The sequence below is a fragment of the Cutibacterium equinum genome (assembly GCF_028021195.1).
Classification (GTDB): Bacteria; Actinomycetota; Actinomycetes; order Propionibacteriales; family Propionibacteriaceae; genus Cutibacterium; species Cutibacterium equinum.
Map to the genome: position 1 here is coordinate 57,672 of NZ_CP115668.1, position 57,671 is coordinate 115,342.

Annotated in this window: 44 protein-coding genes, 1 tRNA gene and 1 pseudogene (2 of these 46 cut by a window edge); 15 read left to right on the forward strand and 31 right to left on the reverse strand. The window is 64.8% G+C overall.

Annotated features, from left to right (window positions below; all coding sequences use genetic code 11):
• A protein-coding gene (locus tag O6R08_RS00250) for a glycogen/starch/alpha-glucan phosphorylase (protein ID WP_271418225.1) crosses the window boundary here: on the forward strand, positions 1 to 2,357 show its 3' portion. Its footprint begins 25 nt before the window's first position; the window shows 2,357 of its 2,382 coding nt (coding positions 26-2,382); its start codon lies off the left edge, out of view; the stop codon is at positions 2,355 to 2,357.
• Between the two features lie 99 nt (positions 2,358 to 2,456).
• Here the strand turns inward: O6R08_RS00250 and O6R08_RS00255 are convergent, their stop codons facing one another.
• On the reverse strand, positions 2,457 to 2,849 hold the full coding sequence (locus tag O6R08_RS00255; RefSeq protein ID WP_271418226.1) for a hypothetical protein: 393 nt from the start codon (positions 2,847 to 2,849) through the stop codon (positions 2,457 to 2,459).
• Positions 2,846 to 3,469: a sigma-70 RNA polymerase sigma factor region 4 domain-containing protein gene (locus O6R08_RS00260; RefSeq protein ID WP_271418227.1), complete on the reverse strand. Its 624-nt coding sequence runs from the start codon at positions 3,467 to 3,469 to the stop codon at positions 2,846 to 2,848. The genes O6R08_RS00255 and O6R08_RS00260 overlap by 4 nt, the downstream gene beginning before the upstream one ends.
• 67 nt (positions 3,470 to 3,536) lie before the next feature.
• Here O6R08_RS00260 and O6R08_RS00265 point away from each other — a divergent pair, with 67 nt between their 5' ends.
• Complete coding sequence (locus tag O6R08_RS00265; RefSeq protein ID WP_271418228.1) at positions 3,537 to 4,763, forward strand: 6-phosphofructokinase; 1,227 nt, start codon at positions 3,537 to 3,539, stop codon at positions 4,761 to 4,763.
• Between the two features lie 40 nt (positions 4,764 to 4,803).
• Here the strand turns inward: O6R08_RS00265 and O6R08_RS00270 are convergent, their stop codons facing one another.
• The 4 genes from O6R08_RS00270 to O6R08_RS00285 all read right to left on the reverse strand — a co-directional run bounded on the left by O6R08_RS00270 (position 4,804) and on the right by O6R08_RS00285 (position 9,670).
• A complete protein-coding gene (locus O6R08_RS00270; RefSeq protein WP_271418229.1) occupies positions 4,804 to 5,376 on the reverse strand; it encodes a helix-turn-helix transcriptional regulator in 573 nt (190 codons plus the stop codon).
• On the reverse strand, positions 5,373 to 8,123 hold the full coding sequence (locus tag O6R08_RS00275; RefSeq protein WP_271418230.1) for a multicopper oxidase domain-containing protein: 2,751 nt from the start codon (positions 8,121 to 8,123) through the stop codon (positions 5,373 to 5,375). Before O6R08_RS00275 ends, O6R08_RS00270 begins: the two co-directional genes overlap by 4 nt.
• Positions 8,116 to 9,213, reverse strand: a complete 1,098-nt coding sequence (locus O6R08_RS00280) for a hypothetical protein (protein ID WP_271419403.1) — start codon at positions 9,211 to 9,213, stop codon at positions 8,116 to 8,118. Before O6R08_RS00280 ends, O6R08_RS00275 begins: the two co-directional genes overlap by 8 nt.
• A 175-nt stretch (positions 9,214 to 9,388) precedes the next feature.
• Positions 9,389 to 9,670, reverse strand: a complete 282-nt coding sequence (locus O6R08_RS00285; RefSeq protein ID WP_271418231.1) for a GNAT family N-acetyltransferase — start codon at positions 9,668 to 9,670, stop codon at positions 9,389 to 9,391.
• A gap of 136 nt (positions 9,671 to 9,806) precedes the next feature.
• Here O6R08_RS00285 and O6R08_RS00290 point away from each other — a divergent pair, with 136 nt between their 5' ends.
• Positions 9,807 to 11,258, forward strand: a complete 1,452-nt coding sequence (locus tag O6R08_RS00290; RefSeq protein ID WP_271418232.1) for a catalase — start codon at positions 9,807 to 9,809, stop codon at positions 11,256 to 11,258.
• Positions 11,259 to 11,326: 68 nt separating this feature from the next.
• Here O6R08_RS00290 and O6R08_RS00295 read toward each other — a convergent pair whose 3' ends face one another.
• The 21 genes from O6R08_RS00295 to O6R08_RS00395 form a co-directional block, all read right to left on the reverse strand.
• Entirely contained in the window at positions 11,327 to 13,072 is a 1,746-nt protein-coding gene (locus O6R08_RS00295) for an ABC transporter ATP-binding protein (protein WP_271418233.1), read from the reverse strand.
• Entirely contained in the window at positions 13,069 to 14,703 is a 1,635-nt protein-coding gene (locus O6R08_RS00300) for an ABC transporter transmembrane domain-containing protein (protein WP_271419404.1), read from the reverse strand. Before O6R08_RS00300 ends, O6R08_RS00295 begins: the two co-directional genes overlap by 4 nt.
• A 134-nt stretch (positions 14,704 to 14,837) precedes the next feature.
• Positions 14,838 to 15,830, reverse strand: coding sequence for an ATP-binding protein (locus tag O6R08_RS00305; RefSeq protein WP_271418234.1), 993 nt, complete (start codon positions 15,828 to 15,830; stop codon positions 14,838 to 14,840).
• Between the two features lies 1 nt (position 15,831).
• Complete coding sequence (locus O6R08_RS00310) at positions 15,832 to 17,820, reverse strand: magnesium chelatase subunit D family protein (RefSeq protein ID WP_271418235.1); 1,989 nt, start codon at positions 17,818 to 17,820, stop codon at positions 15,832 to 15,834.
• Complete coding sequence (cobN, locus tag O6R08_RS00315) at positions 17,820 to 21,728, reverse strand: cobaltochelatase subunit CobN (protein ID WP_271418236.1); 3,909 nt, start codon at positions 21,726 to 21,728, stop codon at positions 17,820 to 17,822. Before cobN ends, O6R08_RS00310 begins: the two co-directional genes overlap by 1 nt.
• A complete protein-coding gene (locus tag O6R08_RS00320) occupies positions 21,725 to 22,735 on the reverse strand; it encodes a radical SAM/SPASM domain-containing protein (protein WP_333907927.1) in 1,011 nt (336 codons plus the stop codon). The genes cobN and O6R08_RS00320 overlap by 4 nt, the downstream gene beginning before the upstream one ends.
• 86 nt (positions 22,736 to 22,821) lie before the next feature.
• Positions 22,822 to 23,823 (reverse strand): ABC transporter ATP-binding protein, encoded by a 1,002-nt coding sequence (locus O6R08_RS00325; protein ID WP_271418238.1) that lies wholly within the window; start codon positions 23,821 to 23,823, stop codon positions 22,822 to 22,824.
• Complete coding sequence (locus tag O6R08_RS00330) at positions 23,820 to 24,893, reverse strand: FecCD family ABC transporter permease (protein WP_408640112.1); 1,074 nt, start codon at positions 24,891 to 24,893, stop codon at positions 23,820 to 23,822. The genes O6R08_RS00325 and O6R08_RS00330 overlap by 4 nt, the downstream gene beginning before the upstream one ends.
• Positions 24,890 to 26,149, reverse strand: a complete 1,260-nt coding sequence (locus O6R08_RS00335) for an ABC transporter substrate-binding protein (protein WP_271418239.1) — start codon at positions 26,147 to 26,149, stop codon at positions 24,890 to 24,892. The genes O6R08_RS00330 and O6R08_RS00335 overlap by 4 nt, the downstream gene beginning before the upstream one ends.
• Before the next feature lie 48 nt (positions 26,150 to 26,197).
• Positions 26,198 to 27,307 (reverse strand): ABC transporter substrate-binding protein, encoded by a 1,110-nt coding sequence (locus O6R08_RS00340; RefSeq protein ID WP_271419406.1) that lies wholly within the window; start codon positions 27,305 to 27,307, stop codon positions 26,198 to 26,200.
• A gap of 501 nt (positions 27,308 to 27,808) precedes the next feature.
• Positions 27,809 to 28,585, reverse strand: coding sequence for an AIR synthase related protein (locus O6R08_RS00345; RefSeq protein WP_408640113.1), 777 nt, complete (start codon positions 28,583 to 28,585; stop codon positions 27,809 to 27,811).
• Positions 28,586 to 28,646: 61 nt separating this feature from the next.
• A complete protein-coding gene (locus O6R08_RS00350) occupies positions 28,647 to 30,431 on the reverse strand; it encodes an oleate hydratase (RefSeq protein WP_271418240.1) in 1,785 nt (594 codons plus the stop codon).
• 502 nt (positions 30,432 to 30,933) lie between these two features.
• The gene (locus O6R08_RS00355; RefSeq protein ID WP_271418241.1) at positions 30,934 to 31,371 is read right to left on the reverse strand and encodes a tyrosine-type recombinase/integrase; all 438 of its coding nucleotides are present in this window, start codon (positions 31,369 to 31,371) and stop codon (positions 30,934 to 30,936) included.
• Entirely contained in the window at positions 31,359 to 31,841 is a 483-nt protein-coding gene (locus O6R08_RS00360; protein WP_271418242.1) for a hypothetical protein, read from the reverse strand. The genes O6R08_RS00355 and O6R08_RS00360 overlap by 13 nt, the downstream gene beginning before the upstream one ends.
• 9 nt (positions 31,842 to 31,850) lie before the next feature.
• Entirely contained in the window at positions 31,851 to 32,492 is a 642-nt protein-coding gene (locus O6R08_RS00365) for an Ltp family lipoprotein (protein WP_271418243.1), read from the reverse strand.
• 53 nt (positions 32,493 to 32,545) lie between these two features.
• Positions 32,546 to 33,073, reverse strand: coding sequence for a hypothetical protein (locus O6R08_RS00370; RefSeq protein WP_271418244.1), 528 nt, complete (start codon positions 33,071 to 33,073; stop codon positions 32,546 to 32,548).
• A 13-nt stretch (positions 33,074 to 33,086) separates the two neighbouring features.
• Positions 33,087 to 33,488, reverse strand: a complete 402-nt coding sequence (locus tag O6R08_RS00375; protein WP_271418245.1) for a hypothetical protein — start codon at positions 33,486 to 33,488, stop codon at positions 33,087 to 33,089.
• Positions 33,475 to 33,969 carry a hypothetical protein gene (locus O6R08_RS00380; protein ID WP_271418246.1) on the reverse strand — a complete coding sequence of 165 codons (495 nt, stop codon included), beginning with the start codon at positions 33,967 to 33,969 and terminating at the stop codon, positions 33,475 to 33,477. Before O6R08_RS00380 ends, O6R08_RS00375 begins: the two co-directional genes overlap by 14 nt.
• A 496-nt stretch (positions 33,970 to 34,465) precedes the next feature.
• A tRNA-Ala gene (locus O6R08_RS00385) sits at positions 34,466 to 34,541 on the reverse strand.
• Positions 34,542 to 34,599: 58 nt separating this feature from the next.
• On the reverse strand, positions 34,600 to 35,850 hold the full coding sequence (locus O6R08_RS00390) for a M16 family metallopeptidase (RefSeq protein ID WP_271419130.1): 1,251 nt from the start codon (positions 35,848 to 35,850) through the stop codon (positions 34,600 to 34,602).
• 107 nt (positions 35,851 to 35,957) lie between these two features.
• Positions 35,958 to 37,229 (reverse strand): M16 family metallopeptidase, encoded by a 1,272-nt coding sequence (locus O6R08_RS00395; protein ID WP_271418247.1) that lies wholly within the window; start codon positions 37,227 to 37,229, stop codon positions 35,958 to 35,960.
• A gap of 233 nt (positions 37,230 to 37,462) precedes the next feature.
• Here O6R08_RS00395 and O6R08_RS00400 point away from each other — a divergent pair, with 233 nt between their 5' ends.
• The 5 genes from O6R08_RS00400 to O6R08_RS00420 all read left to right on the forward strand — a co-directional run bounded on the left by O6R08_RS00400 (position 37,463) and on the right by O6R08_RS00420 (position 44,316).
• On the forward strand, positions 37,463 to 37,882 hold the full coding sequence (locus O6R08_RS00400) for a DUF5318 family protein (RefSeq protein WP_271419131.1): 420 nt from the start codon (positions 37,463 to 37,465) through the stop codon (positions 37,880 to 37,882).
• The gene (locus tag O6R08_RS00405; RefSeq protein ID WP_271418248.1) at positions 37,875 to 40,220 is read left to right on the forward strand and encodes a transglycosylase domain-containing protein; all 2,346 of its coding nucleotides are present in this window, start codon (positions 37,875 to 37,877) and stop codon (positions 40,218 to 40,220) included. Before O6R08_RS00400 ends, O6R08_RS00405 begins: the two co-directional genes overlap by 8 nt.
• A gap of 171 nt (positions 40,221 to 40,391) precedes the next feature.
• On the forward strand, positions 40,392 to 41,771 hold the full coding sequence (locus tag O6R08_RS00410) for a hypothetical protein (RefSeq protein WP_271419132.1): 1,380 nt from the start codon (positions 40,392 to 40,394) through the stop codon (positions 41,769 to 41,771).
• A complete protein-coding gene (locus tag O6R08_RS00415; RefSeq protein WP_271418249.1) occupies positions 41,768 to 42,955 on the forward strand; it encodes a glycosyltransferase family protein in 1,188 nt (395 codons plus the stop codon). The genes O6R08_RS00410 and O6R08_RS00415 overlap by 4 nt, the downstream gene beginning before the upstream one ends.
• Before the next feature lie 11 nt (positions 42,956 to 42,966).
• Complete coding sequence (locus tag O6R08_RS00420; protein ID WP_271418250.1) at positions 42,967 to 44,316, forward strand: hypothetical protein; 1,350 nt, start codon at positions 42,967 to 42,969, stop codon at positions 44,314 to 44,316.
• A gap of 155 nt (positions 44,317 to 44,471) precedes the next feature.
• Here O6R08_RS00420 and O6R08_RS00425 read toward each other — a convergent pair whose 3' ends face one another.
• Complete coding sequence (locus O6R08_RS00425) at positions 44,472 to 45,710, reverse strand: tyrosine-protein kinase family protein (protein ID WP_271418251.1); 1,239 nt, start codon at positions 45,708 to 45,710, stop codon at positions 44,472 to 44,474.
• A 231-nt stretch (positions 45,711 to 45,941) separates the two neighbouring features.
• Between O6R08_RS00425 and O6R08_RS00430 the strand changes: the two genes are divergently transcribed.
• The 7 genes and pseudogenes from O6R08_RS00430 to O6R08_RS00460 all read left to right on the forward strand — a co-directional run bounded on the left by O6R08_RS00430 (position 45,942) and on the right by O6R08_RS00460 (position 54,758).
• Positions 45,942 to 47,174: a glycosyltransferase gene (locus O6R08_RS00430; protein WP_271418252.1), complete on the forward strand. Its 1,233-nt coding sequence runs from the start codon at positions 45,942 to 45,944 to the stop codon at positions 47,172 to 47,174.
• Positions 47,171 to 48,511, forward strand: a complete 1,341-nt coding sequence (locus O6R08_RS00435; RefSeq protein WP_271418253.1) for an O-antigen ligase family protein — start codon at positions 47,171 to 47,173, stop codon at positions 48,509 to 48,511. The genes O6R08_RS00430 and O6R08_RS00435 overlap by 4 nt, the downstream gene beginning before the upstream one ends.
• A gap of 125 nt (positions 48,512 to 48,636) precedes the next feature.
• A complete protein-coding gene (locus O6R08_RS00440; RefSeq protein WP_271418254.1) occupies positions 48,637 to 49,254 on the forward strand; it encodes an acyltransferase in 618 nt (205 codons plus the stop codon).
• 85 nt (positions 49,255 to 49,339) lie between these two features.
• The gene (locus O6R08_RS00445; RefSeq protein WP_271418255.1) at positions 49,340 to 50,452 is read left to right on the forward strand and encodes a DegT/DnrJ/EryC1/StrS family aminotransferase; all 1,113 of its coding nucleotides are present in this window, start codon (positions 49,340 to 49,342) and stop codon (positions 50,450 to 50,452) included.
• Entirely contained in the window at positions 50,452 to 51,444 is a 993-nt protein-coding gene (locus tag O6R08_RS00450; protein ID WP_271418256.1) for a Gfo/Idh/MocA family protein, read from the forward strand. Before O6R08_RS00445 ends, O6R08_RS00450 begins: the two co-directional genes overlap by 1 nt.
• Before the next feature lie 107 nt (positions 51,445 to 51,551).
• On the forward strand, positions 51,552 to 52,922 hold the full coding sequence (locus tag O6R08_RS00455; RefSeq protein WP_271418257.1) for an O-antigen ligase family protein: 1,371 nt from the start codon (positions 51,552 to 51,554) through the stop codon (positions 52,920 to 52,922).
• 235 nt (positions 52,923 to 53,157) lie between these two features.
• Positions 53,158 to 54,758: pseudogene (locus O6R08_RS00460) on the forward strand (peptide MFS transporter).
• Positions 54,759 to 54,989: 231 nt separating this feature from the next.
• On the opposite strand, the gene O6R08_RS00465 reads toward O6R08_RS00460, so the two are convergent.
• The 3 genes from O6R08_RS00465 to O6R08_RS00475 all read right to left on the reverse strand — a co-directional run.
• Positions 54,990 to 55,247: an HPr family phosphocarrier protein gene (locus O6R08_RS00465; protein WP_271418258.1), complete on the reverse strand. Its 258-nt coding sequence runs from the start codon at positions 55,245 to 55,247 to the stop codon at positions 54,990 to 54,992.
• A 62-nt stretch (positions 55,248 to 55,309) separates the two neighbouring features.
• Positions 55,310 to 57,304, reverse strand: a complete 1,995-nt coding sequence (locus O6R08_RS00470; protein WP_271418259.1) for a PTS fructose transporter subunit IIABC — start codon at positions 57,302 to 57,304, stop codon at positions 55,310 to 55,312.
• Between the two features lie 13 nt (positions 57,305 to 57,317).
• A protein-coding gene (locus O6R08_RS00475) for a 1-phosphofructokinase family hexose kinase (RefSeq protein WP_271418260.1) crosses the window boundary here: on the reverse strand, positions 57,318 to 57,671 show its 3' portion. The gene runs 597 nt beyond the window's last position; the window shows 354 of its 951 coding nt (coding positions 598-951); the start codon falls outside the window, past its right edge; its stop codon occupies positions 57,318 to 57,320.

The window sequence follows — 57,671 nt, forward strand, 5'->3', positions numbered from 1 at the left end:
TCGCATTCCAAGTGCGATCGACCTCGGGACGTTCCGTCGCCGCCTCGACCCCCATGGAGATTTGGCAGGGGCTGTCGGCCTCCGTCGTGAGTCGCATCGCCGACGACTGGGAAGCTACCGACGCCCTCTACAAGGCCGGACGTCAGGAGCACTACTTCTCCGCCGAGTTCCTCATGGGACGAGCTCTCCTCAACAACCTGTCGAACCTCGGCCTGGTCGACCAGACCCGGGAGGCCCTCGCCGGATTCGGCATTGACTTGTCCCAGGTGCTCGAACAGGAGCCTGACGCTGCCCTCGGCAACGGTGGTCTGGGTCGTCTGGCCGCCTGCTTCCTCGACTCCTGCGCCACCCTGGAACTGCCCGTCACCGGCTACGGCATTCTCTACCGCTACGGCCTGTTCAAGCAGCTTTTCGACAACGGGTTCCAAACCGAGCATCCAGACCCGTGGATGGAGGAGGGCTACCCCTTCGTCATCCGCCGCGAGGAGCAGGAGCGCATCGTCCGCTACGCCGACATGTGGGTGCGTGCCATCCCCCACGACATGCCGATCACCGGGTACGGAACCCGCAACGTCGGAACCCTGCGGCTGTGGAAGGCCGAGCCGATGGAGCAGTTCGACTACCAGGCCTTCAACTCCCAGCGTTTCACTGACGCCATCGTCGAGCGAGAGCGCACCTCCGACATCTCACGTGTGCTGTACCCCAACGACACCACCTTCGAGGGCAAGGTGCTGCGCGTGCGTCAGCAGTACTTCTTCTGCTCGGCCTCCCTGCAGGAGATCGTCGACAACTACGTCAAACACCACGGCGACGACCTCACCGACTTCGCCAAGTACAACTCGATCCAGCTCAACGACACCCACCCGGTGCTGTCCATCCCTGAACTCATGCGCATCCTGCTCGACGAGCACGGCATGGGCTGGGAGGACGCCTGGGAGATCGTCACCCACACCTTCGCCTACACCAACCACACCGTGCTGGCCGAAGCCCTGGAGAAGTGGGAGATGCAGATCTTTGATCGCCTCTTCCCGCGCATTGCCGAGATCGTCCGCGAGATCGACCGCCGCTTCCGTGAAGACATGGGAAGGCGCGGACTCGACGGCCAGACCATCGAGTACATGGCCCCCGTCTCGGGCAACCAGGTGCGCATGGCGTGGATCGCCTGTTACGCCTCCTACTCCATTAACGGCGTCGCCGCCCTGCACACCGAGATCATCAAGCGCGAAACCCTCAAGGAATGGCACGCGATCTGGCCGGAGCGGTTCAACAACAAGACCAACGGCGTCACCCCGCGTCGCTGGCTCAACCAGTGCAATCCGCGCCTGGCCGCCCTGTTGACCGAGGTCACCGGGTCTGACGCCTGGGTCAAGGACCTCTCGGTGCTCGCCAACTACACCGACTCCGTCGACGACTCGGTCTACGACCGCCTCAACGAGATCAAGCACGCCAACAAGGTCGACTTCGCGGCCTGGGTCGCTGAGCGCGAGGGCATCGAGATCGACCCGGACGCCATCTTCGACGTCCAGATCAAGCGTCTGCACGAGTACAAGCGTCAGTTGCTCAATGCCTTCTACGTCCTTGACCTGTACTTCCGCCTCAAGGACGACCCCACTCTCGACGTTCCCAAGCGGGTCTTCGTCTTCGGCGCCAAGGCTGCTCCCGGTTACATCCGTGCCAAGGCGATCATCAAGTTCATCAACGAGGTGGCTCGTCTGGTCAACAATGACGAGGACATCAACGGTCGCATCAAGGTCGTCTTCGTCCACAACTACAACGTCTCCCCGGCTGAACACATCATCCCGGCCGCCGACGTCTCCGAGCAGATCTCGATGGCTGGCAAGGAGGCCTCGGGCACCTCGAACATGAAGTTCATGATGAACGGCGCGCTCACCCTGGGCACCCTGGACGGGGCCAACGTCGAGATCCTCGATGCCGTCGGTGACGAGAACGCCTACATCTTCGGTGCCACCGAGGAGGAGCTGCCCTCCCTCAAACGCGGATATGACCCGCGCCGGTACTACGAGAACGTGCCCGGTCTCAAGCGAGTCATCGACGCGCTGACCGACGGCACCCTCGACGACAACGGTTCTGGCTGGTTCCACGATCTGCGTCAAAGCCTCATGGAGCCCGGTTGGGAGGGCCCCGACGTCTACTACGTGCTGGGTGACTTCGAGTCCTACCGCACCGTCAAGGACGCCATGGCTGCCGATCATGCCGACGCCCGTGGCTGGGCCCGCAAGGCGTGGGTGAACATCACCAAGTCCGGCCGGTTCTCCTCGGACCGCACGATTCGTGACTACGCCGAGCAGGTGTGGAAGCTGGATCCGGCTCCGATCGACTCGGTGAGCGTCGACTGAGCGTCGACCGTGTGACGACTGCGAAAGCCGGGCTACCCGCGGGTGGCCCGGCTTTTGTGTGCCGCAGTGGCTGGGTCGCGACGGTTCGGGGATCGGGCGTCAGCGCCACAGGGCCTTGGCGGCCAGCCCCAGCAACACGGCCCACAAGGCCGACGTCATCGTCCCGATGATGAATTGCTCGATGGCCGCACTGGATTCTTCGTTGGCCTCCCGGGCCCCCGTCCCAGGCGTCGGTTGGGATTTCAGTTCGGCGTAGCGTGCCAGGGTTTTGACGCCGAGGATGACGGCGATGCCGGCTGCATATCCGGTGAGGATGGCGGTGACGAGGCCAAGTCTCTCCAGATAGCCGATCCACAGTCCGCCGCGCAGGCGCCCCTTGTCACCGTCGGTGTGAACCCCGGAAGCATGGAAGACCAGGGAGACGGCGTACTTGCCGGCCCACACTGCGGCAATGACGACGAGGACGGCCGCGATCCTCATGGCGATGGTCATTGCACCTCCTGGGCCAGGTCGACGGCGAGTTGGCGGGTCTGCACCAGGTACTCCCAGCGGGCACGGGTGAGACGCTGGCTGACGGCCGATGTGCTGATGCCCAGGGCCTGTGCGGTGTCCTCGCTGGTCATGGACAGATCGTAGGACGCGACGATGTCACGGGCGGCCGGGCGCAATCCCCGTGCCAGATCGACGACGACGCTGGCCACTTGGGACAACCGCCGCATGGCGTCGGTCCCGTCAGTGGACACCTCGATTGCAGTGCGGCGGCGTCGACACTCCTCAATGGCCTGACGAGCCTTGACATAGGCTGGCCCGCGCGCAGCTCTGGTGGAATCTGGCAGGGGGGTGACCACCTCGTCATGGGCAAGGCCAATGCGCCACGGGCCGCAACCTGCGGTCCACAGCGCATGGATGAGGGTGGCCGGGTCTGTCGTGAGGGCCTGCACCTCGTCGCCAGAGGTGCGTTCTGGCGGGAGGGTCCAGGAAGGGATGCCGACGCGGTGATCACTCGGACTGACGAGCAGTGCGCGCGAGGTGAGAGCGTCCAGGAGGGACGGAACCGCATCGTCATGGCTGCGGCTGTCGAGCTGATCGGCCAGGATGACCCAGGCGAGCATGATCACATCCCCATCAAGAGTTCAGGCTAATGCCTTAATGATATAGGGATTAAGGTAAATGCCTTAGATGGCTGTGGGATCAGGGTGGATCCTGACGCCCTTCATGTCTGGCGAGGACGCCATCCGTGGGAGGATGGAGCGCACCCAAGACACATCAGGAGTCTTCATGTCCAAGAAGAAGAAGGTCGGCATCCTCACGGCTGGTGGTGACTGCCCTGGCCTCAATGCCGCGATCCGTGGATTTGGCAAGGCAGCCATCCGACAGCACGCCATGGAGTTGATCGGTATCCAGGACGGCTTCCTCGGCTTGGCGCAGAATCGGACCATCCCCCTGGACACGAGTGCGCTGTCGGGCATCCTGACAGTCGGTGGGACCATTCTGGGAACCAGCCGTGACAAGGTCAATCGCATGGTCATTGATGGTGAGGAAAAAGATATGGTCCCCACCATCGTCGACAATTACGACAGGCTGGGGCTCGATGCCCTGGTCACCCTGGGTGGCGGCGGCACCGCCAAGAACTCCTACAAACTCGCCAAGGCGGGGCTCAACGTCTTGCACCTGCCCAAGACGATCGACAACGACATCGTCGGGACCGACGACTCGTTCGGATTCTCCACGGCACTCGAGATCGCCACGGACGCCATCGATCGGCTGCACTCCACCGCCCACTCCCACCACCGCATCATCCTGGCCGAGATCATGGGCCATCGTGCCGGCTGGCTCGCTCTGGGATCGGGCATCGCCGGTGGCGCCGACATCATCCTGCTGCCCGAGGTGCCCTACAAGCTTGACTCCATCGTCGAGGCGGTGGAGGGCCGTCGCAAGCGGGGCCTCAACTTCTCCGTCATCGCGGTGGCCGAGGGAGCTCGCGACGAAGTTGACTCCGCTGCGCTGGCTGGGGCCCAGGCCCTCGCTGACACCGCCAAGACCCCGGAGACGAAGGCTGCCGCCAAGAAGGCCAAGGCAGATCTCGAGCACTTAATGCGCGACAACACCCTCAAGTTGGCGACCCAGCTCGAGGAGGCCACCGGGCTGGAGTCGCGAGTGTCGATTCTGGGGTACGTGCAGCGTGGCGGTATCCCCTGCGCCCACGATCGGCTGTTTGCCACTCGCATGGGAACCGTGGGTGCCAAGCTCGTCGACGACGGCGAGTTCGGCGTCATGGTGGCTTCCCAAGGTGGAGAGACGACGACGGTGCCGCTCAAGGATGTCGGCGGCAAGGTGAGGTATGTGCCCTCCGACCATCCGTGGGTGAAGGCTGCTCGCGACGTCGGCACGAGCCTCGGCGATTGAGAGTGTCACCCCTGGCCTGGGCCAGGGGCGTGCGTGTCGCTCAGGCAGCGGTGTGGACGACGCACCGCTGCCCAGGGTTGGCGTCAATGGCTGCCGACTTGCCTGTCACCCCTTCGACAACCCCGCAGTGCAGGGCACAGACCACCTGTGGGTGATCGCGGGCCAGGTCAAGGAAGGGGCAGTGGCGCAGCACGATTCCGTCCTTGTCGGGGGCGGGGGAGAAACCCATGTCCTCCAGGACGGAGATGAGGTCTGTCCTACGGCGACGACCCCAGCGCTGACCAATGCGCGTGGCTGTCGCAGCGGGATCGTCGCTGGCGGCAACCTCCTCGACGAGCATCTGGGCCAGTAGCCGGTAGGCCCGTGGCCCCTCGTTGGTGACGAGGGTGAAGACGGTGTGTGGCCGGCCTCGAGTGGCCCGGTGTCCGCGGGTGGTCTCCACTCGTCCCTGCTCGACGAGACGATCGAGGTGGAAACGTGCCGTCGAGGGGTGAATCCCCATGTCAGCGGCGATCTGCGCGCTGGTGGCAGAGCCGCCGCGTCTCTGCAGGGCGTCGGCGACCTCGTCAATCCTCTTCTCAGACCCCGGGTCGACCAGGCTGGTGCCACTCATGACGTCACCTCGATGATCCCCTTGGCGCCACGCTCCATCTCCACGAAGGAGTGGTTGACGAAGGTGTAGCGGCCCGGCTCCTCGAAGACCATCTCGACGAAACCCCCTTGGGCGCTGGACAGGTCAAGGGCCTGGCAGCCCCCGCCCTCCGGATTGCCACGCTTGAGGGTGTAGGCCCCCTCCTTGAAGACGGTATCGAACTGGGTTCCGACGACGTGGAAGGAACACCCGCGGCTCGGGCCCGCGGCCAGCACCCAGATGCGCACCCGCTCTCCAACCTTGGCCTTGAGCGGCTCGAAGACGTACTGGTTGGCGTGACCGTTGAACATCGTCAGGTCCGGGGTTTCGTTGGCGATCTTGGCCATGTTGACCTCGGCCCCGTTGCGCTCGTCGAGGTAGGTCTCCGACTGCACCAGGTAGTACTCGCGATCGGCGCGCGGCAGGTCGTGCGGGGGCACGATGACGGCGCCGAACATGCCCGCAGCGATGTGGGCTGACATCGGCATGGTGGAGCAGTGGTAGAGCCACATCCCGGCGCGAGGCAGGGTGAAGGTGTAATCCAGTTCCTGGCCCGGGGCGATGGTGCGCATCACCTCGTTGGGGGAGACGGTCCCGGCGTGGAAGTCGAGGGAGTGACCCATCGTCCCCTTGTTGACCAGGTGTACCCGCATCTGGTCGCCAATTCGGGCGTGGATGACCGGGCCCATGTAGCGGCCGTTGTAGGTCATCGCGTCGATCGTGGTGTCCGGGGCGATCTCCTGCACGGATTCCTCGACGGTCAGGGTCATCGCGTGGACGCGCCCGGCAAGTAGTGGGGGGACGACGGCGTCGCGGGTTGTCAACCCCTTGCCGGGGGCCTTCGTGAGGTCGATCTTGCGGCGAGGATCGGCCGAACCTGCCTGGTCGTCGTGCCCGCCGGCTGCTGAAGCCCCATTGACCTGGACCTGCAGCACCATGCCCATCGACTTGTGGCCGACGATGGTGCACCAGCCCTCGAGCGGGCCGGTGATGACTCCGGCCTTGACGGTGGCGTGGTCTCCGGGTTCCAGGCGTGGCGAGTGAGCACCGTTGGCGAACTGCAGATCGTGGACCTGGTTGGGGTCCTTGTTGGTGATCTCGACGACGAGCTCGTCACCAGCCGGGACGCTGATGGTGCTCGGGTGGTATTTCATGGCCTCGGCGGTCACGCTGACCGTCGTGGTGTGGCCGGTGGGGGAAACCTGTCCGACCCCTGATGCCGGGTTGTTGGCGTCCAGACGGTGGCCGACGGCAGTGGCCGTCAGGGCGGTGGCCACACCCGCGCAGGCCCCGACGAAGGAGCGTCGGTTGGTCGGAGCGGTCGGAGCCGGGTCGACGGTCTTGGTGGTGGTGCCGGCGACGGCCGAACGGTCCGGGGTCTGGGCGGTTGCCGGCTGTGGAGTAGCGGAAACGGCTGGCTTGTCTGACGTCGCTTCAGGGGACTGGCCTTGGTCGGCAGCAGCCTTCTGAGCCGCCATCTGGCGTGCCTTCTCCTTGAGCATGGGAACACCGGTGTGCACCATCGCTGCGGTGGCCGGCAGGAAGCTGGCCAGCCCGACGACCGCCATCGCGATGCCGATGCGATGAGTCCAGGTGCCGATGGCCAGCACCCACAGCAGGAGGCCAGCGTTGGTGATGGTGGCCCGTAGCGACCCGAAGGCGTGCATCTTGGCATTGGTGGCTCGGACGATCTTCGGTCCGCCGCCCATGACCATCGGCATGAGGTAGCTCATGGCGCCGATGAGGAGCTGGAGCAGGAAACCGACGACCACCGGCACCGAGAGGGTGAAGATGTCGTCAGCCAGCAGCCCGGTGCCCTTGGAGGCCAGCTTCCAGGCCAGCCAGACCAGCCACACGAGCATCCAGCAGATGGCCGCGCCCATGGTGAATCCGGGGAAGTCTCGCGGCGGCTTGCTGACAGCACAGGCGACGAGGTCTCCCAGCACGAGGCATATACCGACGATGTAGGTCGTCACACCGACCGCGGCCAGCCACCACAGTCCGCACAGGGCACCCACGATGGTGACGGCGACCGCGGCGATCATGACGTACAGGGAGTACCTTCCGTGGCGATCCTGGGCGGGCTGCATCGTGGTGCGCAGCACGGTCGGCCACAAGGTGATGAGGGTGCCGACGACGGTCAGACCGACGAATCCGAGCAGGTTGAGGGCCTGATGGGCGACGAGCAGACGAGCCCGCCACGGCTCGACGGGGGAAAAGGCCATGATCGCGCCGAGGGTTGCTCCCAGCGGCAGCAGGCAGGCGGCCGCGCAGTAAAACCTCACCGTCGAGTCGAAACGGCCGGGCAGAGCGTGGCGAACCTGGTGGGCCAGGGCGAAGGCGTACCAGGTGAGCATCGACCCGACGACGACGGCCCCCGCGACGGTCACCCACGGCCAGGCTGCCACCATGCCGATACACGTGACGACGATCCCTGCCGTGAGGAGTCGAATACGCAGAACCTGACGGTTGCGATCGGCCTCGGTGAGGTGGTTGTGCAGGATCGCCTCGGTGAAGTACTGCCCCCACACCATGATCGAGGTCGTCGCGACACCGAGGGTGACCATGTGCACCAGCAGCCAGCGGGACTGTGGAATCCATGGGCTCACGATGGCCACGATGAGCAGGGCGGCCAGCCACCCGGAGACCGGACGGGACGCTTTGCGGTGCCAGCTGCGCTTATTTGTGTCTGGCTTGCGGCCGACTGGCGCGGACGTGATCTCAGGCATGGTCCCTCCTCGTGGGGAGTGCAGCGTGTGGGCTGGCGGCTTTCAGATGTGCCTTGGGTCGGGTACGCGAACGAACATGGGTGGCGACGACGGCCACCAATGTCAGTAGACTGACGACGTTGACGGCCCCACCAGCCTGTACTGCGGCGGGACGGTCCAAGGCGTCACCGATCCCAATGCGCACCAACAGGGATGACTCGAGCAGGAAGGCTGGCAGCCAGAACCACGTCGTCCAATCCAGCCGGGTCTTGAGCACGGCGGGCAGGATGATCGGGGCGTGGCCGAGAATCATCCCCATCACGAAGCCCAGGAACACTGAGTGGACGACGGCGTCGTAGCCGCGCCCGGAGGTCAGCGGCCCGGTCACTGTCCAGATGAGACCAGCCAGACCGAGCCACAGGTAGCCGATCATGAGGAGCAGGCCGATATAGCCCGCCTGGCCGCCACGTTTCAGCCCGCCACGAGCGACGTCATGACGACACAGCCACCCCGCCAAAGCGACCAGGGTCAGACCGAGCACCCGGTATCCGATCTGCGGATTGGCAATCGCAACGAGGAGAGCGGCCACGACGGTCAGGCACAGGGCAGGCAGGGCGCGATTGCGGATCATCGTCAAGCGGGACAGTTCCAGCCTCTCGCCACAGATCGTCAGGATGAGGTAGCAGGCCAACCATCCGACGACGTCAGGGACGTCAACCCCCGAGGTGAGCAGGGCGGCGGCACCGGCGGCGCACAAAGCCCCAGCGATCTGGATGACGGTGGCGTCGTCGTGACTGCGCTTCCACAGCGGGACGTAGATGCCCAGCAGGCCGAGCTGGGCCAGGGTGAGCAAGGCCAGGCCGATCCGGGGCGAAGCGACGGGTACGAGCAGAACGATGACGCCAAGCCCTGAGACCAACGGGACGAGGTAGGCGGGTTTCTTCCCCACTGCCACCGCCCGTTCCAGGCAGATGACGGTGCCGACGAAGCCAAGGACCATGAGCGGCCCATGCCAGTCCGACAGTCGCGACGACATCACCGGGGACCAGACGCCAAGGAGCAGCAAAGCGCCGTCAAGGCCGGCCAGGAGAGAGACTCCGGCCCCGACCATGAGCCAGGCGCGGCGCGATCCGGCGGAGGAAGGAGGCACGGGCAGTCCTTTTCGATGAGTTATTCCTCAAAATATCATCGTCGCGCGGACTCCCCCCCACCCGGCCCCTGCCATCACGGTTACCTTCTGTGGTCTTGGCTGACGGCACGGGCGGGGTGTATTGGACCTCGGAGGTTTAGACGACTTTCACCGGGTGATCGGGGTGGTTGTCGAGCCATCCCTTGATGAAGGCGCAGTCTGGGCGCACCGGCAGGTCCTGGGAAGCAATGTCGTCGAGGGCGAATTGGGCCAGGTCACTGCCGACCCCCTTGCCGCCGAAGGCGTCGAAAACCTCAGTGTGAGGCATGACGACGACGTCCCCCTCGCGCCGAAACTCGGTGAATCCGGCGAGCTCGCCGTCGACATGAGCCTCGTAGCGTGACTGCTGGTCGTTCTTGGTGACTGTGGTGTCGCTCATGCCCCCATTGTCGGTCAATTGTGGCCCGCTTCCAGGTTGTTCGCAGGCCTTTCGCCGATGGCGTCATCTCCTTGGAAGTGAACCGTGTCACGAGAGACTGTGGAAGACAGCACTCAACGAATATGGAGGAGTCGTCATGCCCATCGATCCCAGCAAGCCGTCGACCACCACGAATGGTTCTCCCGCACCCAGCGACGAATACTCCCTGACCGTCGGTGCTGACGGCCCGGTGGTGCTGCACGACGCCCACCTGGTTGACACCCTGGCCCACTTCAACCGCGAGAACATCCCCGAGCGCAAGCCGCACGCCAAGGGATCGGGCGCCTTCGGGCACCTCGAGATCACCGCTGACGTCTCGGAGTACACCAAGGCCGACTTCCTGCAGAAGGGCCGCGAGACCCCGATGCTGGCCCGTTTCTCCACGGTTGCCGGTGAGCTCGGCAGCCCCGACACCTGGCGCGACGTCCGTGGATTCTCGCTGAAGTTCTACACCAACGAAGGCAACTTCGACATGGTGGGCAACAACACCCCGGTGTTCTTCATGCGCGACCCGATGAAGTTCCCGCACTTCATCCGCTCCCAGAAGCGGCTGCCGAACTCCGGCCTGCGCAGCCCCAACATGATGTACGACTTCTGGAGTCTCTCCCCGGAGTCGGCCCACCAGGTCGCCTATCTCATGGGGCCGCGAGGTATTCCGCTCAGCTACCGCACCATGAACGGCTACTCCTCGCACACCTACTCGTGGGTGAACGCTGAGGGCGAGATCACCTGGGTGAAGTACCACTTCATCAGCGACCAGGGTGTGCACAACATGACCGCCGACCAGGCCAAGGCCATTGTTGGCGACCACCCGGACATCCACCGCGAGGATCTGTTCAATCACATTGCTGACGGCGACTACCCGTCCTGGACTGTCAAGGTGCAGCTCATGCCCTATGACGACGCCAAGGACTACCGCTTCAACCCCTTTGACATCACCAAGGTGTGGCCGCACAAGGACTACCCGCTGCACACCATCGGCACGTTCACCCTGGACCGCAACCCGGAGAACTTCTTCGCCCAGATCGAGCAGGCGGCCTTCTCCCCGTCCAACACCGTCGAGGGCACCGGTCTGTCCCCCGACCGTATGCTCATGGGCCGCGTCTTCGCCTACAACGACGCCGCCCGCAACCGCCTGGGCGTCAACTACGACCAGTTGCCGGTGAATCGTCCGACCGTCGCGACGAATCAGTACACCTTCGACGGTCAGATGGCCTACGAGCATGCCGGGTCGGCCCCGACCTACGCCCCGAACTCCTACGGTCGCGATTACACCACCGGCCACCGAGCCGGGTCGGAGACTGCGTGGGAGGCTGATGGCGAGCTCGTTCGCGCCGCCCAGACCCTCCACTCCGAGGATGACGACTTCGGCCAGGCCCACACCCTGGTCCACGACGTCTTCTCCGATGCGCAGCGCGACGAGCTGGTGGAGACCCTCGTCGACCTGCTGACCAACTTCGACATGGAGGAGCCGGTCATCGGCAACACCCTGACCTACTGGCGCAACATCGACGCCGGTGTGGCAGACAAGGTCGAGTCCTCGATGTGATGGCGCTGTAACTGGCTGATGGCCCCTGGGGAATCACCGTTCCCCAGGGGCCACCGTGTCATGAGCCCTCAGCGCTGGTTCGACCACACCTGCCACAGCCGGGAGAAGGGGCCATCCCCGTGGCGCAGCTGTTCGACAGGCCCGACCTCGATGATCCGGCCGTCCTCCATGACCGCGATCTCGTCAGCCATGGCCACCTGGGACAGCCGGTGAGCGACGACCAGGGCGGTGCGTCCCTTGACGACCTCGAGGGCGGCCCGGTCGAGGGAAGCCGCTCCCGAGGTTCCAGCCTCCGCCGTCGCCTCGTCCAGGATGATGACCGGGGGATCGGCCAGCAAGGCTCGTGCCAACGCGACCTGTTGGGCCTGGGCCGGGGAGAGCCGAGTTCCCAATCGTCCCACCACCGTGTCGACACCATCAGGCAATGCCCCAACCCAGTCGGCACCAACCTGCTCCAGAGCCGCCACGACGGCCTGGCGAACCTGGTCCTCGGACCAGTTCTCAGCAGTGGCCGGCAACCCGAGGGCCACGTCGTCGAGAAGGCTGCCCGAGAAGGTGTGGATCTCCTGGCTGATGAGCACGGTTCGAGCCCTGCCGGGCGACATGACGACCTGGCCAGACCGAGGTTCCAACAGCCCCGCCACCAGCGCTGCGACGGTTGACTTGCCAGCACCGGACTGCCCGACGAGAACCATGGTGTGACCGGCAGGAATGTCCAGGCTCACCTCGCGAACGACGTCCGGACCGTCCTGGTAGCCGAAACTCAGCCGGTCCACGTGCACCGAGGTCGGGCCGTGGTGTGTGTATTCGATGGCAGCCGGTTCCTCGTGGCGGGCGTGAATGACGCCGATCACTCGCTGCAGACACACCCAGGCGGCTTGCAGGTTGTTGAGGAACATCAGCAGGAACCGCACCGGGGAGAACAGTCTCAGCAGCACCAGGATTGCCGTCGCCGCAGCGCCGACACTCAGCCGGTCTCCGGTGACGAGGAGATACCCCGTCCAGGAGACGCCAATGGTGGCCACGGCCTCCCCGGCCAGCAGGCGGACGACCAAGGTGTTCCCGAGGAACCGCCCACGCAGGTTCCAACGGATCGCCTGCCAAGACCCGGCCGCCACCGTGCGCGTGCGCAGGTTCTCCAGCCCGAAGGCCCGCACCACGTCAAGGCCGTGGATGGTGGAGAGAATGTGCTGGGACTGGGTCGTCGAAGCCCGCCTCTCAGCACGGTAAACGGGCGGAGCAGTGCGCAGGAACTCCCGGATCGCCAAGCCGTAGAGCACGGCAGCCAGAAGTACCGGGATGAAGAAGGCCGGGTGCAGGCTGGCCAGCGCGCCCACTGACACGATCACCATGATCATGGTGTTGACCAGGCGTGGGAGGGCACCATTGGCGGCGTCGCGCACTGCGGTGACGTCGTCGGAGGCGCGTGAGACGAGGTCAGCCGTCCCAGCCCTCTCCACTCGTTGCTGGTCGAGCCCCAGACCGGATTCGATCATCGCCTCCCGCAACCGGGTGACGATGGTGGTGAAGAAGGACGGTGTCAGGGTCTGGGCGGCACCATTGCAGATACCCGACCCGATGACCGCTGCCGCCATGACGAGGGCCGGGGTGAGCAGGGACGAGGGCGGACGATGGGCCCGGGCAGCGTCGATGATCCATCCGGTCGCCATCGGCACGGCCAGGTCCAACAGAGCAGCCGCCGTGGTGACCACGACTGCGCCGATGAAGTACCCGCGCACACCACGTGACGCCCGGTGGACCTCCTGGCGAACCTGAGCGGCAGTGGCAAGTGGGAGCCAACGAGGGGTGCTCATGACAGCATCTCGCGGTAATCTGCGCGGGCCAGCAGCTCACGGTGGGGTGCGCGGGCGACCTCGCGACCGTCATCGTCGAGCGTGACCACCTCGTCCATACGGTCCAACAGGGCAGGGGAGGTGGTGGCGACGACGGTGGTGCGCCCCTGCCTCAACTCCTGCAATCGTTGCGCGATGGTGGCGGTGGTGACGGCGTCAATGCTTGTGGTGGGGTCAATGAGGACCAGACCGTCGGGGGAGTGCAGCAGGGCTCGAGCCAGGGCCAGACGTTGACGCTGACCACCGGAGACGTGGCGTCCGCCCTCCCCGACCTCGGTCTCCAGGCCGCGTGGCAGCACCTTGGCGACGGTATCCAGGGCGGCGGTGTCAATGACGGCATTGAGTTTGGCCACCGTCGTCTGGCGATCCAGCACGATGTTGGCCCGCGCGGAGTCGTCGAACAATTCGGGACGTCGCGGGGCCACCAACACCAGGCGCCTTCGCTGGGACGGGTTGAGGTTACTGCCCGGAACCCCGTTGAAAAGGGTTTGCGGACCGTGCTCGATGGCTTCTGCCAGTGCGTCGCACACGTGCTGAGGGGCGACGATCCCCAGATGGGTTCCGGCGGGGATGTCCAGGCAGAACTCCGGCTCCTCGACGACAACCCGTAGTGACACCGGGCCGTCTCCGGGAGTGGTGCGGGCCCCGTCGTCGGGGTGGACCTGCCAGGCGGCCGGACTGTCCCGCAGCTCACAGAACCTGTCCCCCGAAGCGTTGGCGCTGGCCAGCATGGTCGCGGTGTCGACACCCAGAGCCCGAAGCGGAGGCCCGAGGGTTTGCGCCAGACCCACCACGGTCACGAGGTCCCCGACACTGATGTGACCCTTGAGAGTGAGCCACCCGGCGAGCACTGTGAGCGCCGTGATGAAAACCCCGACCGAAGCGTTGATGGTGCCGGTGTAGACCCCCTTGATGCGACGGTTGCGCAGGGTGGCTGCCAGCCCTTGCTGACTCGCCGCACGGAATCTCGCGGTGGCGCGATGTTGAGCCGACAGGCCCTGGATGACACGCAGCCCGCTGGTGAGATCGGCGGCTGACCCAGCCACGGCGGCCTCGGCTCGTCGCTCCCGACGGGTACTGCGCTTGACCGGGGCGACGCCCTTGACCGACAGCACGATGAGCAGCGGGACGATGCACACCGTCGCCACCACCAGCCAACCGTTGATGAGGGCCATCGCGATGAGCGCGCCCAGCAGGGTGACGACGTTGCCCGGTATCGACGTCAAGGCGATGAAGGCCCGAGACACCGCTCGAACATCGGTGACGACGACTGCCAGCAGGTCACCGGGAAGGCGGGACTTTCCGCCGACTCCTTCCGGGGCCGTGATGCGTTCAAGTGCTTGGACGCGAAGATCGTGCTCAGCCAGCCCAGCTCCGACATTGGTCTGCATGCGCACCGTCTGGGCCACCGCGCGGACCACGTAGGCCAGCGCCACCAGGGCCAGCCATCCGGCCAGTGCGGCAGCGTTCGCGGCGACGACCCCGTCATCAATGGCGCGGCCCAGGGCCATCGGCACCCCGATATTCACCAGGCTGACGAAGGCGGAGGCGACTGAGCCAGGCAGCAGCCATCGTCTCCCGTCATGCGACATCTGACGGACCACGGCCCGGCCGTCGTGGACCTCGTCAACGTCGATGAGAGGAGAATCAATGGGTGGCGGGGTCTGCTTCGGGATGTGTGGCAGCCACCCCAGGGTCGGCTGCCAGTGCCGACGGGGAGTCCGTATCACGCTTGCCCCGGACCGCCGACCGACTCGAGGGGGCGCCGCCTCATGCGGTGCGGCAGGACGAGCCGAGCGGCCTGGGAGAGGTCGTCGGCGGTGATGTCGGTGCGCCCGTTCCACGCCGCCAGGGTGCGCGCGGCCCTCACCATCATGATGTCGGCTCGGTGGCCGTCAACGTGCGCGTTGATGCAGGTGCGGGCGACCGTCATGAGGGTCTCGTCGTCGATGTGGACCTCCTTGACGAGCTCGGTGGCCCGTACGATCCTCTCGCTGAGCGTGTGGCCTTCCTGTTCCCACGTGCGAGAAAAACCAGCCGGGTCGTCCTCGAAGGCCGGCCGACGCCGGATGACCTCGATGCGCTTGTCAGGGTCGTCCTCCCCGCCGACGGTGACGCACAGTCCGAATCGGTCGAGGAGCTGGGGACGCAGTTCCCCCTCTTCGGGGTTCATGGTGCCGACCAGGGTGAACCGTGCCGGATGGGTGATGCTGACCCCCTCACGCTCGACGGTGTTGACCCCCATCGCGGCCGAGTCCAGCAGCAGGTCGACGACGTGGTCGTCGAGGAGGTTGACCTCGTCGACGTAGAGGATCGCGCGGTGGGCCGCGGCCAGTAGACCGGGCTCGAAGCGGCGTCGGCCCTCGCGCAGGGCGGTCTCCATGTCGAGGGTTCCGGTGACGCGGTCCTCGGTGGCGCCGACCGGAAGCTCGACGACGGGCACCTGGACGGTGCGTGGCTCAGGCATGGGCTCGGGCAGGCCGAGCTCGGCGGCGTGGGCCGGGTACTTCTCGGGGGACAGGTGGTAGGCGCCGGGAACCTCCTGGTGCTCCGGGAGGAGGGCTGCCAGGCCGCGCACCGCAGTGGACTTCGCCGTCCCCTTCTCACCACGGATGAGCACCCCGGACAGATCGGGGCTGATCGTGGCGAGGATGAGGGCCAGCTTCATCTCCTGTTGTCCGACGATGGCGCAGAAGGGGTAGACGGGGCGTTGTGCCATGTCAGCGGTCCTTTCGAGGTTGGGTCGGGTCGAGTTGGGAGACGACGTTGACGAGGTCGTCGGCACGTAGGTTGTCGATGCGCAGGCAGGGTCCGCCCAGGGCCGTCGCGATGTCGCTGGCCCGGGATAGTTGGATGCCTCGTGGGTCCTCGGTGTCGATGACCACCCAGCTGAGGCGTGGGTCGGTACCGATTGTGGCCGCCACCCGAATCGCCTCGTCAGTGGCCCGGGCGTTGGGTGTGCCGTCCAGGTCGACGTTGCCGCGTCCGTCGGTGACGAGCACCAGCAGCGGTCGCAGGCCGGGATCTTTGAGTAGCAGGGGCCTGACGATCTCACAGGCCTTGACGAGCCCTGCCGCCAGGGGAGTACGCCCACCGATGGGAAGCTCGGCCAGGCCACGCTGGGCCACCTCGACCGAGGAGGTGACCGGAACCAGCACCTCGGCTTGGTTCCGACGGAAACTGATGAGGCAGACCCGGTCGCGTTTGACGTAGGCGTCGAGCAGCAGGGACAGGACAGCCCCCTTGGATGCGGTCATCCGGCCTCGCGATCCCATCGACCCGGAGGCGTCGACGACGAAGATGACGCAGGAGGCCGACCGTCCGGTCCTCACCTTGGCTCGCCAGTCAGCCGGCTCGACGTGGACCGCCATCGCGGGGCGGTTGGGGTCGGCGCGGCGCGATTTCTGGTGGACCGCAGCGGCACGAAGGGTGGCGTCCAGGGCAAGGTCGTCGGGGACGGTCGTGGGGCGAGCCGAGATGTAACGGCCGCGTCGGTCCTTGCTGCGGGTGCGCAGTCGTCGTCCCGAGGCGCGACGGGCCAGACGATCCTGGCCGGGTTCCAGTGGTCGTACGGCGAAGGGGTCCCCGACGGCAGCGACCTGTTCCCCGGGCTGGTGGTCCTGGGAGTCTGGCTGGCGGTCCGACTGGTCCTGCCCATCGGTCTGGTCGCCAGGATCTGTGTGGTCATCGCGTTGCTGATCGTCCTGGCTGCCAGGTGGGGCGGCAGAACCCTCGTTCAGCGACCCGTTTTCCACATCGTCACTGCGACCCTGGTCGGGCTGGTCAGGCTGGTCGGGCTGGTCGGGCTGTTGGTCAGGTGACTCAGGCTGCTCTTGCTGGGGCTGTGGTGGCGGTGGCGGGTCGGAGGGGGTCTCGTCACGGCGACGATGCCGCAGCACCATCTCGCTGACCGCCAGCACGTCGTCCTCGGTGGCGATCCCACGGCCGGCCAGGGCAGCGTGCGCACGGGTGGCCTCCGCCATGACGATGTCGGCCCGGTGGCCCGCGACGTGGTTGTGCCCGCACAGCGAGCAAATGAGTTCGGTGACGACCTCGTCGAGGCGTACCCCGCCGACCATCCCGCGGGCCTTCTCGATGGCGGCTGCCTGACGATCCTGGTCGTGCTGCCATTGAGCGAGAAAGGCTGCGGGGTCAGCGTCATGGGCGAGTCGGCGTCGCATGATCTCGGCGCGGGTCCGTGGATCGGCTTCGCCGTGTACCTCGACGCACAGTCCGAACCGGTCGAGTAGTTGGGGTCGCAGTGCCCCCTCCTCCGGGTTCATCGTCCCGACCAGGACGAAACGGCTTGCCAGAGTAGCCGTCAGCCCCTCGCGCTCGACTCGCACGATTCCGGCGCAGGCGTCGATGACGAGGTCAACGAGATGGTCGTCGAGGAGGTTGACCTCGTCGACGTAGAGCACCCCGCCGTCGACCTCGCTCAGCAGCCCCGGTTGGAGCACCGGGCGTCCCGAGGTCAGGGTGGCCTCCAGATCGAGTCCCCCGACGAGGCGGTCCTCGGTGGTCCCCAGGGCCAACGTCCTCATCACGTGACTCGGCAGCAGTTCTGCCAGGCCACGCACCACCGTCGACTTGGCCGTGCCCTTTTCACCGCTGAGCACGACTCTGCCGATGCGGGGGTTGACCGCACACAGCAGCAGTGCAAGTTTCGTCTCGTCCTGCCCGACGATGGCGGTGAATGGGTAGGTCATCAGGCCAACCCCAGGTCTGCCAAGTTGAGCCCACCGTCAGCGTTCATCGACGCCGATGCCGTCGGATCACCGGCCGGGTGCGGGTCGTCGGAGACCTCTTCGATGGTTCCCTCGATGTCGGCGTAGGTGTCCTGCAGCTCCTCGACGGTGCTGGGGTCGGCCTCCCAGACCTTGCGCTGGGCGGCGTCGAGGAGTTTGTCGACGATGTTGTGCAGGGCGTGCGGGTTGACTTCACGGAACCATTCCTGCATGGCGGGGTCGAGGGCGTATCGACGCGCCACCTTCTCCCACAGGCCGTCGTCGATGACGTCGGCGGTGGCATCCCAGCCGATGAGGATGTCGAGCACCTTGGACAGGTCCCCGGCCCCTTTGTACCCGTGACGTTGCAGGCCCTCGATCCACGACGGGTTGAGGATCCGGGAGCGCAGGATGAGTCTGGCCTCCTCGGTGGTCGTCCGTGTGGCTATCCGGGCCGGATCCGAGGAATCTTCCACGAAGGACATGGGTGCCTCGCCGCGCACCGTCGTCGCCGCGGCGATGAGTCCGCCGTAATAGTTGTAGAAATCGGTGCAGCTGAGCATGTCGTACTCGCGGGTGTCCTCGTTCTTGACGGTGGCGTCCATCCGCGACAGGGCAGCGGTGAACCTCTCCGTCTCGACGTCTCCGAACACCCCTTCACCGTAAGCGTGGGAGGAAGCAGCGATGTAGGCCCGGCCCAGATCGGACTTGTCCTGCCATGCCTTGGTCTCGATGAGTTCCTCCACACCAGCACCGTATCCGCCGGGCGGGCAACCAAAGACCCGCAAGGTGGCCTTGCGACGAGCCTGCTCGACGTCGACCCCACGGGCGATCATGTCGGCGACGTCGGCCTCGACGTGGGCGCGCAGCAGGTTGTCCTCGTCAGCCTCCGGTAGGGCGGCGACCATCCGGACTGCCTGGTCGACCATCTCGACGAGGTTGGGGAAGGCATCGCGGAACAGTCCCGAGATGCGCGGGGAGACGTCGATACGAGGACGCCCCAGCTCAGCCGGATCAATGATCTGCAGCCCGCTGACCAGGCCAGATGACGCCCAGACCGGCCGAACTCCCATGAGGTACAAGATCTTGGCGACGTCGGCTCCACCGCTACGCATATTGGCTGTTCCCCACACCACGATCCCGACGGTGCGCGGCCAGGGCTGGTTGGGGTGGGCCTCGGCGTATTCGGCAAGCAATTGGTCTGCCAGCTCGACCCCTTCCCGCCATCCCGTCGGGGTGGGCATGGTCTCGGGGTCAAGGGAGAAGAAGTTCCGCCCGGTCGGCAGGATGTGGGCGTTACCTCGGCTGGGTGCCCCCGACGGCCCGGGGGAGACGAATCCACCGTCCAAGGCGGTCATGATCGACTCGATCTCGTCCTGGGTGGCGTCCAGGCGCGGCATGAGGTCGGTCATGACCCAGGTGAGGGTCTTGACGACGTCACCTCGGTAGACACCGAGCTGCTCCCGGCACAGCTGGACGGCCAGGTCGTGGGCCTTGTCGGCGTCAAAACATCCGCCGCGGTAGCAGGAGACGACTGGGGCCAGCAGGTCGACGCACTGGTGGTGGGCCGCCGCCATGATCTCGCGCCCGGTCAGGCCCTGAGGCAGATCAGCGGTGACGGTGACCGGCTGGCCAGCCTTGGCACTGACCTCCTCAAGACTCGTCCCCCAGGCATCCAACACCGCCTCCCGCAGGGAGGGCACCTGGCCATTGGGATGACGGGTCAACTGGGCAACGTACTCCACCTCGGCGGCAGCGGGGTCGTCGTGGCCTGCCACGAGTTGTCCGAGCACGTGCAGACCGTCGGAGATCTCGCGGTCCTGCAACTCGAGCAGGTGGTGGTGGACCTTGTCGAGCAGTGCGACGGGGTCGGTGTCGACATCCTCGGCGCTCAGACCCAGATCCGTGTCCAGACCGGCTTCGACGACGGCGTCCCACACCTGTTCGGCGACGAGACGGGCGCGCTCTGGGCTGTGCGACTGCGCCCCAGCGTGCTCGCGCAGGATCCGGTCGATCTGCGCGGTGGAGTCATACAGACCCGCCTGACGCATGGGCGGGGTGAGATGGTCGATGAGGGCGGCGGCGCTGCGTCTCTTGGCCTGGGTGCCCTCGCCGGGATTGTTGATGATGTACGGGTAGATGTTGACCATGCGGTCCAGGGCGAGCTCCGGGTAACACTCCTGCGACAGGCCCACCCCCTTGCCGGGAAGCCATTCCAGACTGCCGTGGGTGCCGACGTGGATGACGGCATCGGCCTTGAAGACGTCACGAATCCAGCGGTAATGGGCCAGGTAGTGATGCGGGGGAGGCAACACCGGGTCGTGGATGGCCGCATCCGTGACGGCCTCGAAATTCCCGCGCGGGGGCTGGATCGTCAGCAAGACATTGCCGTCGAGGTGACCGGCGAAGGAGAACTCGTCGTCATGGACGAACAGGGTCCCCGGATGCGGCCCCCAGTTGCGGTCCATGCACTCCCGCACGGATTCAGGCAGTGCCCGATACCACGGGCGGGAGGTCTCCAGGTCAGCGTGGGCCTCGGCGCGCTCGTGCATCTGCTCGGGGGTCAGCCAGCGCTGGTCACAGGTCAGACAGGACAGCAGCACCTGGGCGATGTCGTCGGCATGGTCGAACTGTTCGGGAACGTCATACCCCTCCTCGGCCATCCGGATGAGCAGCTGGCGCACCGACTCGAACGTGTCCAGGCCCGTTGCGCAGCCAATCCGGTCATTGCGCGGCGGATGGTGGTGGAAGACGATGGCGACCTTGCGCTGGCTGGCCGGCGTGCGGGCCAGACGCGCCCACGACAGTGCCAGCTCGGCCATCGCCTCGGGGCGTCCCGGTACCGGGACCATGCGGGGGACGGCGGCCCCGGTGAGTTCGTCGACCTCGTCGGCCTCCCGGGTCGCGAGGAACTTGGTGATGAGGGCCCCGTCAAACTCTGGCTGCGCGGCCTGGGTGGCGATGTCCATCGACCCCATGCCTTGGGCGGTGGCCTCCCACATTTCCCGTGGCGCGTAGGAGGTGAGGGCGTGCAACACGCTGACGCCAAGGTCAGGGTAGGCGTCGGCGTTGGCGGGGACACCAGCCGTCATCGACATGCCGTGAACGTCGATGAGGGTGTCGACGACCCGGTTGCCCTCCTCATCGTGCAGCAAGGTTGTGAGGGTTTGGGCCATTCCCATATTCCCGCGCTGGTCGTCGGGCAGACGCAGGCAGAAGAAAGGAATGGTGTTGGCGTCACGATCCTCGATGGCCTCAACAAGGGCCTGGATGTGTGCGGTGTTGTGCTCCAGCCAGTAACTGCGCGGGAAGGTGATCCCGACGGTGGGACGGTCGGGGTCCAGATGGTGCTGGTACTCGGCCAGGCTGGTGAACAGACCGTGACGCGGGTGCCAGATTCCCTCGGTGGGAGCAGGGACGACATCAGGGACGGGCGTGTTCCCGCCATTGACACGGTCGACGAGGACACGAAGCGCCGCCTCGACGTTGTCCGGACCACTCATGGCCAGCAGACCGACGAGCCCGGTCCAGGTGCCGTCATCCAGACCGTCGGCCCAGTCCTGGGCGGCGAGGAGACCGTCGTCGTCACCGGAGGTGGGTTGGATGTGGATCCACGGCAGGGACAGCCCAGAGTCGCGACGGTCCTGCCATGCTTCGAGTAGGTCGGACCATGCTGGGCACGATCCCGTCCCGCCGTGGAGACTCAAGATGACGGCGTCGCTGCGAGCGGCGGCCCTGGCAAAGGCGCGAGACAGCTCCGGATCGGTGAGTTGGTCCTTGGTGCGCCCGAAGAGGGTGACGTCGAGGCCATCAGCTTTCATCCGTGAGAGGGCCTGGCTGACGAGGGTCAGTTCGCCTCCGGTGGCTGAGAAGAAGCACAGAGTAGTCATGATGCGGTCTCCAGACGGGCGAGGGTGTCGTCGATGAGGCAGGTCAGCGGGGTGCGAGTGTGGTCTGGGTCGGCGAGGGTGGTGGCCTCGACGCGCGAGGGGCAGTCGCCGGGGCAGCGTCCCGATAGGGCACAGCGGTGACACGGTCCGCGCAAGGTGTGGACGTCCTGGGAGAAGCGCTTCGTGAGCCGCTCCCAGTCGACGTCGTAGATGGTTCCAGCCCGGGAAGCCGGGTCCCCGACGGATTGGGAGCAGGGGTAGACGCCACCGTCCGGGGCCACCGCCATCGATTCCCCGACAGCAGCGTGGCAGTAGGGGCGGTTGGACACCGACACTGGCAGCAGGGTCCGACCGGAGGGGTCGACGGTGGTCGGGGAGTTTGCTGGGCGGCGACGCAAAGCCGCGCGGACGGTTTCCAATTCCCGCCACACAAGGGGTTTGGCTCGCATGGCGTTGACCTGGGCGAGGCGTCGATGCAGGGCACTGATCCCGGCGACGACCGCTTCGTCGGAGGGGACGAGGTCGGCCCGACCGGCTGCGCTGCCGATACCCACCAGCGGGTCAAGGCCGAACCCGGTGACGTTGGGGAGCCCGCCCAGGGTGACGGCCAGCTCGTCGAGGTGGTCGACGTTGAGGGCCGAGAGCACCGTCGTCACTCGCACCGGGACGTCAGCCCGAGCCAGGGCGAGCAGACCCCGGAAGGTCCGGGCCGCCGAACCGCGGGCCCTTTCCTGCACCTGCGGTGGACCGTCAACACTTACCCCAACACGCACGCGAAGCCGTGTGAGCGTGGCAATCATGTCGTCGTCGAGGCGTGCCGCGTTGGTCTGGATACCGCAGGTGACCCGGCCACCCCGGATGCCAGCAACCCGCTCGGTGACGTGCTCGATGAGACCGGGCACCAGGGTGGGCTCCCCACCGGCCAATTGCACGTGGGCCGGCTGCCCGGTGCTCCGAACCCCCTCGGCGACAAGGTCGAGGGCCGCATCGGCGACCTCGGTCGGCATTCGACCACCCCGACGATCCCGTCGGTAGCAGTAGGGGCAGGCCAAGTCGCAGGCGGCGGTGGGCCACAACACCAGGTAGCGGACGGTCATGACCGGCTGTCTTCCCGCTGGCGGCCAACGAGATGATCATGCAGCTCGGACAGGGTTGCGACCATCTGGCCATTCACAGACCAACCACCGTCAGTGACAGTCACCGTCACCCCGGCGTCGGCAGGGTCCTCAACCACCCAATATCCCGACCGTGTCAGGGTGTGGCGGGCCAGATCGGCGTCGGCCCCCGACCCCACCACCTGCGCCGTGGGGCGCCCCTCGTCCGACTGCCAGAAGGTGAGGGTGTGGAGGTCGAAGGCGATCCCCTCGGTGCGAAAAGCGTCCTCGAGGGCGCCGGCACGGGCCAGGTCCTCAGGCGCCCCCATCGTCACCTCAGTGCCGCGTCCAGCCACCCACAGGGTGTCGGCGTACCGCATCACCGGCTCGATGTCGTGGCTGCACACCACGACGGCAATATCCCTTGTCGTACACACGTGGCGCAGCATTCCGAGCAGGGCGATACGGCCTGGCGGATCAAGGAAAGACGTCGGCTCGTCGAGCAGCAGGATGGACGGCTCCTGGGCCAGCGCCCGAGCCACCATGACCCGCTGACGCTGTCCGTCCGACAATTCCCCGACGAAGGCGTCGGCCAACTCGGTGGCACCCACCGCAGCCAAGGACTCGTCGATGACGGCGTGGTCATGGGGTCGCAGTCGTCCCCCGATCCCGGAATGGGGATGACGTCCCAGCGAGACGATGTCGCGACAGGTGAGGCGAGCCACCGAGATCCGGTCGGTCAACACCGTCGAGAGGGTCTGGGCGATCTGACGGCGCGACATCGTGGCGGTCGGGGTGCCGTTGAGGGACACCTCGCCTCCCAAAACCGGCTGCAACCCGGCCACTGATCGCAGCAGGGTTGACTTGCCGGCCCCGTTCGGCCCGACCAGCCCGACCATCCGGCCAGCCTCCACCGACCCCGTCACCCCGGAAAGCACCGTCGCGACATGGCGGCCCGAGGCGTACCCGACCGACAGATTGTTCAGGGCCAGCCCGGTCATGTCGCCTCCGCATTCCGATACCAACGGATGAGAATGATCATGACGACCGGGGCACCAAAGACCGCATTGACGGCATTGACGGGCAGGACGTCGTCGCCTGGCAACTGGGCCAGGATGTCGGCCATGAGGGCCAAGGAACCACCGGTGAGGATGCAACCGGGCAGCAGGTGGCGGTGATCTGCCGTGCCGAGCACCCCTCGGGTGAGATGAGGGATGGCGATGCCGAGAAAGCTGATCGGCCCGCAGAAGGCCGTGGCCGCCCCGGCGAGGATGGCGGTGCTGGCTACCAGCAGGCAGCGCACCGCCTTGAGGTTCATCCCCATCGTCTGGGCGTACCGTTCCCCCAGTAACAGGGCGTTGAGGGGTTTGGCGAGGAAGAGGCTTGCCAGGATCATGACGACCATGATCGGAACCATCACTTTGAGGTTTTCCCAGGTGACGCCGTGGTAGCTGCCGAACTGCCAGCGGGTGTACTGGGCGACCAGTTCAGGGCTGGCCCGTGACAACAGGACGGTGACTCCCGAGGACACGAAATACCCGATCATGACGCCGAGCAGCAGCAGGATCGTCGAGGAGGTGATGAATCGTCCTGCCAGCATGACGATGAACAGGACGACGGCCGCCCCCAGGGCCGCCGCCACCATGATCAACAAGTCGGGTCCGATGCCCAGCCCGGAGGCAAAGGTCGCCGCTCCCACCGACGACGCCGTGCCGAGAACGACGAGGGCGACGCCGAGGCTGGCACCCGAGGAGATGCCGAGCACATAGGGGTCGGCCAGTGGATTGCGGAACAGGGTCTGCATCTCCAACCCGGCGATCCCCAGAGCTGCCCCGACGAGCAGGGCGGTGATGGTGCGCGGCTCCCGGACGTCATGGACGATCGTCAGGGAGACCGGGTCGACGTCGGTGCCCCCGGTGATGACCGTCATGACGTCATTGATGGGAATGTTCACCGATCCCAGAGCCAGTCCCGCGATCGCCACGAGCATGAAGATGACCGCGAGGATCACGAAACGGACGGGCAGCGGCAGCCCTCGCCGCCGATGCGTCGTCCGCTGTGTCGTGGTCACTTGGCCGGTGCCTTCTTGTAGAAGGTGAACGTGTGGTTCTTACTGAGTTCGGGGTGCAGGATGGCCGACAGGTCTGCCAGCACCAGATCAGGCCGGACGACCCCGGTCTGCCAATAGTCGTTGCCGTGCTTCGGGTCGTCACGCAGGACGCCGTTCCAGACGTTGCCGTTGCGCACCGGCTTGAGGGTCTTCATGCGCGGATCGTCCTTGACGATGGTCGGGATCGACGCTTTCTGCGACTCGTTGATCTGGCCGTCGATCCAGAAGTCGGCGTCATGGGCCTTCTTGAGGATCGTCTCGGTGTCCAGTTTCGACGAGGTCACCCCGTGGACGTCCTTGAAGACGTACTCGCCGCCGGCGTCACGCAGGAACTGGATGGAGTAGTTCTCGTTGGACTTGATGTACCAGACTCCCTTGAATTGGTAGCCGTAGAGCACGCTGGGTCGCGTCGTGACGTTGGCCGTCAGCTTGGTCGTCTCGTGGTAACGCTTGGCGATGTCGTCGTATTTTGCGTTGGCAGCCTTCTCGGCATTGACGAAAAGTGCGTCGTACTTGATCCACTCAGCCCGTCCCAGCGGGGTGTTCTCGAGGAAGTCAGGCTCGGCGACCACCGGTGTGCCCATCTCCTTGACCTTGGCGAACTTGCTGGGGTCGTCGTGGCCGCTGATGATGAACAGGTCAGGGCGCAGAGCGGCCAGCTTCTCGGTGTTGACCTCGGTGGTCTCGTCCCCGACGCCGAAGTCAGCGACCTTGTGGTCTTTGAGGGCCTGACGGGTCTTCGGGTCACCGACCTTGTCCACGCTGGTCATTCCGACCACGGAGTCCAGCTTGTTCATCATCTGGAACTTCATCGGCCCGGTGGTTGACCCGAGGGCAACCCTGGTGGTGGGAATGGTGATCTTCTGAGCCTGGGCGAGGTCCCCGTCCAGTTTTGGTTGCGGGGCACCGCACTGCACCAGGACGTACGTGGTCTCCTTCTTCGAGGTGTTCGACGGGGTTTTGACCGTCACCACCTTGTAGGACTTGTGATAGCTGACGGTGAGGCCCCGGGCGTCACTGAACGTCGCCTTGTCGGGGAAGTAATCCTTCGAGGAGTCGAAGTCCTTGATGCAGCCTTGCTGGGCCTGCGAACTCGAGGACGCCTTGGAGGCTGAGTCCGAGTCCTTCCCGGTTGGGGAGGACTGTGAACAGCCGGTGAGGGTGGCGAGGGTCAGGGCGATCGCGGCCAGCCCCGCGATCCGACGGTTGATGGTCATTCTTGTGCTCCAGTATTGAAATCACGCCGCACAGAGTGGGCGGAGGGCTCAGCCGAGTTTCTGGTAGTAGTACGGGGTGTACCCGGACATGAGCTCGGGGTGGAAGATGTAGGTGAGGTCCTTGAGGACGACGTCAGGCTGGACGACTCCGGACTGCCAGAAGTCGTTGCCGGTGTCGGGAGCCGTTCGCTTGGTCGGGTTCCACACCTTGCCTGCCTTGAATGCCGACAGGTTGCCGTAGCGAGGGTTCTGCTTGAGGGCGTCAGCCTTGGAGTGCCACGTGGTGCGGGCCATGTAGTTGCCGTTGAGCCAGAAATCAGCCATCGACCCGTATTTGAAGACGACCTCGGAATCAGTCGGGGTACTTCCCGTTCCGGTGACGGCCTTCCCCATGGCGTTGGTGGCACCGGCGTCAGTCATGAACCGGACCATGTAGGAATCAGCGGCGGGCACGTACCACTGGCCCTTCGTCTCCTGGCCGACGAGAACACTGGGCTTGGCCGTGGCGTTCTTGGCCTTCTCCTCGACCTCGTTGTAGCGCTTGGCGATGTCGTCGTAGGTCTTGGTGGCATCCTTCTCCTTGTTGAGGAGGATGCCGTAGGTCTTCATCCATTCAGCCCGGGCCAAGGGATCGGACTCAAGGTAGTCAAGGTCTTGCAGTACGGGAATGCCTGCCGACTCGACCTGCTTGAACTCCTCGATGGCGGAACTGGCGGCCAGCACGACGTCGGGCTTGAGGGCGATGATCTTCTCCGGGTCGCTGGTCATCTGGGAGGATCCATAGCTGGGGACGTGACGGGCCTCAAGGGCCTCGCGAGCCGGGCCGTGGTAAATCTGCTTGAGCTGGTTGACGCCGACGATGGTGTCCAACGAGTTGAGAGTCTGGAAGACCGGCACCTGCGTGGTGGAGGAAGCGGCAACCCTCTTGACCGGCACGTTGATGACCTTGGCCTTGGCGAGGTCACCGGTCAGGGACGGCTTGGGAGCTCCACACTGCAGCAGGACAAGGGTCTGTGCAGACTTCCCCTGGCCGAGCGTCATGACCTTGTAGGACTTGTGGTAGCTGACCTTCGCCTGCTTCGCCCCGGTGAAGGTCACCTTGTCGGGGAAGTAGTCCTGGTTCTTGTCGAAGGACCCCGACTTGATGCACCCGGACATATTGCCACCGGTATTGGCGGTGGTCGATGCTGCCGGCTTGTCGCCCGAGGTGGTCTTGTCGCCGGAGTTCGAGCATCCGGCCAGCGCGAGGCTGGGCGCAATGAGGAGGGTGATGAGGGCCGAGATCGTTCTCGGTGCGGTCTTCGAAGTACTCACGCGGTTCTTCCTGCGGTCATGCCGCAGGAACCGTTGTGGCACGCGTGTCGTGTGCCCGGCAGACTCCTACGGCGAGAGTCGTTACTTGCCACTCCGCAGGGAGTCGACCGGACTGAGCTGTGAGGCATCACCGTTGCGCGACAGTGTCGGATTCCCACCGACTTCGCTCACTGAGGAGTGCCCCAAACCGAATCCGATATTGAGGCAACCGAAGATTAACACCCCATGACACCGGCGATGAGCAGGGGGTATGGCATACGCACTTGGCCACGGATGGGCCCGGCCATGAGGTGGGAGGACACCTGACATTGTCCCGGCAGATCCGGGTCGTCACCTGTCGACGATTCAGGACCCCGACGTCAGCCGGCCGATGATCTCCCATGGCCGTTCCGGAGCCACCACACCGCGCAGCTTCTCGACGTCACCCTCATCACAGGCCACCACGAGGCAGGTCGACGGCCCGCCGGAGTGGGCCAGGTCAACCTCGGTGTCGAGGAAGGTGGCCCGCAGCCCAGCAGTGGAGGCAAGCTGCTCGGCCTCCCACGCCACCCCGTGAGAACCCACCGGGACGCAGTCGTGAACCTTCCCCGAGGCCACCAGCTCGCGAACCTCCCCGACGGCCACGATCTCGCGTCGGCCAGGGGAAACGTCGTCGTCAGGGGCTGAGATGGGAGCGCCGATGCACACCAGGACGTCACCGTCATGGGCCTTGGGAAGTTCTCCTTCTGCCATGACGCCGATGATCGTCACGCCAATCCCGGTCTGGGTCGTCGCGACGTTGTCCTCCGTCGATCCCGTCACTGCGGAGGGGTCAATCCCGGCGGCGATCGCACAGCGTCGGAATTCCTCGATCATGGGACGTGCCGACTCCTCGTCCTGGCACAGGGTGTTGACGAGGATGAGGGGACGGGCACCGGCGCACAGCACCTCCAGGAGGGGCACCCGCGCTCCCAGATGGGCGCACCAAACCGGGTCGGCCGGGTAGGAGTCGTCAGGACGTGGACCGATTCCGCCGATGGCGTCGCAGGCAATGACCAGACGAGATGCCGGGACGTCGGCCATGAGCAGGTCACGGCGCCTCGTGACGGGGAGTGGGGTCGAGGAGACATTCAGGACGGTCACGGTGTCATTCAACCGCGACCGCCCCGAAACTGCACTGTCAGGATGTCAAGGCATCAGCGCGTCACGGCAGGATGTCCTCGTAGTAGGTGTTGCGCAGCAGCAACGACAGCATCCGACCGCCGGGCAGTTTGCCGTCGTTGAGAGTCTTGGCAGAGGCCAGCAGTGCGCGGATGTCGTACTGGGCAGGCCAAATCGGCGGGATGTCACGGTCCAGGTTGAGCAGACCGTACACGGCCATCATTGCGGTACGGGCCGAGCCCTCAGTGGTGAAGATGCAGTCATCCGGGGTTTCGACGAACTGGCCCAGGCAGGCCAGGTTGACGCAACCGTCGGGGATGACCTCCGGGCGATCTCCCTTGCCACGAGGCATGAAGAAGGCGGTGATCCACGGCATCGTCGCAATGCGAACCTTGGTGCGGGCCTTGATCTCTTCGAATTGGTCGAGCAGGCCGAAGTGGTAGCAGTACTCCTTGAGCAGCTCCTCGCCGGTGCATTCCAGCATCGACTTCTTGACGATGTCGCCCTTCTCGAACGGGTACAGGCCGTAGGCCCAGGCGACGCCCCAGTCCTTCGGTTGGCCGTGGAACTGCGGCTGACGGTTCATCGTCAGGGAGACACACCACGAGGAATCCTCGGCGGTGATGATGCCGCCGGTGACCGTGCGGCCGGACAACGGATCGTTGCCCGTCAGCTCACGGATCTTTTGCAGGAACGGGTGGTCCTCACCGATGAAGTTGAAGCTGATCGACTGCCACACCGTCTTGTCGGCATCGCTGCAGAAGACGTCGGGGCGACCGAACACGGGGGAGCGACGAACCAGGTTGCGCCACAGCTCCCAACCGGCGACCTCGTCCTTGTTGTAGGGGGCGGGATGGTCCATGTCACCGTAGCCGGTGCTCTCGGTGAGGGAACCATTCGTCACGAAGACAAGGTCCGTCGGGGCCATGTCGATGCGGTGCTCGCCGCCATCCTTGTCGCGCCACAGGATGCCTCGGGCGACCTTGCGGTGGGCGGTGATCTCCAGGTCGACGTCGTAGACCAAGGTGTCGTACTGGAAATTCACACCTTGCTCGGTCAGCCACTTGACCAGCGGGACGACGAAGGAGTCGTACTGGTTGTAACGGCTGAAGCGCAGGCAGGACAGGTCGGAGAAGCCGGGCAGCAGATGCAGGAAGCGGTGCATGTAGCGCTTGAACTCGGTCAGGGACTGCCACTGCTCGAAGGCGAACATCGTCTTCCACAGCGTGTAGAAGGTGGAGTTCAGGAAGTCGTCGTCGAACCAGTCCTCAATGGACTTGTAGTAGGTGTCGGACTCCTTGGCCAGCAGGAGTTTGATAACAGCGAGCTGCCCCTTCTTGTTGATGCCCATCTTGTAGGCCGAGCGCTTCTGGCCCTGGTTGTTGATGATGCGGCAGTGGCTGACGTTCGGATCGTTCTCATTGACGATGCGGAACTCGTCCATGACGCTGTAGGGCTCAGGCATCTCAAGTGCGGGGATGTCCTTCATAACGTCCCAGAAGCACTCGAAGTGCTGCTCCATCTCACGACCGCCACGGGCGATGAAGCCCTTCTCCGTGTCGCCGTTACCGTCGAAGGCTCCGCCGGGCTGGTGCAGCTCCTCGAGGATTGTGATGTTCTCGGCTGGCATCTTCGCGTCGCGGATGAGGAGGACGGCTGCCGTCAGAGCAGCGATACCAGAGCCGACCAGGTACGCCTTGCGCTCAGCGATGCCGTCCGGGGGCACGGGGTGGTTCATGGTGTAACGCCCAAGATCGTTATGGACGAAGGGGTTGCCATCCGGGCTGACCGGAAAGCTGCGCTGATAGATCTTTTGGAAGTTCGTCATGATTCACTCCTCATACGACTTCGCCGGAAGTTCTCCGGTGAACTTCAACTGGTTCCACGATAGCGCTGATCGGGTCTGATGGAAGATCCCTTTTTTGAGTGTTTCGTATGAGGTGTCTTGGTGCGCGTCGCAGGGACTAGGGGCGTTATCCCTGGGGTAGCCGGATGTCTCGCCCCGTCTGGACGGTGTGTGCTGCGTCAGTGAGGAGCGTCAGGGTGTGAACCGCCTACGACAACATGCCGAAACAGTCCTTGCGACGGGTTTGCCGGTCATTCAAGGGAGCCGCGACGAGGCTCGAGTGTCGTGATCACGATCATGGTTTCCCCGCCCTGGACCTCGACATGCTGGATCTGGACGTGCCACCGACATCGGCGCTGCGATCTCATTCAAGATCTTGTGACCGAGGAAAAAGGCGTCGAGGACGAACCTGTCTCCTCGTTCAAACGTGGAGCATAGGGGATTCGAACCCCTGACCTACTGCCTTTCAAAGCAGCCGTCACGCCTAGTCAGGAGACAACGGTACGGATTGGGTACGGTCCCTGGTTGTCATCATGGCGTCCATGCGATCCGCCACATCATCCAGCCCCCGATCCCACAGATGCCCGTACAGGTCCAGTGTCATCGTCGCCGACGCATGCCCGCGCATCCGCTGCACGGTCTTGACGTCGGCCCCACTGGCGATGGCCAGCGAAGCAGCCGTGTGCCGCAGATCGTGGATACGCACCCCATCCCAGCCCAGCCGGTCACAGGCCGGACGGAACTGCCGACCCCGCCATGAATCCTCGTGCAGCCGCCCACCACGTGCCCCGCGCACCAACGGCTCAGCCGGGTCGCGGGACAGATCGAGCATCGCCAGTACCGACGCAGGCACCGGCACATCGCGGCCCTGGTCAATCTCGTCGGCCAGAGCTCGCAGCTCGCCCATGCTCAACGGGTGCACGTCTCGGCGCACCTCGCGCGGTACTGACACTGACGCCAGATCGACCCTGCCAGCCAGCGCCCCCGGATGCACTGCAACACCTTGTGCTTGAGTGACGCCGACGCGGGGCCTTTGGCTGAGCGCAGCGACGCCAGCCACGCCTGCACGTCGGCGGCATCAACGTCTCCGGGCGCCACGTCCGCCCAGCGGTCACGCACATAGGAGGCCGCCAGCTCGGCTGCCGCGAAACCTTTGGGGCTCAGGCCGCGCTTCCCGTCCAGCCACACGCCCACCAACTCCCCGACAGTGCGCCCATCCTCGGGGCGCGGGGGCTTTGTCGTGAGCCGGATAGCGTGCAGCCGGTCGGCCTCGGCCTTGGTGCGGCATGCCGTCGACGGCCAACCCGGCACGACGACCCGGTAACGCTTCCCGCGACCATCACGCCGTGTCGGGTTGCCGTGACGGTCACGCCACAAATCCTGGACAGCCAAGTCACTGGCTCACGGTAGATGCTTGACCGCGTAGTCCGCCTGGGCCTTGGTGAATTGCTCACCGTACTCGCTCGCCAGCTGGTCGCGGATCGCAGCCTTGGACATGTTCATCGTTTCCTGGTAGTCCTTGGCCATTGCCAGAGCGTTGGCGTTCCAGTCGGCGTCGACATTATCTACCGCGTACTGCGCTGCTTTAGCTGGGAACTTCTCACCATACTCGCTTGTCAGTTGGTCGTAAATGCCCTTTTTGGACATGAACATCGTGTCGCTGTAATCCTGGGCCATCGCTAGGGCGTTCTGGTATTCGATCGGAACATCGGCCTCTTCGGCGGAAGCTTCCTCAGTCTCCGCTGCGGTGGCGTCGACAGTCGCATCGGGCGCCTCCTCCTCAGTCGCTTCCGTACTCGCGTCGCTAGCCACGTCGGTCGACGCATCCTCGGATGTCGACGTATCCTCGACCTCCTGCGTCTCCGTAAGCACCTCTGAGGTTGAGGTGTCGCTCGGGCTGGCAGCGTTGTCGCCGTTGTCGCCTCCCGCAATAGATGCGAGGGCAATGATGGCAGCCACCACGATGGCGGCGCAGCCCCAACCCTTCGCCTTCTTGCCCTTCTCGTTAGTGCTGGGACCCGTGGTGGGGTACTGGTTGGACATTGCTTCTCCCTCTTTCAACCTCGCTCGCATCATAAATCTTGGACAGCCACCGGTCAGGCGGTACACGTCGGCTTGAGGGCCGACCGCTGAATCTGGGCTCGCGTGCCACCGGATGTGTCCAGCACGGCGACCCACTCCACGTCGGGCACCGTTGCACACGACATCAACATGACGTGATGCGCAATGGTCTTGGCCTCGTCGCGAGAGAGTTTCTCTTGGACGTGCACCTCCACGACTCCCTTCGAGCCGTCTGTCATGTCAGCGATGGCGCACGCCCACGCTATTTCAGTGCCGCAGGTGTCCTGAAAGCTCTTGACCATGAGATTCTCCAGGACCGACGCCTTGACCTTCGGCGCGATCTGTGCGGCGCTCTGGCTAGGGCTCGCCGTCGGTGTCGTTGGCGATGGCTTCGGCGTTGTGGCCTGTGTCGTCTGAGACGTCGTAGAGTCCGCCTTGATGGCCTTGTCGTCATGGCCTCCGCATGACCCGATGATGCCAACGAGGATGACGGCTATCACGATGAGCGCCAGGCATCCCTTCTTGGTGTTGCCGTCAACGGTCGGTGCATTTTTCTCGGACATGTCCTATCTCTGCTCATGCCGCCGCGATGCGGCTCATGTGGTCACGCTCACCGGCAATGATGCGTGCTAGTCGGGTGGTGAGGATGTCGTCTGTAACCCACCGGCTCAGGGCGGCATTCTCGGGTGTCGAGTCAGATATGGCGTCGGACATGGCAGTCAGGTCGGGTAGCAGCCATCGGGCTGTGGCGACCTTGACCCGCTCCTCGCATGCTGGCGGCTGGGCTGTCAAGAGGCCCCAGCCGAATGTGGGTCCGCTCGTGGGCCAGCGTCGAACGTCGTCCCCGCTGTGTGAGGCTGGCTGACAGCCAGATGGGCGTCCGTCGGTGGCTCCACGCCACCCGGCAGGCAGACCTCCCCACACGAGGTCGATGTGCGGCATGGTGCGTAGTTCAGCCCACGGGTCAGGCGGGGTCATCGCCCCACTGCGCCTCCATGCGCTCCCGGTCGGTCGGGCCGGGGGCTTCATCAGCCGCCAGGCCCATCATGTCAAGGGATGCAACATCCCCTAGCAATGGGCTCTTCTGAGCCTCAGATCGCCGGTCATCACTGCTACCTCCTGCTTCCCGTGCCGCGAGAATGGCGTCCATGACGCCCTCGACGGCCTTCCGTTCCTCGGCGTTGAGCCGCTCGTACCGCTCCCATCCCCCAATGGGCGTGTATCCGGCCTCTGCCGATTTCACGTCATCAACGCTCACCCGGAGGATGGTCGACAGGTCCTCATAGGTTTGATCCCCACGAATGGACCGCTGCCGCCCTGTCGCCATACGACGCAGGGTCTCGTATGTGATGGCACCCTTGGGCAGGTTTGCCGCACGGTACATCGCGATGAGGCTCGGGGCGTTGAGGTCCCGTTGCCGGTTTGCGATGAGACGTTGGAGCGCTGTCACGTCATCCATGATTGGCCCCTTGTGTCGTGGCGAACATGTTAGAAGGGTATCGCCTGCACAACTGAGTGCCGCCAGGTGAGGTCGCGAAAACCCGGTCCCACTAGGAACTGCACGCTACTGACTTGCCGGTACGAGCCACGACCACCATGGCCTATCGCCAGAGCGCGCCGACGACGCTCACTGCCGCAGACAGATCCAGCCCCGGTCACCGGATGCACACAGCAATTCGTATCGCTCAGCGAAATACCGAATGAGCGTTGAGCTTCCGACGAAGGGCATTGCCCGGGTTCCCGGGGATGTCCCACACCCCAGGAGAGCATGACCGCCGGTACGGTTTGGGTACAGATCACCTGAGACCGTCCAGGCAAACCCATAGTCGCAGTCGTACCCGGTACAGTCACATGACGACGCCCAGGGCCACCCCGTGCCACTACTGCCACATGATAAGGGCATAGAAAAGGGCCACCTGACAAGCGGTAATGCTGTCAAAGTGGCCCTGACTAAGTGGTGGAGCATAGGGGATTCGAACCCCTGACCTACTGCTTGCAAAGCAGCCGCGCTACCAACTGCGCCAATGCCCCATGGACTTGGACAGTCTAGAGGAAACTGGCCCGTTTCGGCGAGTCACGCACCTCCTACCTACGACAGCATGTCGGTCGGGCTGACGACGACTGCCTCCAGCCCACGCTCGGCCAGGGCCGGGGCCAGGTCCTCCGCCTTGCCGCAAATGCCGATCCGCCAGCCGTCCGGGTTGAGGAGCTGACGCCACGCAGCGTTGGCCGACCATTCCTGGCCATCCGCCTGCACCGACGCCACTGCCGCCAAGTGATCGTCAACCCAGCTCGGCGCCAAACCAGCCCGGACCAGGGCCGCCACTTGGTGGGCCACCGCTCCGGCGGTGTCGTACTGCAGCGGGGCAATCCCCACCGAGTAGTCACGGGCGGCATCGACCTCGTCGTCACGCAGGTCGTCATCGGAGGAGAGAATGGTCAACGCCTCGGCGACGGCGTCAGCCCCGACCTCGGTCCGGAAGGACCCCGAGACCGTCGCCACGCCGCCGTCGGGCAGCGGACGAGCCGACATCCCAACCCCGTAGGACCATCCCTTGTCCTCGCGTAGCACCTGGTTGAGCCGTGACCCGAAGGTTCCGCCCAGGGCGCCGCAAGCCACCTTGAGGGCTGCCCATCCCGGGTGGGCCCGTCCCACTGTCGCCTGTTGGATTCTCACATCGGCCTGCACGGCGTCGGGACGGTCGACGAGGATCACCTGCGGCCCACCATCCCGAGGCGTCGTCGAGGGGACCTCCGCCGGTGACTCGCTGGCGGTCCACTGCTCGAACACCGACAGGTCAAGGTCCTCGGCACCTTCGCCAGCGACCACGAGCACGGCGTCGCTGAGGGTCCAGTGCGCGGCCCAGAACTGCCGGGCTGCCTCGGCGTCGAGCTTCTCCACTGATGCGAGGGTGCCGATAGTGGGCAGGGAGGACCGCGACCCCTCTGGCCAGAGAGCACGGGCTGCAGCCAGTCCGGCCAAGGCTGATCCACGCTGGCTGGTCTGAGCCAAAGACGCTCGGGCCACGTCGACCTGACGGGAGATGTCGGCCGGGGCGAGGCTGGTGGCCTTCAGCAGCTCGACGAAGAGTTCGGCGGCCACGTTGAACCTTGTCACAGGAACGTCGACACCGACGTGGCTGCCAGCCATCCCGGCCGACCCGTCATAGCTGGCCCCGATCGATTCCATTGCCTCGGCGAAGGCGGCATCAGGGTGCGGTCCGGTCGACTCGTCGGCAGTACGGACGACGAGTTCGGCAAGCCCCTCGAGGCCAGCAGGCTCAGCACCCAGGGGTGCATCCAACCCGATTTCCACCGTGATGATGCGCTGACCGGGCATCGGTACGCGCACCACCGTCAGGCCGGTCGACAGGGTGTCGATGATGCACGTGGGGAAGGACCACGGCGAGCCTGGGCGCACCTTCGGGCGGTCATTGAGGGTCTTCATCACGCCTCCTTGTGGATGACAGTCGATGCTTGGTCCGGGGAAAACCACCGTTTCGCGGCCTCGGCGACCTGATCGGCGGTGATCGCACGCACCCGGTCGAGGTGGGTGTTGACGAGGTTGGCATCTCCCAACAAGGTCTCGTGCATGTTGAGCAGGTCAGCTCGTTCGTCGACGACGGCCAAGGACTCCAACCACCCCCGTTCCACTTGGGCTCGGGCTCGCTCCAGCTCGGAGTTCAGCGGACCATTGGCGGCAAAATCGGCAATGATCTCATCGACGGCCCCGGTCAATTCCTCCTCGGGAACCCCCGGCTTGAGGTGGGCCGACACCAAGGCAGCCGAGGACCCCCGCGACAGGCCGAAGTCGTTCATCGCGACCCCATCGACCAGGTGGCGCTCCCGTTCCAGGGTGCGGATGAGACGCGAACTCATCCCGGACCCGATGACGTCAATGGCCATCGCCACAGCGAGACTGTCGGGGTCGGTGATGGGCGGGGTGGCCCAGGACCGGGTTACTGCGGTTCGCGGCACCGGGCGCTCGACGACCATCCTCGGGTTGTCGTGGCGAACGGGTCCCTGAATGCGCGTCGGGAGATCCCCCGTGGCAGCGGGCACTGCGCCCAGGTACTTTTCGGCGAGGGCCAGACCCTCGTCGGTCTCGACGCACCCGGACATGACGAGAACAGCGTTGTCAGGCCGATACCAGGTGGAATGGAAGTCCGTCACGTCGTCAAGGCAGGCGGCGTCCAGATCGGGCACCGACCCGATGGTCGGGTGGCCGTAGGGGTGCGCCTGTCCGAATCGCCCATCGAGGAGCAGATCGAGCAGGTCGCCATAAGGGGTGTTGTCGTAGCGTTGCCGCTTCTCCTCCTTGACGACCTCCCGCTGGGTGGCGAGGTTCTCCTCAGTAACGGCCAGATGGGCCAACCGTTCGGCCTCCAACCACAACGCCAGTTCCAGGGCCCCGGCAGGAACCGTCTCGTAGTAGTTGGTGCGGTCGAAACTGGTCGACGCATTGGCCGATCCACCCACCGACTCAATGGTGGCCAGGTGTTCGCTCGACGCGATGCCACTCGTGGTGCCAGAGAACATCAGGTGTTCGAAGAGGTGGGCGAAGCCGAAATGGCCGGCCTCCTCGTCAGCCGACCCCACCTGGTACCAGATGTTGACGGCGACTCCGGGCGAGGTGGTGTCCGGGTTGACGACCACGCGCATCCCGTTGTCGAGGGTCGTGCGGTGTAGCTGGAGGCCTTCTGACATGGATCCGAGCATAGGGGTAGTCGGTGACGCCGTGGGTCGGCTCGTGGTGGTGATGTGGTTTCTGAACCTTGGTGCTACCACCCGTGGTGGCACGACCCGCGGTCATCACCCCGATCACCACAGGTAGAGGGGAACACCCCGAAGACGTGAAGCCCCTGAAAGACGTGCAGCCCCCGAACCTTCCCCGCACCCAGGAGAACACCGCCTCCGCCGGGTCGTCGTCACCGCGCCGTACCCTGGAAGGTATGCAGACGCAGCGAAACGTGGTGTCCCACGCCCTGCAACGCCGTCACACCCTGGAGGCGTTGCTCCGCCCCCAGGTCGACCTCAATGCCCCCACGGCATGTGACGCCGACCCCATGTTGGTGCGCGCCGCCATGCATCATGGAGAGCCCCTCGACCACGACTGCCCAGTCTGTGAGTCCCCGCGACTGGTTCTGCTGCGCCATGTCTTCGGCCACCAGCTGGGCCAGTACTCGGGACGTATCCGCACGCTTGACGAACTGGAGGAGATGGAGCACCAGTTCGGTGAGTTCCACGTCTACGAGGTTGAGGTTTGCCCCGACTGCCTGTGGAACCACATCCTCGTCGACTACGTCCTGGGGGATGGTCGACGCCGTCGCCCACCTCGCCATCAGCCGACCGTGGAGGACATTTATGGCTGATCACAAACCTGCCAAGCGGCCAGCTCGCCGAGCAGCCCCCGCGTCCAGGGGTGCCGCCCGGTCGGCTCGTCCCGCAGCCCGGCCCAAGCGAGGCCGTCACGGCAAGTTGAAGAAGTTCTTGTGGGGCCTGCTGGTGACGATCCTGTCGCTGGCGATCATCGCGGTCGTTGGTGTCTTCGTCGCCTATCAACGCACCGAGCTGCCCGACCCCAACCACGACTTCCAGACGAACACATCGTTCATCTATTACCGAGACGGCAGCCGGCTCGGCTCCTTCTCGGTACAGAACCGTCAGTCGATTCCGTATGAGTCGATGCCCGAGGACCTGCGCAATGCCGTCATCTCGGCCGAGAACCGCACCTTCTGGACAGACCCCGGCATCTCGGCCAAGGGCATGCTGCGCGCAGCGTGGACCATCGCTCGCGGTGGCGAGATGCAAGGTGGCTCGACGATCACCCAGCAGTACATCAAGGTGTTGTACCTGTCCCAGGAACGCACCATGAGCCGGAAGTTCAAGGAGCTCCTCCTCGCGGTCAAGATGGGGAAGGAGGTGTCCAAACAGGACATTCTTGCCGGCTACCTCAACACCATTTATTTCGGCCGCGGTGCCTATGGGGTTCAGGCTGCCGCGAAGGCGTTCTTCTACACCGACGCATCCAAGCTCACCTTGTCCCAGTCAGCAGTGCTCGCCTCGGTCCTCAACAGCCCGGCGAACTTCGACCCCAGCGGGGGAGTGGCCGCCCGAGAGAGGTTGCTGCAGCGTTACCGGTATGTCCTTGACGGCATGCTCGAGGCCGGCAATATCACCCAGGCCCAGCACGATGAGGCTTACCGTGAGCTGCCGAAGTTCCCGAAGGTTCCCGACTACAACCGGTGGGCCGGAACCGACGGCTACCTCATGAAGATGGTTCATGACGAACTCATCGCGAAGGGATTCTCAGACCAACAGATCAAGGGTGGCGGGCTCAAGGTGACGACCACTCTCGATCGCAAGGATCAGAAGGCAGCGGTGGCGGCCGGGCAGAAGTACAAGAAGATTGCAGGTCGCAACGCCGGCTCCAAGGGCGCCGAGAATCTTCATCCTGCCCTGGCCTCGGTCGACGTCAAGACTGGTGGTGTGTTGGCCATGTACGGCGGCGACGACTACATTTCCAACACCCGCAACTGGGCTCGCACCCCGCGACCAGCAGCGTCCACGTTCAAGACTTACGCGGTAATCGCGGGGATGCGCCACGGTTTCAGCCTGCGCTCCCGGTTGGAAGGCAACGCCTTCACGCCCGACGGCGACACGACCAAGGTCCGAAATGAGAACAACCGGAACTACGGCACCGTCAGTCTGCGTCGAGCCACCGCGAAGTCGATCAACACTGCTTTCGTCGACATGGTCTCGCGGATGAAGGACGGTCCGAAGGCTGTCGTCAAGGCCGCCAACGACGCCGGAGTTCCCAAGGGCACCGCATGGGATCTCAACAACCGAATCGCTCTGGGCACCGCCGAGGTGAGCCCGCTGGCCCAGGCTGGCGGCTATGCGACCATCGCCAATGATGGGAAGAAGGTTGCCCCTCACGTGGTGGACAAGGTGGTTGACCAGTCAGGCAAAACCGTCTACCACGCTCCTTCGCCGTCTCAGCGGGCTGTTGAGGCTGACATCAGCCACGACGTCACGTACGCCTTGCAGTCGGTGGTCGAGGAGGGCACCGGTCGACTCGTGGCCGACTTTGACCATCAGGTGGCTGGTAAGACCGGTACGTCCGGTGTCGGGGACACGGTGACAGCGGCCTGGTTCGTGGCCTATACCAAGCAGATCTCCACGGCCGTCATGTTCGTTGCAGGTGACAGCGGAAATGAGAACCTCGATCCTTACGCTCGCGAGGGGGCCAGTGGCTTCCACGGTGGTGATTACCCGGCGCGAACCTGGCTGGACTACATGAAGACGGCGATGAACGGGATGCCTCATAAGTCCTTCGCCGACCCGGAATGGGTGAATTTGTCGGGCAAACACTACGGTCAGACCGAGCGTCCGGAACTATCCGATGACGAGGATTCGTCGAAAACCCCCGACAATTCGAACTCCGATGATCCCGGGTCCCCGAATGAATCGTCGACCCCGACCCCCACGGTCTCGTCGACGCCGAGTTCCGAGCCCTCGTCGACTCCCGGTTCCAGGCCCTCGTCGACGGCCAGTCCCGAGCCTTCCAAGCCCTCTGCGGCGACGACCAAACCGACCCCTACCCGGCATCCAACCCGCACCATCAAACCGACGCACTCGGGCCGTCCGACTCCGCGAGATACGACGCGCGGCGGAGTCCGACCGGGCGTGGGCGAACACAATGGGTAGCCTGACCACGTGACCATCCCCGATCCGAAAGACGACGCCGTGGCTTCCGACAGCCATGCCATCGCACGCCCGAATGGCGGGTTCACAGGGTACGCACCTCGCCGTGTCCTTGACGCCCCGAGGCGATCCCGTGTGTCTCAGTTGGGGCTGGATCGCCGTATTGGTGGGCGCATGGGACATCATGCCTGGCCTCGTGGCCTGTTCTTCGACCCGGGCCCGTGGGCCATCATGAGCGCGATTGTGGTGTGGCTGCTCACCATCTACCGGGTCACGCCGTGTGTCCAGCATGTCGCGACCAAGGCCGTCGACCCGTACCAGCGGCAGTGCTACTCGGACATTCCGACGATCTATCGGTCCTCGGGAATGGGGCACGGGGGATCGCTGTTCTCGAACCCCAACATCGCCCAAGCACCTCTCGTCACCGCTCTCATGGCCTTGTGTCGCCGTGTCGTGTGGGCTTTCGGCGCGAAAGTCTCCCCGAAGGCCACGGACCAGCAGATTCTCGACGCGGCCAACGCGTACTGGGGGGTGGCCCAGGTTGTGCTCTTCGTGGCCTTCTTGGCCGTCGTCATCTCCGTCATGCTGCTGGGGCGCGGGTCGGACGCCAACATTTCCATCGACGAGGAGGGCCGTCCGACCCAGGCCCGACGCCGTTCCTGGGACGCCTTCTGGGTGGTGCTGTGCCCAGCGGTCTACCTGGCCGGTCTCATCGACTTCTCCATGGTGCCGGTCGCCCTGGCCACCACGTCGATGCTGGCCTGGGCCCGTCGTCGCCCGTGGTTGGCCGGGATCCTCATGGGTCTGGCCTGCGCGGGAAGTCTGCAGGCCGCGGTGGTGGCATTCGCCGTCCTGGTGTGTTGCCTGCGTGCCACCCGGCTGCCAGAGCTGGGGCGCTACCTGTTGTCGGGGTTCCTGGTGCTGGTGGCCTGTCACGTCCTTGCGGCCTGCCTGAGCCTGACGACCTGGTGGGCCTATGTGCGCTCGATCTTCTGGTCGGGCACCGGTCTGGGCACGATGTGGTACGTCATTCAGGACTCCTCGGGTGGGACGATCCCTGGGATCGGTTGGATTACCGGCGCCCTCACGGTGGGGGGTCTGCTCGGTCTGGCATGGCTGTCGATGACGGTCCCGAGGCGTCCGCGGATCGCCCAGGTGGCGTGTGTGGCCCTGTTGATTTTCTTCATCACCAACAAGGTGTACTCGCCACAGTGGGTGCTGCTGCTCGTCGCGCTGGCTGCCCTGGCCCGTCCCGATTTCCGAGACTGGGCCGTCCTCATGGTGGGGGAGTGCTTCTACTCGCTGGCCGTCTGGGCCCATCTCGGTGGGCTGTCCCTGCCGGGCGGTTCTGACGCCGACATCGTCTACTGGACCTCCATCGTGCTGCGTCTGGCCTGTGAGATCTGGTTCGCATGGGGGGTCCTCGATGACATCCGACGGCCATGGAATGACGTGGTGAGGGTGGATTATGCCGACGATCCCACCGGCGGTGTCCTGGACCACGCACCAGACCCCGCCCCTCAAGGCGATCTCGCCACGGAGGCCACTCGGTGACGCGCACCGCAGCAGCGAGGTCGACGCGAGTCGCGAAGTCATTCACCCCCGCCGATGACCGACACTTGGTGGCCCAGACATGGTTGGGCAGCCGAGGGATCCTGTGCATCGTCGCTGTGGTCGTCATGGCCGGGTATCACCGCACCTTCTCCCAAGTGACGGGTAACTGGGACGTCCAGCACTTCATGTCCATCGCCCGCAATGGGTACGCCGATCCCCTCGAAATGGCCTTCTTCCCCGGTCTTCCAGCACTACTCAGGGCCGGCAGCCTCATCGGTGTGCCGATGGAGGTCACCGGAGTCCTGCTCGGCCTGGTCGGATCGGCCTTGGCGGCGTGGGCGCTGTTTCGTATCGGCGGGACGGTTCCGGCGTGCTTGTGGCTGATTGCTCCCCCCGCAGTCTTCACTGTCGTCGGCTACACGGAGTCCCCGTTCTGCGCTGCCGCGTTCTGGTCCTGGGAGCGTGCTCGGGCCGGAAAATGGTGGCCGGCGTCGTTGCTTGCCGGATTGGCATGCACGTTCCGGGTGTCGGGGCTTTTCCTCGTCGGTGCCCTGGCTGTGTTGGCGGTTCTTGGCGACGGTGATCAGTCTCGCCCCACCAGCCAGGCCGCTCGACGCCGACGCATGACCGAGATCGTCAATCGACTCTCGACCCTGCTGGTGCCGGCTGCTGTCCTCGCGGCCTTCGTGGTGTGGTTGCATAGGTTGACAGGCTCGTGGACAGCGTGGACCCAGGCGCAGACCAACGGGTGGCAACGCGGTTTCACCACTCCGGTGGAGACCTTGAGAAATACTTTTCCTGCGACCCATCCCGAGACATGGAAAACTCCCTTCGGCGCCGATGCTGCCGGTGTGGCGACGATGTTTCGGCTTGAGCTGGTCTCGGTCGCCCTGGGCGTCCTCGTTTTCATCTACTGCCTGATCCGTCGTCGCTGGGCGTCGGCATCCTGGGTTGGTATCCAAGTCGTCGCCTTCTCGATCGGGCACTGGTACATGAGCGTCAACCGTGCCACCCTGTTATGGTTCCCACTCTTCGTCGCCCTGGCTGAGATTGCTCGTGGCCCGTCCAAACCGCCCGGTCTGGTGTTGCTGTGGCGCGGAATCATGGGCATCGTCGTCGTCGTTGATCTGGCCGTCATGGCGTGGTGGGGCTGGCGGTTCTTCACCGGGGGGTGGGCCAGTTGAGGCTCGAATACGTGCACAAGGTGTGGGCTCTGCCGACGCTTGAGAAGATCGTCGTGGTCGGCGTCGTGGTCGCATTGTTCGCGATGCAGCTCATTGACACCCGTCACGGGCTGTGGACCCCCTGGATAATCTCGATTCAGCTTGTCGGGTGCGCCATCGTGACTGTCTGTCTGGCCCCGGCAGCATGGCGACGACGTCATTCCATGAGTCGAATTGGCTGGATCTTCATCGTCGAGATCGCGACGATCATGGTGTGGGCCTTGGTCTCCTCGATGGTGTCCCCGAAGGCCCGCGTGTGGCGGACGACGGTGCCACGCATCCACCAGGTCATGCCACCTGTGACAGCTTTGGTCACCTTGATGGCCGCGTTGGCAACGGTGCTTGTCCTGTCTCGTCCTGCTCGGCGGTTGATGGCCCTCGGAGGGTCTGCTGCGGTGCTTCTCGGCGCTCTCGTGGACTGGCCGGTTCAGGCGTCCATCCACCACAGCCCCAGGCTGGCCAGCGCGATGGGGGGCTCGGCGGTTCTCCACGTCGCGATCATGTTGGCGGCTGGTGTCTTCTTCGACGCCTCGCGGGTGGCTCGCACCCGTCAGCGACGCCTTGCCCTGGCCACGGTGGGGTGTCTTGGCGTCGGCCTGACAATCGCCACCGGGTCGCGTGCTGCCCTCATCGTGCTGTTCATCTTCGGGGCTTGGACACTGGCAGCCTGGGGACGCCAGCATCCCCGGATCGTGGGTGGTCTGGCGGCGGCTGGAGCGGTGATGTTGGCCGTCCTCTTCATCTGTGTCCCCGATCTGCACCGTCTGACCACGTGGACCTCCCCGGCGCGTCTCCATGCAGCTGCGGTGGGGTGGAATGCGGTCTCCAGTTCCTGGACATACCTGCTTGTCGGGGTGGGGTCCGGCAGGGTCTTCCCGTGGTATTCCATCGAGGACAAGTTCATTGCGGCTCCGGGAGCCGGAATTATCGGAACTCCGTTCGGAGTTGCCCTCAATTCTGCCCACTCAAACTTCGTTGTGGTGCTCACGGAGTTGGGCGTCCTGATGTTCTTGGTGCTGTGTGCGGCTGTCGTCGTGGTGTGGGCCAATGCCTGGCATGACGTGCATCGTCGCTCGGCCTGGGCTGTGACGTCAATGGTTTTGGCTGCCACGACAGCCGCTTGGGTCTTTGACACCTATTTGCTGAAGAACTTCGCGCTCTCGACGTGGTGGTGGCTCATTGCTGGTTGTGTGCTGGCCTCTCACGGCTGCGATGGGGAACGAATTGGTCCGGTGGCAGCCTCGCTGGAAAACCCCGGCACTGGTGAGTCACGCAGCGGGAACGCAACCAGCGGTGAACCCGACACCAAGGATGCCGAGTAGGCAAGTGCCGTGGCGTGGTGAGCCGCCGCTCTATACCGAAACCTCCGGGCACAAACAATTCCCGGCACGAACAATTCCCGGCACACACAATTGGACACACGAGGTGGCGGTCGCCGGGAACCAGCAACCGCCACTCAGAGGTCGTCCAGACCTGCTCACTTCTTGCGAGCCAACACCACACCATCCAGGTGCGCGTGGCACATCGACAACAACTCGAGGTGGTCGCTGAGCTCGCGCCGCGAGGTCACTGCCTCGCCCACGACGACGACCGTCGAGGTGGTCCTGGATGCGACGGTGAGGGAGTCGGAGGCCTCGAACCCTGCCGACGCGTTGACGATCACGGTGTCGTAATGAGAACCCAACTCGTTCAACAGAGCCGTCAGCTTCTCGCCGCTCAGCAACTCGCCCCCATTGGCGGTGGCAGTTCCCGACGGGATGAAGTCGGCCTGGTCGGCCTTGCCTGTGACGAGGACCTCAGCGTCATCAGCGCGGCCGGCGAGCAGATCAGACAGGCCAGCAGTGGAACGGTCCAGGCCGCGTGCCTGTGTCGCGCTGCCCTGGGCCAGATCGGCGTCGACGAGCACCGTCTTCGTCCCGGTGCGGGCCAGGCTGTCGGCGACAGCTGCGGCGATCGCTCCAGCCTGGGTGCGCTGTGAGCTGGGGCACAGGGAGACCGTACGGATGCCGTCTCGTGACGGCATGAAGGAGATGTTGTGGGCCAGCGGAGTGATCTCTCCGGCCGTCGGGGCTGGCGAGACTCGGCCCAGAACCGAGGAATCGACGACCTCGGCGACGTCTTCAGGTGTGTGGATCTTGGTGCTGAGGATGGCCCGGACGAAGAGGTAGATGAGCCCGACAAGGATGCCGATGAGCACACCGACGACGGTGCTCTTGGCCAAGGAGTGTTCACTTCCCTGCACTGGAGAGGTTATCACGGTCGCCTTGGAGATGGACAGGATGGGCTTGTTGTTGCCGACCTTCGGCACCTGGGAGACGGCCTTTTCAAGGTGCGTGACCATGGTGTCGACGACCTTCTTGGTGTCGGCCTCGTTGTCCCCGGAGTAGATGATTTGCAGGAACATCGGGGAAGAGGTCACCTTGATTGCCTGCTCCAGTGTCTTTGAGGACACATACGGGTCCAGGCTGGCGCCGAGGGGCTCCAGCACTGCGGCCGAAGTGAGGTAGTCAGCGTAGGAGTCGATGAGATTGGTGGTGTATTCCGAGGCTGTCGACGGGTTTTGGAAGGTGTCGAAGGCCTCGGAGGTGAACAAGACGTCGGCCTCGGTCTCGTAGCTGGCATGGGACATGGCGTAGTGGCCGGCTCCGGCTGCGACGGCGACGATGACGGCGACAATCGCCGATGAGGCCAGGAAATGGCGCGCGTTCCGGAACACTGTACGTAGCTGCATCCAACGACCGATCTGTCAGGGGTGGAGGTGTGTATAGGCTGGAACAACCATATCCCGTAGGACAACCAAGGAGCATCAGCCATGCGACGATCCGGCACACATTGTCTGGCACGCGCGCGGCAGTGGCTCGCGCACCGGGTTCGTCATGGTCGCCTTTCTCAAGCAGATGGAGGGCGGCCGACCACCGGACGCCACGACAAGCCGCTGGTTGTGTTGGTGACCTCCCGGTTCCCTTACGGGTCTGCCGAGCAGTTCATTGTCGCGGAATTGCCTCACTGGGTGGGATGCGACATCGACATGGTCATCTTGCCGGAAAAGAACGACACGCCGAATATCCGCCCCCGTGATCTTCCCGACGGTGTCAGCCTCGACACCCGATTGCTGAGGAAGTGGGGCAGCAGGAAAGGGCGTGCGCTGTCAGTTCTCGATGCCCTGACATCGGTCATCTTCTGGCAAGAAGTTCGCGACCTCGCGCGTTTGGGTCGGCTGGACCGTTCTCGCCTCGGGTTCGCCCTACGGTCCTGCGCCCAGATCACCATGGTCCGACGCACCCTGACCGAACTGTCCAGAGAACACGGTGGGATCGATCTCGTCTACACCTACTGGCTGGCCGTCTCGACCGTCGGCGCAGCGCTGGCGAAGAAGCAGGGGGCGGTGCGCCACGTGGCATCGCGGGCCCACGGTAGTGACATCTACGAGGATCGTCACCCCCTGCACCATCATCCTGCGGTGCGTCGCATCGTTGACGAGGTCGACCTGCTGGCCCCGATTGCCGCCGATGGCGCCCAATTTTGTATCGATCGCTATGGATTTGATGACGACCATGTGATCGTCAGCCGGTTGGGTGTCGACATCCCCTCGCGCGACGAGTGGTGCCGGCCCAGCCCCGACGGCGTCTTCACCGTCTTCTCCGTCAGTACCATGACGCCTTTCAAACGGCTTTCCCTGCTCATTGACTCGCTGGCGGAACTGTCGGCGCGTTGCGGATCGACGACCCTGCGCTGGGTCCACGCAGGGCAAGGACCTCTCCACGACGAGCTTGCCGCCCAGGTTGCCGAGAAGCTCGAACCCCGTGGGGTCGAGGTGGAATGGCTGGGTCAGCTCGGACACGAGGAGCTCTTCGAGTGGTATCGGACCCACTCGGCCGACGTGTTGGTCAACACCAGTTCCTCTGAGGGCATCCCGGTGTCCATGATGGAGGCGATGGTGCGCGGTGTTCCGGTCATCGGTACCGATGTGGGCGGAGTTCGTGAGATCCTTCCTCCGGACTGGCTGATGGTCTCCGATCCGTCAGCCTCAGAGGTGGCTGAGTTCATCGCGGCGCGGATGGATGACGCCAAGTCCGACCGGACTCGTCAGGAGGTGGCCCGTTTGGTGTCCGAGAAGTACGACGCCGCCCGCAACTTCGACGTCTTCGTCGAACGAATGCTGACGGTGGCGCAGGCATGACGACGATGGCTCAGCGGGCTGGTCTCCCAAGCTCCCAGCCTTCCCGGGCCGCAGTGTGGTTCGTGAAGTTCCTCCTCATCCTGTTGCCGTTCGCCTCGGCGTGGGCGTCGACGACCACCATTGCCGGGTTGCCCCCGGTACGTCTGCTGGTTGTCGTCTTGGTCCTGGCAGCTCTGGCGGCGCGTCCCCGGGTCGAGATCGTCTCCCAGGTACTCATCGCCGTTGGCATGTTCTGGATCGCGATGGGCGTGTTCCTCATGAGGGATGCCGAGGGGTTCAAGGAGATTCTGGGAGTTCTCGTCGGCCTGTTGACGATGATTTCCGTGACCCTCGTCGGTCACGAGTTGTCATGGATCATCCTCATGTGCCGGGCGTGGCTTGGTGGCGTCATCATCGCGATCCTGCCCGGCCTGTATGAGATCGCCACGGGCACGCACATGCCGAACTACCGCTTGGGTGCCCCCGCCTATGTCCGTAAAACGGCAACCGACATTGCCTCCTTCATGGTCAACCCCAACCTCTTCGCCTACTTCCTCACGGCCGGCATGGTGGCGCTCATTGTTGGATGGCAGCTCGAGAAAGGCTGGCTGAGGTGGGCCTACTTCAGCGTCGCCCTCCTCGTGCCACCGGTGACCTGGTTCACCGGGTCTCGACTCTGCTTGGCGGCCTGTGTGGTGCTGTTGGCCTGGATGTGCGTGCGCTCCCGGGTCCTGACGATGATCGCAGCCATCGGGGCATGCGCGGGTGCCGTTGTCGTCATCGCTGCTGGGATGATTCCCCAGCTCATCGACGCCTACAACACCTTCATCGTCAACCTCAACTCGAACTCCGGTCAGACTCGTCTGCACCTGTACCAGAACGCTGGATGGATGTTCGTCAACACCAAGGGTGTCGGTATCGGACCGGGCCGCTACACGCAGGAGGTCGCTGGGGCGCCGTGGCGCACTTACGGTGCGATCGATCCGCACAACGGTTTCACCGAGGTCTTCGTCGGCTACGGCATGCTTGTCGGCGTCATCCTTGTCGCCCTGGCCCTCGCTGCCCTCATCGCAGCCATCCGCCGTGCTGGCGGACGCCCCGGCTACACCGAGACGGTCCTGCTGCAGGCGGTGGGTGTGAGCCTGTTGCTGTGCCCAGTGCTTGCCATGGCCAACAGTTCCTACCTCAAGGCCCCGGTCGTCTGGGCCCAGATGGCCACCATCGCGCTGTGGTGCCAGTACCTGCTCCGGCCCGACCTCATTGTGCACAGGTCTGCGCGGTACCAGATCGACGGCCAGCGACGCCTTCCGCGTCGGCGTCGGGTCCTGGCCCGCGCCATTTCTGCCGACCAGAAGTGAGTCCCCGCACATCTGAGAGCCGATATCCGGTGGCGTGTCAGGGGTGCTGGGAGTGGCCCTGTCAACACCGTGCTCCGGGCACGAGTAGGCTTGCCACGATGCAACCGGCATGAAAGGCGTCCCACATGGGTGAACCACGGATCATCGACACCGCCGATCTGGACGACGGTGTGACCATCGGCGACGGTTCGTCGATCTGGCACCTCTCCCAAGTCCGCAGTGAAGCCGTCCTCGGACGCAACGTCGTGGTGGGCCGTGGTGCCTACATCGGAGAGGGGGTCCACGTCGGCGACAACTGCAAGATCCAGAATTACGCGCTGGTCTACGAGCCCGCGAAGCTGGAGGACGGGGTCTTCATCGGCCCTGCGGTGGTTCTCACCAACGATCACTTCCCGCGCGCCATCAACCCCGACGGCTCCCTCAAGTCGGCTGACGACTGGGAGCAGGTGGGCGTGACATGCAAACGTGGCTGCGCCATTGGTGCCCGCTCGGTGTGCGTCGCCCCTGTCACCATCGGTGAATGGGCCACGGTGGCAGCCGGATCGGTCGTCACCAAGGACGTCCCGGCCTACGCCCTCGTAGCTGGCGTTCCGGCCCGGCGGATCAAGTGGGTGGGTCGTTCTGGCTTCCCGCTGGACCCCGACGGCGAGAACACCTGGATCGACTCGCGTACTGGAGACCGGTTCGTCGAGGATCCCGAGACCGACACGCTGACCCTCGTCAGCGAGGGCGAGCAGGCCTGAGGCCGTCGTCCCCATCCATGCCCTTCGTGGGTGCCACGGCGCCCACAAACCAGACATCCCGTACGAACAGTTAGGAGCTTTCAACGTGACAGCCCAGTTCATTCCTCCTGCCAAGCCGATCCTTGGTGACGACGAGCGCAAGGCCGTCGACGAGGTCATCGCCTCTGGCATGGTCGCCCAGGGTCCCCAGGTCCACGCCTTCGAGGAGGAGTTCTCCTCCCAGGTCGTCGATGGGGTCCACTGCGTGGCCGTCAACTCGGGCACCTCCGCCCTGCACATTGGTCTGCTGGCATCCGACATCGGTGCGGGCGACGAAGTCATCGTCCCCTCCTTCACCTTTGCCGCCACCGGCAACTCCGTCGCCCTGGCCGGGGCTACGCCGGTCTTCGCCGACGTCGACCCGGTGACCTTCAACCTGGACCCGGCCTCCATCGAAGCCTCCATCACCGACAAGACCGCCGCGATCATGCCGGTGCACCTCTACGGCCTTCCCGCAAACATGCCGGAGATTCTCAAGATCGCCGAGAAGCACGGCCTCAAGGTCTTCGAGGATTCCGCCCAGGCTCACGCCGCCAGCATCGACGGCAAGCACGTCGGTACCTTCGGTACTTTCGGCGCTTTCTCCTTCTACCCGACCAAGAACATGACCTCAGGTGAGGGCGGCATGATCACCACCTCCGATCCTCAGGTCGCTCGCAAGGCCGCCATGATTCGCAACCAGGGCATGGAGAAGCGCTACGCCAACGAGTACGTCGGTCTCAACAACCGCATGACCGACATTCACGCCTCCATCGGTCGCGTTCAGCTCACCAAGCTGGCCGGCTGGACGAAGACCCGTCAGGACAACGCGGCCTTCCTGTCGGAGAACATCACCGAGGTCGTCACCCCCGTCGTCCCGGAGGGTTACGTGCACGTGTACCACCAGTACACGATTCGTCTCGAAGGAGCCACCGGGCAGGAGCGCGACCGCTTCGTCACCGCCCTCAAGGAGGAGCATCAGGTTGGTTCGGGCGTCTACTACCCGATCCCGAACCACCGTCTGCCGTCGCTGGCCCCCTACGCCCCCGGCCTCGAGCTGCCGAACACCGAGAAGGTTGCCGCCGAGTGCGTGTCACTGCCGGTCCACCCCTCCCTGTCCCAGGCTGACCTCGAGCGCATCGTCGCCGGTGTCAACGCTTGTGCGAAGGCAGGTGCCTGATGGCGAATCTGCGCGCCGGCATGGTCGGCATCGGCTCGATGGGCAAGAACCACGTCCGCAACCTGCGCGCCATCGACGGCGTCGACCTGGTTGCGATTGCGGACGCCTCCGGCAAGGACCCGTTCGGGGTCGCCGGTGATCTGCCCATTCTTCCCGACGTCGACGCGGTCATCGAGGCTGGAGTCGACTACTGCGTCGTCGCCGCCCCGACCAAGTTCCACGAGGAGATCGGTCTCAAGCTGGCAGAAGCGGGGGTTCACGCCCTCATCGAGAAGCCACTGGCCTACGACACCGCCTCCGCCACCCGTCTGGCTGAGGCCTTCGAGAGCAAGGGTCTCATCGCCGCCGTCGGTCACATCGAGCGGTACAACCCGGCCCTGCAGTCGCTGCGCAAGCGTCTGGAGAACGGTGACCTCGGCGAGGTTTACCAGGTGGCCACCCGCCGTCAGGGCCCGTTCCCGGCTCGTATCGCTGACGTCGGCGTCGTCAAGGACCTCGCCAGCCACGACATCGACCTCACCGCATGGGTCACCCAGCGTGAGTTCGAGCTGGTTGCCGCCCGCAGCATCTTCAAGGCTGGCCGCGCCTACGAAGACATGGTTTCGGCGACCTGCCAGCTCTCCGGTGGGCTCATGAGCAACCACCTCGTCAACTGGCTGACCCCCTCCAAGGAGCGTCGCACCTTCGTGACCGGCGAGAAGGGCATGTTCGTCGCGGACACCCTGACCGCCGACCTCGCCTTCTACTCCAACGCCAAGGTTGCGACGGTGTGGGACGAGATCGCCAACTTCCGTGGTGTTGCCGAGGGTGACGTCACCAGATTCGCGATCCCCAAGCCTGAGCCGCTGCGCACCGAGCACGAGACCTTCCGTGACGCCGTGCTGGGCAAGGATTCCGACATCGTGACGATGGCCCAGGGCGCCAAGGTTGTCCAGGTCTGCGAGGCGATGATCACCTCCGCATCGACCGGGGAGTTCGTCAAGATCTCCTGACGCATCGCTCATGATCGGGCCGGGTCATCGAGGCCCGGCCCGATTGTGTTCCCCGATACCTTCGGTCTGGGTGCAGCAGCTGAGTCACCGGCGGCTTTGACGGTAGGGTGGCGGATATCTTTGGTCACCACGAATCCCCCAACGGCCCACGGGTCGTGACGTCATGGCGCTCGGCCGACCCCGCCCAACGGTTCAGCGGGGCGGCCGAGGTTGTTGTCGCATGCCTTTTTCTCACGTGTACCTATGTCACGGTCAGTCAGCCACTGTTCGGCAATGGCGCGTACCCGCTGATGCTCCCCCTCTTCGGGGTAGCTGCTGTGGTGCTGGAGGTGTTGTGCATCGTCAGGGATGCACGGGGGATACCCACGCCGCGTGAGTGGTCCGGTCCCCTCACCGTCGTGGTGGGCAGTTTCGTGGCGCTGTTGGCCTGGGCTGCGGCCTCGATCCCCCTCCATGACCATGTCGTCTACGACGATTCCATGGGGATCATCAGGGACGTGCCCCTCTATGCCCTCGTCGTGCCCCTTGCCGAGGCGACGATGACGATTCTCGTCGCGGTTTTCGCGTGCCGACTCATCGTGGTGGACAACCTCGAAGCAGCGTTGTGGCGACTGTCCATGCTGATGGCGGTCGCGAACCCCATTGGGCTGGTCAGCGAATCCGCGGCAGGTCATACGGTGGGATGGCGAGTCGCCACCAAGCTCGGTGGTGCCGCAGTCTTCCACGTGCTGCTGATCCTCGCGCTGGCCGTTGCCGTCGACGCCGTCATCGCTGACCGTCATCGGGTCATCTCCAGCCTGGCCGTCGTCAGCCATGTGGGCTGTCTGGCGCTGTCCGGGTCTCGTGCCGGGACCATCTGCCTGGCCCTGTTCGTCGTCGGTCTACTCGTCTTCGGACGCTCTCAGAGCACGAGAACGCGCAAGCAATGGGCCATCCTTGCGACCGCGGGTACAGCGGGGGCCGGAGTCGCCATCTGGCTCGTGTCGACGCTGCGGACGGGCTCCCTGGTGGACCCAGATCGTGCGAAGACCTGGGCCTTGGTGGGGCGTCTCGTCCTCACCTCACCGAGTCGTTTCCTGGCGGGAACCGGCTACGGGACCATCTGGCCGTGGTTCATCCTTGAGTCCACCTTCATGCCCGGGTCCTCCCACGGGATGCGCCAGACCCTGTACGGTCACAGCCTTCCGCACGCTCACAGCCTGGTCGCCCAGGTGATGGGGGAACTCGGGGTGATTGGTCTTGCCCTGCTGCTGGTCAGCCTGGGCACCGTCATCGCAGTGTGCGTCAAGGGGATTCGCGGGGATTACCGGGTGCTGTGCCTCGGAGTGCTCGCAACGTTCCCCGCCTTCCTGATGGACACATATCTCATCAAGAACTTCCCGGTCGCGCTGTTCTGGTGGTTCTTCACTCTGGTCGTGTGCCGACTCGTGACGACCGCTGAGAAGGATTCTCGCGAGGACGTGCGTTCCGACCGCTGATTTGTGCGGGAGATCGCGCGCCTCCCGTGGTTTTTCCTGGGGTGAGTAAACGGATGGTACGACTGCGTACTAGCCTGAATCCGTCGTCAACCCATATCAGTGACGATGACGTCGCCAGGTCATGGATGTCGATGCCGCGCCTGGGCAGGTTGGCTTTCCGGGGTGCCGGGGAGGTTGTGAACCCGCTACTCAGACGGACTCGTCATGCCCAGACCATGGGAAAGGAAAGAATCAGATGTCCGTCGAGCCATTGGATATAGATGCCGAAGGCGTCACCCCATCTGGAAAGGCGAGGGGGTTCAGACCCAGCACTTGGTGACCGGCCCCTCACGCGACGACACGTCATTCCTCGGACATCCTGGCGGACTGCCATGGATGCTCCAGGTTGAGATGTGGGAGCGATTCTCCTGGTTCGGGATGCGGGCCATCCTCGTCTACTTCATCACCGACACTCTTGTGAATGGCGGCCTCGGCCTACCGGTCAATGCCGGTCAGGTGGTGATGGCGTCCTACGGCGCCGCGGTGTTGCTCATGACGATCCCCGGCGGCATCTTCGCCGACCGGATCCTCGGTCCGTGGGTCTCCACCCTCTGGGGCGGGCTCATCATCATGACCGGCCACGTCATCCTGGCCATACCTCAGGTGGTGACCTCGTGGATCGGCCTCATCTGTATCGCCATCGGTACCGGCTTCATCAAGCCGAATCTGTCGACGGTCGTCGGTGGCCTCTATGACGAGGGCGATCCGCGTCGCGACCAGGGCTTCCTGTACTTCTACATGTCGATCAACATCGGCTCCCTCATCGCCCCGCTCGTCACCGGCCTGCTCAAGGACCACTACGGGTACCACGTCGGATTCATCGCGGCAGCCATCGGTATGGCCCTGGCCCTCGTGGCCTTCTTCCACGGTCGTTCCAAGCTGCGCGACTTCGCCTTCGACATTCCCAATCCGCTCGCCCCGGGTGAGGGACGCCGCATGGTCCTCAGGACCCTGGGAATCATCGCGATCGGTGCTGTACTCGTCATCGGGTTCAAGGCCCTGCTGGGAGAGTGGACCTCGGCTATCGCCTACTCGCTGTTCACCTTCGCCACCGTGACGGCTCTGGGGTACTTCCTGACGATGTTCCGCTCCCCGAAGGTCACTGAGCGGGAGCGTGGTCACCTGTGGGCCTTCGTCCCGTTGTGGGTGGGGCAGGTGCTCTTCGTCATGATCTTCGAGCAGGCAGCCGGAAAGATGGCCACCTTCGCCAAGGACAACACCAACGGTCACATCGCTGGTTCCGTTCTCCTCAAGCCCGAGCAGTACCAGATGATCAACCCGGCAGCCGTGCTCATCCTTGCCGGTCTGTTGGGCATGTGGTTCCGGAAGCGGGAGGGGAAGTTCCCCAACACCCCGTAGAAGTTCGCGATCTCGGTGTTCATCATCGGGCTGACGGCTCTCATGATGGGATTCGGGTTCCAGATCTGGCCAGGCGGGGACAAGCTCGCGCCGTGGTGGTTCCTGGCCGTCGTCTTCGTCATCCAGACCGTCGCCGAGCTGTTCATGAACCCGATTGGCCTCTCGACGGCCACCAAGCTGGCCCCGAAGAAGTTCGCCTCCCAGAACATGACCCTGTGGTTGCTGGCGGCGGCCTGCGGCCAGGGCCTGGCGTCGGTGACAATCGAGCGAACCAAGAATCTCGGTGACGTGGTGTTCTACTACGGCCTGGGCATCGTGACGATCGTTGTCGCGGTGGTGCTCTTCGCCATCGCCCCGTGGACGCAGTCGAAGATGGAGGACGTCGATCAGGCGCCCCAGGACGAGGCCGGGGTCACCCCGGAATCTGAAGGTCACTGATCCGTCGGTGGGGGCGGGCCCATCGGGGGCACTCATAAGGTAACGGGCGGGCCCCATGTCGTGTGTGGTAATCGGGGTGCTGATGGCTCCTGGTGCCATTCCCGGTGGCAGTCGGCCTCGTCAGCAACCGATCTTCCACCAGTGTCGCGGCCCGTTGTGAAAATCCAGCCGTGGGTGTCGAAGACACGGCGAGGGCCGCTGCCATCGTGACAGCGGCCCTCGTGGTCGGGATCAGGCGTCGAGGTCGGACTCGATGAGATCAGCGATGGTGTTGACATCATCCTCGTTGTCACCGGAGACCGTGACCGCATCGCCGGCGCCAGCACCGAGGGTCATGATGAGCAGCACGGATTTGGCGTCGACCGGCTCGCCTCCCTCGGTGGCCAGGGTGACGGTGGAGCCGAGTTTGGCAGCCTCCTGGGAGATGACGGCGGCGGGACGTGCGTGGAGGCCGACGGAGGATCCGACCTTGACGATTCTGCTGGCCATGATGGTGTTCCTTTCCGAGTTGTGTGGTTCGGCGTGGTTCGGTGTGGTTCGGTGTGGTGATGTCAGGCGGTGGCCTCGGCCTTGCGCTTGGCTGAGGCTTTGAGGATGGTCACGAGCAAGGCTGCCACGATGGTGCCGACGACGATGGCCAGAATGAATGCCCAGACCCGGTCGATGGCGAAGAAGACGAAGATCCCGCCGTGGGGAGCCTTGGATGCCGCCCCCAGCGCCATCGACAGGGCGCCAGTGACCGCTCCGCCGACCATCATCGAGGGGATGACACGCAACGGGTCAGCAGCGGCGAAGGGGATGGCCCCCTCAGAGATGAAGGAAGCCCCCAGCAGCCAAGCAGCGGTGCCGTTGTCACGCTCGGCCGGCTGGTAAAGCTTGGGCCGCAGGGTCGTCGACAGGGCCATGGCCAGGGGTGGAACCATCCCGGCCGCCATCACGGCAGCCATCACTTTGAGGGATCCAACATTGGTGACGGCAAGGTTGGTCGTCGCGAAGAGGTAAGCAGCCTTGTTGATGGGCCCACCCAGATCGGAACACATCATGAGACCCAGGACGATCCCGAGAATGACAGCCGATGCTCCGCTCATACCGCCCAGCCAATGATTGAGAGCGCTGGTGAGGGCAGCCAGCGGACGGCCAAGGACCACGTACATCAGGCCGCCGGCTATGAGGGATCCGACGAGCGGGATGATGACGACCGGCATGAGGCCACGCAGCCAACGTGGCGGGTTGAGGCGGGTAAACCAGTAGGCAACGAGGCCGCCGAGTAGACCGCCGACAATGGCTCCAATGAATCCTGCCCCGGTGACTCCCGCGACGGCACCAGCCACGAAGCCGGGTGCAATGCCCGGTCGATCAGCCAGACCGAAACCGATGTAGCCGGCCAGCGCGGGCAGCAGGAACCCGAAAGCCGCCTGACCGACGGCGAAGAGGACTGCGCCGATGTAGGTCATGGTGGCCGACCCTCCCAGGGCATGGGCGGTGGGTGCCGGAAGGTTGTTGAAGGTGTTGTGGAGGGCGATGGTCATGCCGTCCTTGGCGATCTCGTACCCGCCGAAGAGGAATCCCAGGGCGATCAGCAGACCACCTGCGGCGACGAACGGGATCATGTACGACACACCCGTCATGAGGGCCTGCTGTATGCGCTTTCCCCAGCCGATCTGGGAACCGGCCTGCTCGGTCTGCTGAGCCTCCCCGTTGCCCGCTGGGACGCGGTGGGCATGGGGATTCGTGGCCGCTGCGACGGCCTCGGCGACCATTTTTTCGGGCTCGTTGACGGCGCGTTTCACCCCGGACTCGATGACCGGCTTGCCGGCGAAACGCTCCCGGCCCTTGACACCGACGTCAGTCGCGAAGATGACGGCGTCAGCAGCCTCGATGTCGGCCGCACTGAGGGGAGCGGTGGCGGTGGAACCTTGGGGCTCGACCTTGACGTCAACCCCCATCTCCTTACCGGCGGCCGTCAGGTAGTCAGCGGCCATGTAGGTGTGGGCAATGCCGGTCGGACAAGCCGTGATGGCGACGATGTGGGTGACGGGAGGCTGCCCGGGAGGCTTCTGCGCGATGGCGGTTGCCGGTGCGGCTGAGTCTTCCTTGGGCTCGACGACCCCGCCGATGAGGTCAACGACGGTTTGGGCATCAGGGGCCTGGCGCAGTTGATCAACGAACTCGGGCTTGACGAGGGCTCGGGCCAACTTCGTGAGGAGCTTCATGTGGTCGGCGCCGCCGTTTTCGGAGGCGGCAATCATGAAGACGAGGTCGGCGGGGCCGTCAGGTCCGTCGAACTCAACCGCAGGGGACAGGCGGGCGAACCCGAGCGAGGGCTGGGTCACCGCGGCGGACCGGCAGTGGGGGATCGCGAATCCGCCGGGCATGCCGGTCGGGCTCGTGGACTCGCGCTCCAGGGCGTCATGGGCCAGACCGTCGGCGTCGGCGCGCCCGGCCTGAGCGATGATTCCGGCGACCGAGGTGATGACCTCGGTCTTGGTCGAGCCCAGGTCAGCGTCGAGGGATACCAGTTCTGGGGTGATGAGAGGGGCGTTCATCGGTTCTCCGATCTCACAGGTGGGCGAGGCTGACGTGGACGGCGTCGGCCTGGGATGGGGTTGGCATGGTCGACCCCGGGAGGGCTGCGGCAGCCGTGCCCCAGGCGACGGCGGTGCGCAGACAGTTCTCGGGCTGGTCTCCGCGAGTTCGGGCCAGCAGGAATCCGGCCAAGGAAGAGTCCCCGGCGCCGACGGTCGACTTCACCATGATTGGGTCGGGCCAGGCGTGCCAGGCGTCCGTTTCGGTGATGAGCAGGGCGCCCGCACCACCGAGAGTCACCAGCACCTCCGTGATGCCGTGCAGGCGTCGGGCGGCAGCGACGACATCGTCGAAGTGACCCCGTTCGGCGGCGGTCTCCAAGGCTTC

Excerpts from the sequence above, each read along its gene's own strand:
- O6R08_RS00255 (WP_271418226.1), bottom strand. The coding sequence starts at position 2,849 with ATGACCATCGCCATGAGGATCGCGGCCGTCCTCGTCGTCATTGCCGCA.
- O6R08_RS00260 (WP_271418227.1), bottom strand. The coding sequence starts at position 3,469 with ATGCTCGCCTGGGTCATCCTGGCCGATCAGCTCGACAGCCGCAGCCAT.
- O6R08_RS00265 (WP_271418228.1), top strand. The coding sequence starts at position 3,537 with ATGGCTGTGGGATCAGGGTGGATCCTGACGCCCTTCATGTCTGGCGAG.
- O6R08_RS00270 (WP_271418229.1), bottom strand. The coding sequence starts at position 5,376 with ATGAGTGGCACCAGCCTGGTCGACCCGGGGTCTGAGAAGAGGATTGAC.
- O6R08_RS00275 (WP_271418230.1), bottom strand. The coding sequence starts at position 8,123 with ATGCCTGAGATCACGTCCGCGCCAGTCGGCCGCAAGCCAGACACAAAT.
- O6R08_RS00280 (WP_271419403.1), bottom strand. The coding sequence starts at position 9,213 with ATGGTCGGGGCCGGAGTCTCTCTCCTGGCCGGCCTTGACGGCGCTTTG.
- O6R08_RS00285 (WP_271418231.1), bottom strand. The coding sequence starts at position 9,670 with ATGAGCGACACCACAGTCACCAAGAACGACCAGCAGTCACGCTACGAG.
- O6R08_RS00290 (WP_271418232.1), top strand. The coding sequence starts at position 9,807 with ATGCCCATCGATCCCAGCAAGCCGTCGACCACCACGAATGGTTCTCCC.
- O6R08_RS00295 (WP_271418233.1), bottom strand. The coding sequence starts at position 13,072 with ATGAGCACCCCTCGTTGGCTCCCACTTGCCACTGCCGCTCAGGTTCGC.
- O6R08_RS00300 (WP_271419404.1), bottom strand. The coding sequence starts at position 14,703 with ATGTCGCATGACGGGAGACGATGGCTGCTGCCTGGCTCAGTCGCCTCC.
- O6R08_RS00305 (WP_271418234.1), bottom strand. The coding sequence starts at position 15,830 with ATGGCACAACGCCCCGTCTACCCCTTCTGCGCCATCGTCGGACAACAG.
- O6R08_RS00310 (WP_271418235.1), bottom strand. The coding sequence starts at position 17,820 with ATGACCTACCCATTCACCGCCATCGTCGGGCAGGACGAGACGAAACTT.
- cobN (WP_271418236.1), bottom strand. The coding sequence starts at position 21,728 with ATGACTACTCTGTGCTTCTTCTCAGCCACCGGAGGCGAACTGACCCTC.
- O6R08_RS00320 (WP_333907927.1), bottom strand. The coding sequence starts at position 22,735 with ATGCCGACCGAGGTCGCCGATGCGGCCCTCGACCTTGTCGCCGAGGGG.
- O6R08_RS00325 (WP_271418238.1), bottom strand. The coding sequence starts at position 23,823 with ATGACCGGGCTGGCCCTGAACAATCTGTCGGTCGGGTACGCCTCGGGC.
- O6R08_RS00335 (WP_271418239.1), bottom strand. The coding sequence starts at position 26,149 with ATGACCATCAACCGTCGGATCGCGGGGCTGGCCGCGATCGCCCTGACC.
- O6R08_RS00340 (WP_271419406.1), bottom strand. The coding sequence starts at position 27,307 with ATGTCCGGGTGCATCAAGTCGGGGTCCTTCGACAAGAACCAGGACTAC.
- O6R08_RS00350 (WP_271418240.1), bottom strand. The coding sequence starts at position 30,431 with ATGACGAACTTCCAAAAGATCTATCAGCGCAGCTTTCCGGTCAGCCCG.
- O6R08_RS00365 (WP_271418243.1), bottom strand. The coding sequence starts at position 32,492 with ATGTCCAACCAGTACCCCACCACGGGTCCCAGCACTAACGAGAAGGGC.
- O6R08_RS00370 (WP_271418244.1), bottom strand. The coding sequence starts at position 33,073 with ATGTCCGAGAAAAATGCACCGACCGTTGACGGCAACACCAAGAAGGGA.
- O6R08_RS00375 (WP_271418245.1), bottom strand. The coding sequence starts at position 33,488 with ATGACCCCGCCTGACCCGTGGGCTGAACTACGCACCATGCCGCACATC.
- O6R08_RS00380 (WP_271418246.1), bottom strand. The coding sequence starts at position 33,969 with ATGGATGACGTGACAGCGCTCCAACGTCTCATCGCAAACCGGCAACGG.
- O6R08_RS00390 (WP_271419130.1), bottom strand. The coding sequence starts at position 35,850 with ATGCCCGGTCAGCGCATCATCACGGTGGAAATCGGGTTGGATGCACCC.
- O6R08_RS00395 (WP_271418247.1), bottom strand. The coding sequence starts at position 37,229 with ATGCTCGGATCCATGTCAGAAGGCCTCCAGCTACACCGCACGACCCTC.
- O6R08_RS00400 (WP_271419131.1), top strand. The coding sequence starts at position 37,463 with ATGCAGACGCAGCGAAACGTGGTGTCCCACGCCCTGCAACGCCGTCAC.
- O6R08_RS00405 (WP_271418248.1), top strand. The coding sequence starts at position 37,875 with ATGGCTGATCACAAACCTGCCAAGCGGCCAGCTCGCCGAGCAGCCCCC.
- O6R08_RS00410 (WP_271419132.1), top strand. The coding sequence starts at position 40,392 with ATGGGACATCATGCCTGGCCTCGTGGCCTGTTCTTCGACCCGGGCCCG.
- O6R08_RS00435 (WP_271418253.1), top strand. The coding sequence starts at position 47,171 with ATGACGACGATGGCTCAGCGGGCTGGTCTCCCAAGCTCCCAGCCTTCC.
- O6R08_RS00440 (WP_271418254.1), top strand. The coding sequence starts at position 48,637 with ATGGGTGAACCACGGATCATCGACACCGCCGATCTGGACGACGGTGTG.
- O6R08_RS00450 (WP_271418256.1), top strand. The coding sequence starts at position 50,452 with ATGGCGAATCTGCGCGCCGGCATGGTCGGCATCGGCTCGATGGGCAAG.
- O6R08_RS00465 (WP_271418258.1), bottom strand. The coding sequence starts at position 55,247 with ATGGCCAGCAGAATCGTCAAGGTCGGATCCTCCGTCGGCCTCCACGCA.
- O6R08_RS00470 (WP_271418259.1), bottom strand. The coding sequence starts at position 57,304 with ATGAACGCCCCTCTCATCACCCCAGAACTGGTATCCCTCGACGCTGAC.